At 71.9% G+C, this 43870-nt stretch carries 36 protein-coding genes and 2 pseudogenes; 13 read left to right on the top strand and 25 right to left on the bottom strand.

Annotation, left to right across the window (positions count from 1 at the left end; genetic code table 11):
* Window positions 1-175: 175 nt before the first annotated feature.
* The 14 genes from ACYVOM_RS37570 to ACYVOM_RS37505 form a co-directional block, all read right to left on the bottom strand.
* Entirely contained in the window at window positions 176-1363 is a 1188-nt protein-coding gene (locus tag ACYVOM_RS37570) for an NAD(P)/FAD-dependent oxidoreductase (protein WP_460308379.1), read from the bottom strand.
* A complete protein-coding gene (locus ACYVOM_RS37565; RefSeq protein WP_460308378.1) occupies window positions 1360-2676 on the bottom strand; it encodes an FMN-binding glutamate synthase family protein in 1317 nt (438 codons plus the stop codon). Before ACYVOM_RS37565 ends, ACYVOM_RS37570 begins: the two co-directional genes overlap by 4 nt.
* Before the next feature lie 16 nt (window positions 2677-2692).
* The gene (locus tag ACYVOM_RS37560; protein ID WP_460308377.1) at window positions 2693-3361 is read right to left on the bottom strand and encodes a GltB/FmdC/FwdC-like GXGXG domain-containing protein; all 669 of its coding nucleotides are present in this window, start codon (window positions 3359-3361) and stop codon (window positions 2693-2695) included.
* Window positions 3349-4029, bottom strand: a complete 681-nt coding sequence (locus ACYVOM_RS37555; protein WP_460308376.1) for a class II glutamine amidotransferase domain-containing protein — start codon at window positions 4027-4029, stop codon at window positions 3349-3351. The genes ACYVOM_RS37560 and ACYVOM_RS37555 overlap by 13 nt, the downstream gene beginning before the upstream one ends.
* A gap of 34 nt (window positions 4030-4063) precedes the next feature.
* Window positions 4064-5416 (bottom strand): type III glutamate--ammonia ligase, encoded by a 1353-nt coding sequence (gene glnT / locus ACYVOM_RS37550; RefSeq protein ID WP_460308375.1) that lies wholly within the window; start codon window positions 5414-5416, stop codon window positions 4064-4066.
* A 201-nt stretch (window positions 5417-5617) separates the two neighbouring features.
* Window positions 5618-6928: an ammonium transporter gene (locus tag ACYVOM_RS37545; protein WP_460308374.1), complete on the bottom strand. Its 1311-nt coding sequence runs from the start codon at window positions 6926-6928 to the stop codon at window positions 5618-5620.
* 202 nt (window positions 6929-7130) lie between these two features.
* Window positions 7131-7889: an enoyl-CoA hydratase gene (locus ACYVOM_RS37540; protein ID WP_460308373.1), complete on the bottom strand. Its 759-nt coding sequence runs from the start codon at window positions 7887-7889 to the stop codon at window positions 7131-7133.
* Window positions 7890-7904: 15 nt separating this feature from the next.
* On the bottom strand, window positions 7905-9965 hold the full coding sequence (locus tag ACYVOM_RS37535) for an acyl-CoA dehydrogenase family protein (protein ID WP_460308372.1): 2061 nt from the start codon (window positions 9963-9965) through the stop codon (window positions 7905-7907).
* Window positions 9962-11908 carry an acetoacetate--CoA ligase gene (locus ACYVOM_RS37530; RefSeq protein ID WP_460308371.1) on the bottom strand — a complete coding sequence of 649 codons (1947 nt, stop codon included), beginning with the start codon at window positions 11906-11908 and terminating at the stop codon, window positions 9962-9964. Before ACYVOM_RS37530 ends, ACYVOM_RS37535 begins: the two co-directional genes overlap by 4 nt.
* Before the next feature lie 24 nt (window positions 11909-11932).
* Entirely contained in the window at window positions 11933-12703 is a 771-nt protein-coding gene (locus ACYVOM_RS37525; RefSeq protein WP_460308370.1) for an enoyl-CoA hydratase/isomerase family protein, read from the bottom strand.
* Window positions 12700-13845, bottom strand: coding sequence for an acyl-CoA dehydrogenase family protein (locus ACYVOM_RS37520; protein ID WP_460308369.1), 1146 nt, complete (start codon window positions 13843-13845; stop codon window positions 12700-12702). Before ACYVOM_RS37520 ends, ACYVOM_RS37525 begins: the two co-directional genes overlap by 4 nt.
* Window positions 13842-14732, bottom strand: a complete 891-nt coding sequence (locus ACYVOM_RS37515; protein ID WP_460308368.1) for a hydroxymethylglutaryl-CoA lyase — start codon at window positions 14730-14732, stop codon at window positions 13842-13844. Before ACYVOM_RS37515 ends, ACYVOM_RS37520 begins: the two co-directional genes overlap by 4 nt.
* Window positions 14729-16915 carry an ATP-binding protein gene (locus tag ACYVOM_RS37510; RefSeq protein ID WP_460308367.1) on the bottom strand — a complete coding sequence of 729 codons (2187 nt, stop codon included), beginning with the start codon at window positions 16913-16915 and terminating at the stop codon, window positions 14729-14731. The genes ACYVOM_RS37515 and ACYVOM_RS37510 overlap by 4 nt, the downstream gene beginning before the upstream one ends.
* A 5-nt stretch (window positions 16916-16920) precedes the next feature.
* Window positions 16921-18489 (bottom strand): carboxyl transferase domain-containing protein, encoded by a 1569-nt coding sequence (locus tag ACYVOM_RS37505; protein ID WP_460308382.1) that lies wholly within the window; start codon window positions 18487-18489, stop codon window positions 16921-16923.
* A gap of 129 nt (window positions 18490-18618) precedes the next feature.
* Here ACYVOM_RS37505 and ACYVOM_RS37500 point away from each other — a divergent pair, with 129 nt between their 5' ends.
* The 4 genes from ACYVOM_RS37500 to ACYVOM_RS37485 are packed head-to-tail and all read left to right on the top strand — an operon-like array spanning window position 18619 to window position 21837.
* A complete protein-coding gene (locus ACYVOM_RS37500) occupies window positions 18619-19227 on the top strand; it encodes a TetR/AcrR family transcriptional regulator (RefSeq protein WP_460308366.1) in 609 nt (202 codons plus the stop codon).
* Window positions 19228-19258: 31 nt separating this feature from the next.
* Window positions 19259-21043, top strand: a complete 1785-nt coding sequence (glsA, locus tag ACYVOM_RS37495) for a glutaminase A (protein ID WP_460308365.1) — start codon at window positions 19259-19261, stop codon at window positions 21041-21043.
* 21 nt (window positions 21044-21064) lie between these two features.
* Window positions 21065-21472, top strand: a complete 408-nt coding sequence (locus ACYVOM_RS37490) for a cupin domain-containing protein (RefSeq protein ID WP_460308364.1) — start codon at window positions 21065-21067, stop codon at window positions 21470-21472.
* Window positions 21469-21837, top strand: coding sequence for a YchJ family protein (locus tag ACYVOM_RS37485; RefSeq protein ID WP_460308363.1), 369 nt, complete (start codon window positions 21469-21471; stop codon window positions 21835-21837). Before ACYVOM_RS37490 ends, ACYVOM_RS37485 begins: the two co-directional genes overlap by 4 nt.
* A gap of 22 nt (window positions 21838-21859) precedes the next feature.
* Here ACYVOM_RS37485 and ACYVOM_RS37480 read toward each other — a convergent pair whose 3' ends face one another.
* Together ACYVOM_RS37480 and ACYVOM_RS37475 are read right to left on the bottom strand one after the other, a co-directional pair.
* Window positions 21860-22252 carry a hypothetical protein gene (locus tag ACYVOM_RS37480; protein WP_460308362.1) on the bottom strand — a complete coding sequence of 131 codons (393 nt, stop codon included), beginning with the start codon at window positions 22250-22252 and terminating at the stop codon, window positions 21860-21862.
* A 105-nt stretch (window positions 22253-22357) separates the two neighbouring features.
* Window positions 22358-22978 (bottom strand): TetR/AcrR family transcriptional regulator, encoded by a 621-nt coding sequence (locus tag ACYVOM_RS37475; RefSeq protein ID WP_460308361.1) that lies wholly within the window; start codon window positions 22976-22978, stop codon window positions 22358-22360.
* A gap of 83 nt (window positions 22979-23061) precedes the next feature.
* Between ACYVOM_RS37475 and ACYVOM_RS37470 the strand changes: the two genes are divergently transcribed.
* Window positions 23062-24165, top strand: a complete 1104-nt coding sequence (locus tag ACYVOM_RS37470) for a ferritin-like domain-containing protein (RefSeq protein WP_460308360.1) — start codon at window positions 23062-23064, stop codon at window positions 24163-24165.
* Between the two features lie 82 nt (window positions 24166-24247).
* On the top strand, window positions 24248-25084 hold the full coding sequence (locus tag ACYVOM_RS37465) for a universal stress protein (RefSeq protein WP_460308359.1): 837 nt from the start codon (window positions 24248-24250) through the stop codon (window positions 25082-25084).
* 50 nt (window positions 25085-25134) lie between these two features.
* Here the strand turns inward: ACYVOM_RS37465 and ACYVOM_RS37460 are convergent, their stop codons facing one another.
* Window positions 25135-25962: a helix-turn-helix domain-containing protein gene (locus ACYVOM_RS37460; protein ID WP_460308358.1), complete on the bottom strand. Its 828-nt coding sequence runs from the start codon at window positions 25960-25962 to the stop codon at window positions 25135-25137.
* A gap of 314 nt (window positions 25963-26276) precedes the next feature.
* On the opposite strand from ACYVOM_RS37460, the gene ACYVOM_RS37455 reads away from it, so the two are divergent.
* The 3 genes from ACYVOM_RS37455 (at window position 26277) to ACYVOM_RS37445 (ending at window position 31248) form a co-directional block, all read left to right on the top strand.
* Window positions 26277-26969 carry an IclR family transcriptional regulator gene (locus ACYVOM_RS37455; RefSeq protein ID WP_460308357.1) on the top strand — a complete coding sequence of 231 codons (693 nt, stop codon included), beginning with the start codon at window positions 26277-26279 and terminating at the stop codon, window positions 26967-26969.
* A gap of 126 nt (window positions 26970-27095) precedes the next feature.
* Window positions 27096-28265, top strand: coding sequence for a 4-hydroxyphenylpyruvate dioxygenase (gene hppD / locus ACYVOM_RS37450; RefSeq protein WP_460308356.1), 1170 nt, complete (start codon window positions 27096-27098; stop codon window positions 28263-28265).
* A gap of 73 nt (window positions 28266-28338) precedes the next feature.
* Window positions 28339-31248, top strand: a complete 2910-nt coding sequence (locus tag ACYVOM_RS37445; RefSeq protein WP_460308355.1) for a DUF7927 domain-containing protein — start codon at window positions 28339-28341, stop codon at window positions 31246-31248.
* 52 nt (window positions 31249-31300) lie between these two features.
* Here the strand turns inward: ACYVOM_RS37445 and ACYVOM_RS37440 are convergent, their stop codons facing one another.
* On the bottom strand, window positions 31301-32455 hold the full coding sequence (locus ACYVOM_RS37440; RefSeq protein WP_460308354.1) for an LLM class flavin-dependent oxidoreductase: 1155 nt from the start codon (window positions 32453-32455) through the stop codon (window positions 31301-31303).
* Window positions 32452-33000, bottom strand: a complete 549-nt coding sequence (ssuE, locus tag ACYVOM_RS37435; RefSeq protein WP_460308353.1) for an NADPH-dependent FMN reductase — start codon at window positions 32998-33000, stop codon at window positions 32452-32454. Before ssuE ends, ACYVOM_RS37440 begins: the two co-directional genes overlap by 4 nt.
* A 277-nt stretch (window positions 33001-33277) precedes the next feature.
* On the opposite strand from ssuE, the gene ACYVOM_RS37430 reads away from it, so the two are divergent.
* Entirely contained in the window at window positions 33278-34411 is a 1134-nt protein-coding gene (locus ACYVOM_RS37430; protein WP_460308352.1) for a fumarylacetoacetate hydrolase family protein, read from the top strand.
* On the opposite strand, the gene ACYVOM_RS37425 is transcribed toward ACYVOM_RS37430, so the two are convergent.
* Window positions 34341-34706: a YkvA family protein gene (locus ACYVOM_RS37425; protein WP_460308351.1), complete on the bottom strand. Its 366-nt coding sequence runs from the start codon at window positions 34704-34706 to the stop codon at window positions 34341-34343. The genes ACYVOM_RS37430 and ACYVOM_RS37425 overlap by 71 nt on opposite strands.
* Window positions 34707-34939: 233 nt before the next feature.
* Between ACYVOM_RS37425 and ACYVOM_RS37420 the strand changes: the two genes are divergently transcribed.
* On the top strand, window positions 34940-35347 hold the full coding sequence (locus tag ACYVOM_RS37420; protein WP_460308350.1) for an acyl-CoA-like ligand-binding transcription factor: 408 nt from the start codon (window positions 34940-34942) through the stop codon (window positions 35345-35347).
* A 132-nt stretch (window positions 35348-35479) separates the two neighbouring features.
* Here the strand turns inward: ACYVOM_RS37420 and ACYVOM_RS37415 are convergent, their stop codons facing one another.
* Window positions 35480-35968 carry a MarR family transcriptional regulator gene (locus ACYVOM_RS37415; RefSeq protein WP_460308349.1) on the bottom strand — a complete coding sequence of 163 codons (489 nt, stop codon included), beginning with the start codon at window positions 35966-35968 and terminating at the stop codon, window positions 35480-35482.
* Between the two features lie 125 nt (window positions 35969-36093).
* Between ACYVOM_RS37415 and icmF the strand changes: the two genes are divergently transcribed.
* Complete coding sequence (icmF, locus tag ACYVOM_RS37410) at window positions 36094-39285, top strand: fused isobutyryl-CoA mutase/GTPase IcmF (protein WP_460308348.1); 3192 nt, start codon at window positions 36094-36096, stop codon at window positions 39283-39285.
* Window positions 39286-39322: 37 nt separating this feature from the next.
* On the opposite strand, the gene ACYVOM_RS37405 is transcribed toward icmF, so the two are convergent.
* Window positions 39323-40867 carry an MFS transporter gene (locus ACYVOM_RS37405; protein ID WP_460308347.1) on the bottom strand — a complete coding sequence of 515 codons (1545 nt, stop codon included), beginning with the start codon at window positions 40865-40867 and terminating at the stop codon, window positions 39323-39325.
* 14 nt (window positions 40868-40881) lie between these two features.
* Complete coding sequence (locus ACYVOM_RS37400) at window positions 40882-41466, bottom strand: TetR/AcrR family transcriptional regulator (RefSeq protein WP_460308346.1); 585 nt, start codon at window positions 41464-41466, stop codon at window positions 40882-40884.
* 141 nt (window positions 41467-41607) lie between these two features.
* Here ACYVOM_RS37400 and ACYVOM_RS37395 point away from each other — a divergent pair, with 141 nt between their 5' ends.
* On the top strand, window positions 41608-42672 hold the full coding sequence (locus ACYVOM_RS37395) for a WD40/YVTN/BNR-like repeat-containing protein (protein WP_460308345.1): 1065 nt from the start codon (window positions 41608-41610) through the stop codon (window positions 42670-42672).
* Between the two features lie 663 nt (window positions 42673-43335).
* Here the strand turns inward: ACYVOM_RS37395 and ACYVOM_RS37390 are convergent.
* Window positions 43336-43470 (bottom strand): annotated as a pseudogene (locus ACYVOM_RS37390) (cold-shock protein); the annotation flags it as partial.
* 111 nt (window positions 43471-43581) lie between these two features.
* Window positions 43582-43770, bottom strand: a pseudogene (locus tag ACYVOM_RS37385) (cold-shock protein); the annotation flags it as partial.
* Window positions 43771-43870 lie beyond the last annotated feature (100 nt).

The raw sequence follows: 43870 nt of genomic DNA, 5'->3' as shown, positions 1-43870 counted from the left end.
GGACGATGATCGTCTCCACCCGGACCGGCTCGTTCTTGCCGGGCGCGATGACCCCGCGGACGCGCTGTGCCATGGTCGTGCTCCTTCTTCGTTCTGGCGTGGTGCGGTTTCGCCTCACCACCTCCGATCATGCCACTGATCACCGACGGCCGCGGAACGGCCTGGGGAAAACCGGTCAGCGCATCTCGCCCGCCCCGATGTAGGGGTTCAGGCTGGTCAGCGGCTTGCCTTCGGCGAACCGCGCCGGCCGGAAATCGGCCGCGGGGACCCGCGGGTCGAGGCTGTCGCCCTCCAGGACGAGGTCCGCGACGAGCTCGCCGACGGCCGGGGAGATCTTGAATCCGTGCCCGGAGAAGCCTGCGGCGACGATGAGCCCGTCGGGTCCGGCGGGCCCGATGACCGGGTTGAAGTCGGGGGTCACGTCGTAGCAGCCCGCGTACCCTCCGGTGAAGCCCGCGTTGATGAGGCCGGGGAAACGGTGCTCCAGCCGGGCCGCGGTCCGTTCCATGAACGCCGTCTCGGCCCGGTTCCGGTAGGAGTCGGGATCCGCCCATTCCGGCTCGGAAAGGTCGCTGTTCCCGAACAGCAGCTTTCCGCCCGTCTCCGCTCGGACGTATTGCAGCGATACGAGGTCCGACAAGACGGGAACCTCGCCTACGTACTCGCCCGGGTCGATGAGGAGGATCTGCTCGCGCATGGCCCGGATGGGCAGGTCGATCCCGAGCGGCGCGGCGAGCGCGACCGACCAGGGCCCGGCCGCCAGCACGACGGCGCCCGCGGCGACGAACTCCCCGTCGGCCAGGCGCACCCCCGTCACCCGCCCGTCTTCGGCGACGATCTCCGCGACCGCCGCGCCCTGCCGGATGACGGCCCCGTCGCGCCGGGCCGCCGCCGCGAAGGCCTGCGCGGTGGAGTAGGCGTCGCCGTGGCCTCCGTTGGGCTCGTAGCCGAAGGCGGCGAAGTCTTCGGTGTACGCGGCGGGCCACATCTCCTTGACGTCGTCGTGGCCGATCTCGCGGACGTCGATGCCGAGCCCGCGGTGCATCTCCAGGTTGGCCCGCAGCGCGTCGACGTTCCGGGCGCCCACCCCGACGATGTAGCCCGACTTCCGGAAGCCTATGTCCTCCCCGAGGATCTCCTCGGCGTTCGCGAACAGCTCGGTGCCCTTCCAGGCCATGGCGGCGAGGGAAGGCACGCCGTAGTGGCAGCGGACGATCCCGCTGGACTTCCCCGTCCCGCCGGAGCCCACGGTGGCGCGTTCCAGCACGGTGACGGAGACGCCCCGGGAGGCGAGGACACGGGCGGCGGACACCCCTTCGAGCCCGCCGCCGACGATGACGACATCCACGGCGGACGCGCTCACCCGGTCACCCCGGGGATCCACGACGTCCCGGCGAGCGGCACCCGGGCCATGGCCGCGGCCTCGACGGTGAGGGCGACGAGGTCTTCGGGCTCCAGTCGGTGCACGTCGGACTTGCCGCAGGCCCGCGCGAGCATCGTGGTCTCCATGACGAGCGAGCGCAGGTAGTTGGCGACGCGTTCCGCGCCGAGCCCGGGATCGAGCCGCGCCTCCAGCGCGGGCTCCTGGGTGGCGATCCCGACGGGGCAGGCCCCGGTGTGGCATTCGGCGCAGCCGCCGGGGAGGACCTTGAGCTTCTGGTAGTCCCCGGTGACGTCCACCCGCGCGCCTGACGCGTCGGTGTACGCCGAGTCGTTGCAGCCGAGCGCTATGAGCGACCCGACGCCGAGGGAGACTGCGTCGGCTCCCAGGGCGAGGGCCTTGGCGACGTCCGCGCCGCTGCGGACGCCGCCCGAGATGATGAGCTGCACGTCGGCCCCGACCTCGGCGATGGCGTCGGCGGCGAGCCGGACGGCGGCGAGGGTGGGGATGCCGGTGTGCTCGATGAAGGCGTCCTGGGTGGCCGCGGTGCCGCCCTGCATGCCGTCGACGACGACGACGTCGGCCCCGGCGGCGATGGCGAGCTTCACGTCGTGCTCGACGCGGGTCGCGCCGACCTTCACGTAGACGGGGATGCGCCAGTCGGTGGCCTCGCGCAGTTCGAGGATCTTGATGGTGAGGTCGTCGGGCCCGGTCCAGTCGGGGTGGCGGCTCGCCGAGCGCTGGTCGATGCCCTCGGGAAGGGTCCGCATGGAGGCGACCCGCGGCCCTACCTTCTGCCCGAGCAGCATGCCTCCGCCGCCGGGCTTGGCGCCCTGCCCGAGGACGATCTCCACGGCGTCGGCCTTGCGCAGGTCGTCGGGGTCGAAGCCGTACCGCGAAGGCAGGCACTGGTAGACGAGGGTCTTGGACGACTGCCGTTCCTCCGGCGTCATACCGCCGTCGCCGGTGGTGGTGGAGGTGCCGACCTCGGAGGCGGCCCTGCCGAGCGCGTCCTTGGCGGAGGCCGACAGGGCCCCGAAGGACATGCCCGCGATGGTGATGGGGATGTCGAGGACCACCGGCGAGGACGCGTTGCGCGCTCCGAGCACCGTCCGCGTGGCGCACTTCTCGCGGTACCCCTCCAGCGGGTAGCGCGACGCGGAGGCGGTGAGCAGAAGGAGGTCGTCGAAGGACGGGACGGAACGGCGGGCGCCGAGGCCGCGGATGGCGTACCTGCCGAGGGAGGCGCGCTGCTGGATCTCGGCGATGACCGAGGGCGGGAAGGTGTGGTTCATCGTGGGGCTCCCGGCGTCAGTACGAGGCGTGGTGCTGGGTGGAGAAGTGGTAGAGGGTCCGCGCGGAGGCGACCTTCACGACGTTCTCCGGGTCGATGTGGTCGAACCCGCAGGTCTTCGCCAGTTCGCGGACGGCCTGGACGTCGGCGTCGGTGAGTTCCTCGATCCGGGCGTCGGTGCCGAGACCGGCGATCTTCCCCGCGACGTAGATGACCGCCTCGTACAGGGAGTCGCCCAGCCCGTCCCCGGCGTCGCCGCCTATGAGCACGGTTCCGGCCTGCGCCATGAACCCGCAGTACGCGCCTGCGTCGCCGCCGATGGCGAGCGTCCCGCCCTTGAGAGAGATGGCGGCCCGCAGGGAGGCGTCCCCGTCGACCACGACGAGGCCGCCGTGCGCGCTGGCCGCCGCGGACTGGCTCGCGTCGCCCTTCACGTGGACGCGCCCGGACATCAGGTTCTCCCCGACACCCCATCCGACGGGCCCGTTGACGGTGAGGTCGGCCCGTTTGCCGAGCCCGCCCGTGTAGTACCCGGCGGGCCCGTCAAGGACGATCCTGATCTCGGCGTCGAGGCCGACGGCGAGGTTGTGCCGCCCGCCCGGGTCGGCGACGACGGCGGACGCGCCGTCGGGCAGCGCGCGCAGGGCGCGGTTGATGTCGCGGACCTCGCCGCTCAGCGCTTCCACAGGTGGACCTCCTCCGGACCTGGCTCGAACACCCGCGCCCCGTCGAATCCGGGCAGCCCGACCAGGGCCCGGTACTCGGAGACCATCGCGACCCACTGGTCGGTCTCGGCGATGATCGCGGGCTTGCAGGCGACGGCGTCGCGCACGACGGCGAACTCGTCGTCGGTGGTGACGAGCAGCGTGTAGAAACCGTCGAACACGTCGCAGACGAGCCGGAGCGCCTTCTCCAGGTCGTCGCCGAGGTCGAGGCGGCGGCCGACGAACCGGGCGGCGACCTCGGAGTCGTTGTCGGTCTCGAAGACGACGCCCTCGGCCTCCAGCGCGCGGCGGACCGTCGCGTGGTTGGCGAAGGAGCCGTTGTGGACGAGGCAGAGGCCCGGCCGGGGCGAGAACGGGTGGCTGCCTTCGACGGTGATGGCCGACTCGGTGGCCATCCGGGTGTGGCCGACGGCCCTGGTGCCGCTCATCGCGGCGAGGCCGAACTCCTCGGCGAGGGCGACGGGGTCGCCGACGCCCTTGAGGACGGTGAGCCCGTCCGGGCCGTAGACGCCGACGCCGGCGGAGTCCGGGCCGCGTTCGCGCACCTGGGCGAGCATGCCGCTGAGCAGTTCGCCCAGGCGGGGCTCCAGCCCTTCGCCTTTCAGGTGCAGGCCGACTATGCCGCACATGGGTGCCTCCTCAAGAGTGGTCGATGCGGGCGGGTCAGAAGGCGGTGAGGTAGGTGTCGGTCTCCCAGGCGCTGACCTGGCTGTGCCAGGCGAGGAACTCCTCGCGCTTGACCCGGGCGTAGTAGTCGGCGACGCCCGGGCCTGCGGCGTCGAGCGCCCCGCTGACGACGGCGTCCGCCCCGAGGGCCTCGACGGCGTGCAGGAGGGTCGGGGGGAGGTCGGCGCTGCCGGAGCCGGGCGCGCCCGGGTCGGCGGCGGCGTCGACGCCGGCCAGGCCCGCGGTGAGGAGGGCGGCCATGGCGAGGTAGGGGTTGGCGGAGCCGTCGCAGAGGCGCACTTCGACGCGGTCTCCGTCGGGCACCCGGACGAGGTGGGTGCGGTCGTTGCCTCCGTAGGTCGCCTTGCGCGGCGCCCAGGTGGCGCCGGACGCGGTCGTGGCGGCCGTCGTCCTCTTGAAGGAGTTCACGGTGGGCGTCACGACGGCCGAGAGCGCGGGCGCGTGGGTGAGGAGTCCGGACACGAAGGCGTAGGCCATCGGGGAGAGGCCGAGGCCGCGGTGGTCGTCGGAGGCGGGGAACAGAGGGGTGTCGCCGTCCCACAGGGACATGTGCATGTGCAGGCCGGACCCGGTGCGGTCGGTGAAGGGCTTCGGCATGAAGGTGGCGGTCATGCCGCGCCGTTCGGCGAGGGTCTGGACGAGGTAGCGGAAGGTGACGAGCCTGTCGGCGGTGGTCAGCGCCTCCGCGTACTCGAAGTTCTGCTCGAACTGCCCGTTGCCGTCCTCGTGGTCGTTCGCGTAGTTGGCCCAGCCGAGGCCGTTGAGGAGGGTGGAGACCTCGGTGAGGTGGTCGTACATGCGGGTGAGGTCGCGGGCGTCGTAGCAGGGCTGCGCTGAGGTGTCCTTGTCATCGGCGACGGCCAAGGCTCCGGAGGCGTCGCGCCGGACAAGGAAGTACTCGGCTTCCGCGCCGACCTTGGCGGTGATCCCCCGTTCGGCGAGCCGTGCCAGGACGGACTTGAGGATGACCCGCGGCGCGTACTTCCACGGCACGCCGTCCACGTGCGGGTCGCACTGGACCATGGCGAGGCCGGGCTTGATCTCGTGCAGCGGGGCGAAGGACGCGGCGTCCGGCAGGGTGATGAGGTCCGGGTCGGACGGCTGCTGCCCGATGGATCCTGCCGCGTACCCGGCGAAGCCGACGCCGTCGCGCTCCAGCATGCCGACCGCCGACGCCGGGACGAGTTTGGCGCAGGGCTTGCCCGCCATGTCGACGAACGTGGCGAGGACGAACCGGATGCCGTGCGCCTCGACGAGCTCCGATAGCCCGGCCGGCGTTGCGGGCGCCCCCGGTTCGGGGAGCGCCGTCTCGCGGGGGGTCGCCAGCATACCCATCGTCACCTCTCCACTTCCGCTGTTCACTGTCATGAACCTTTGTTCCCTTGTAGTAAACACAGGGGACTTTGCCCGGGAAAGGGGTGCGGCGTAACGGCAGCGTTAAACACGAAGGGCCCTGGACGCGCCGAACCCCCTCCGGGGCGTCCCGGGAGGGGGTTCGTGGTCTTGCGGGGATGAGGGGAGAGCGGAGGCCTAGGCTTCGACCTTCTCCTTGTCGGCGCCTTCGACGACAGGCTCCTCGACCGTCAGGATCACCGGGTGGTCCAGGTGGTCGTAGGCCAGTTCCTTGTGGATGGCGAAGTCGATGCCGGACGCCTCCACGTCGCCCTCGACGCGCAGCCCCATCGTCTTCTTGAGGACGAAGGCGATGATCAGCGTGACGACGAACGAGTAGGCGAGGACCGCGACCGCGGCGACCGCCTGCTTGCCCAGCAGCCCGAAGCCGCCGCCGTAGAACAGGCCGTCCTGGGCGTTGGGGGCGTCCGCGCTGGCGAGGAGGCCGATGAGCAGGGTGCCGACGATGCCGCCGACCATGTGCACGCCGACCACGTCGAGGGCGTCGTCGTAGCCGAGCTTGTACTTGAGGCTGACGGCCAGCGGGCAGATGAGGCCGGCGACGGCGCCGAGGATGAGCGCGCCGACCGGGGTCACCGCGCCGCAGGACGGGGTGATGGCGACGAGGCCGGTGATCGCGCCGGAGGCCGCGCCGAGCGTGGTGGCGTGGCCGTCGCGGACCTTCTCCACGAGCAGCCAGGCGAGCATCGCCGCGCAGGTCGCGTTGAAGGTGTTGAGCAGCACGACGCTCGCGGAGTTGCCCGCGGCCAGGGCAGAGCCGCCGTTGAAGCCGAACCAGCCGAACCACAGGACGCCCGCGCCGAGCATGACCAGCGGCAGGTTGCCGGGCTTGGGCACGGCGGGGAAGTTCGTGCGCTTGCCGAGCACGAGCACGACGGCCAGGGCCGCGACGCCCGCGTTGATGTGCACCGCGGTGCCGCCCGCGAAGTCGATCGCGGCGAGCTTGTTGGCGATCCAGCCGCCGGTGGCGGTGTCGGAGTCGAACGCGAAGACCCAGTGCGCGACGGGGAAGTAGACGAGCAGGGCCCACACGGCGGCGAAGACCATCCAGGCGCCGAACTTGATCCGGTCGGCGAGGGCGCCGGAGATCAGGGCGACGGTGATGCAGGCGAAGAGCGCCTGGAAGATGGCGAAGAGCGCCGGGGGGATCGTCGCGTCGGGATCCTCGGCGATGAGGTCGCCGAGCCCGATGTGCTCGGTGACGTTCCCGAGGAGGCCCAGGCCGCCGTAAGAGTCGCCGAAGGCCATGGAGTAGCCCACGACCGTCCACAGGACGCCGACGATCGCCACCGCGCCGAACGTCATCATGATCATGTTGAGGATGCTGCGCGCGCCCGTCATGCCGCCGTAGAAGAGCGCGAGTCCGGGCACCATGATGAGCACGGCCGCCGTGCTCGTGAGAATCCACGCTGTACTGCCAGTGTCCACGCCGTCTCCTGTAAGTGCGCTGAGTTGCACGGCAGTAAACGGTCGGCGTGTTGCACTGCGCCTCGCAGAGGGTGAACTCTGTGTTTCCCTGGTGGTGCGTGTGCGCACTGCTGTGGCGGGTGCGTTTCCGGAACCCATCAAACGTCCGATAAGTCTGTTTCGCTGGGTGGTAGGGCCCGCGCGGAGCCGGGCCTTGCCCGTCTCAGCGCTGGGCGGCGCGGGCCGCGAGCACGGCCTGGGCCGCGGGCCGGGTGCCCGAGGACGCCTGCGCCCACGCCTCGAAGCCGACGGTCGCGGCGAGGCCGTCGTCGGTGAGGCCGACGGCGGTCTTGATGTCGCGGGCGAGCTCCGGGGGGAGCGCGGCGACGCGGGCGGCCATGGCGAGCGCCTCTTCGAGCGGGTCGTCGTGCAGGGAGAGCGCGAGCCCGTGGCGCACGGCGTCCTCGCCCGCGTAGGTGCCGCCTTCCAGCAGCATCGCCAGCGCGCGCTGCTTGCCGAGCGCCTGGACGAGGAAGTACGTCGCGCCGCCTCCGGGGTGCAGTCCTATCTTGGCGAAGGTGGCGCTGAACTTCGCGGTGGGGGAGGCGAGCCGGATGTCGCAGCACATCGCGAGGTTCAGTCCCGCGCCGATCGCGTGCCCGCGCACCGCCGCGATCGTCGGGATCTCCAGGTCGCGCAGCGCGAGGAAGCCCGCGTAGACGCCTTTGAGTCTTCCGCGCAGGTCGCCGACGGGCAGGTCCCCGCCGAACAGCTCGTTCAGGTCCGCGCCCGAGCAGAACGACCTGCCCGCGCCGGTGACGACGAGGACCCGCGCCTCCCGGTCCGCCTTGAGCTCCGCGGCGGCCTCCAGCAGCTCGTCGCGCATGGCGAAGCTGAGCGCGTTGTGCCGGGCCGGGTCGTCCAGGGTGAGGACCCGGACGCCGTCTTCGCGGCGCTCCAGCCGCAGGGTCTTGCCTTCCACGATCTCCTCCAAGGGTCAGTCGCCGGTCAGGTCCCACAGCGCGCGGGGGTCGCCCGCGACCGCCTCGCCGAGCAGGTCGGCCCAGTGGTGCGCCGGCGCGCCGTCGTCGCGGGCGGCCCACAGCAGCCGCGTGAAGTGGTGCAGGGAGTGCTCGCGGGTGACGCCGATCGCGCCGTGCACCTGGTGGCAGGCGGCGGCGACGTCTTCGGCGGCCGTCGCCAGCACCACGCGCAGCGCGGCGACACCGTAGCCGTCGGTGGCGCGGGCCAGGGCGCTCTCGGCGAGCGCGAGCCGGGACGCGGCGCGCGCCAGGTTCTGCGAGACGGCCTGGAAGTCGCGCAGCGGACGGCCGAACTGGGTCCGGTCGCCGGTGTGCCGCACGGCCAGGCGCAGCGCCGCCCGCATGGCTCCGATGACCCGGGCCGAGCGCAGCAGCGCGGCGCGTTCGTGGATCGCGCCGTCGGGCCACGGGTTCGGGACGCGTTCGTGCGGCTCGATCAGGCTCTCGGTGAAGCGGATGGTGTCGCAGGGCTCCCCGGCGAGGTCCCAGCCCTGCTCGACGCTCCAGCCCATGACGGCGCCGTCGAGCAGGATGAGCTCGTTCTCGAACGGGATCACGACCAGCGGCGAGAAGGCCGCCCAGGGCACGTCCCTGATGCTGCCGTACAGGACCAGGCAGTCGTCTTCGCGCTCCACCCGCAGGTCGTCGCCCGGGTCGAGCACGATCGTGGCCATGTCCGAGCGCCGGCGCGGCGGCAGCAGCGCGTTGACGAGCGCGGTCTCGGCGAGCGGGACGCAGATCCCGTGCTCGCCGAGGGCCTCCAGCAGCGCCAGGAGGTCGGCTTCCTCGGCGCGGTGCCAGTCGAGGTCCGACAGCCGCCGCCACAGCTCGGGGTCGGCGCCGGGTGCGGCGTCGCGCAGCACGTCGTCGGCGATGCCGCGGACGAAGGACCGGGGCCGGCCGGTGTCCAGGCCGCGCGCGATGATGGTGCCGAGGACCTCGGTGGTGCCGCCGCGCAGGGTGAAGCCGGGGGCGGCGAGGATGCTCTCGGCCAGGAGCCGGGGCAGCGTGGCGCCGCCCGGGTCGGGCCGGGCGCCGGTGGCGTCGCGGACGACGGCCGTCACGTCCTTCTCGTAGGCGGTGCCGAGGAGTTTGAGCACGGCGGCCTCGCGGATCGGCGCGCGCCCGGCGTCCATCTCGCCGGCGACGTCGCGGGCCAGGCCGCGCAGCGCCTTGAGGCGTCCGGTCAGCTCGCCCAGCGCGCGGCGGGAGGCGGCGTCGTGCGGTCCCGCGGCGAAGGCAGCGAGGAGCGGGTGGGTGCTGAGGACGCGCTCGACGCCGCCGCGCTCGAAGGAGAGCTGCTCGGTGACCTGGGTCCAGCCTTCGCCGACGGTGCCGAGGACCTGGTCTTCGGGGATGAACACGTCGTCGAAGACGACCTCGTTGAAGTGGTGCTCTCCGGCGAGGTCGAGGATCGGCCGGACGGAGAGGCCCGGAGAGGCGAGGTCGAGGACGAACTCCGTCAGGCCCTCGTGCTTCTTGCCCGAGGCGTCGGTGCGGGCGAGCAGGTAGGCGTGGCTGGAGCGGTGCGCGTTGCTCGTCCAGATCTTCGTGCCGTTGACGCGCCAGCCGCCCTCGACGCGCTCGGCGCGGGTGCGGACCGCGGCGAGGTCGCTTCCGGCCTCGGTCTCGCTCATCGCGACGCAGAAGGTGATCTCACCGGAGATGATCCCGGGCAGGAAGCGCTTCTTCAGCTCCGGCGTGCCGTAGCGCACGATGGCCGGGCCGATCTGCCGGTCGGCCATCCAGTGCGCGGCGACGGGGGCGCCGTGGCGCAGCAACTCCTCGGTGACGGCCAGGCGGGCGAGGTTCGAGCGCCCCGCGCCGCCGACCTCGGCGGGCCAGGTGAGCCCGAGCCAGCCCCGCGAGGCGAGTTCCCGGCTGAAGGCCGGGTCGTGGCCGCGCATCCAGGAGTCGCAGTGCTGCTCGAAGGCCCCGGATTCCAGGGCCGCCTCGACGAAGGCGCGCACGGCGGAACGCAGCTCCCAGAGAGCCGAATCCGATTCTAGAGTCATGCGCCTGAGTCTGGCTTATCCGGGACGAAGTGGTCCAGAAGGGATGGGTCGGCGAGGGAGTCGCGGTTCGCCGCCGCCGCCGGATCGGCCCCCTGCAGGATCTTCCGGACGGGCACTTCGAGCTTCTTGCCGGACAGGGTCCGAGGGATCCCGGGGACCTCGATGACGGCGTCGGGCACATGACGCGGCGAGAGGTCCGCGCGCAAGGCGGCCTTCAGCCTTCCGAGGAGGTCCTCGTCCAGCGACGCGCCCTCGGCCATCTGCACGTAGAGCAGCAGCCTGCCTTCCGCGCCCAGCCTTCCGGTGTCCACGACGAGGCTGTCGGCGATCTCGCCGAACGCCTCGACGACCCGGTAGAAGTCGGACGTCCCCATCCGGACGCCTCCCCGGTTCAGCGTCGAGTCCGACCGGCCGTAGATGACGCACCCGCCGTCGGGCAGGACCTTCAGCCAGTCGCCGTGCCGCCAGACGCCGGGGTAGTCGGCGAAGTACGCCTCCCGGTAGCGCCTCTTCTCAGGGTCGTTCCAGAAGCCGACCGGCATGCACGGCATCGGCTCGGTGAGCACGAGTTCGCCCACCTCGTCCAGAAGGGGGCGGCCCTCCTCGTCGAAGGCCTCGACGGCCGCGCCGAGGGAGCGGCACTGGATCACCCCGGCCCGCACCGGCAGCAGAGGCACGGGCCCCACGAAGCCCGTGCAGACGTCGGTGCCGCCCGACAGGGAGCCGAGCAGCACATCGGCCTTGACGTGCTCGTAGACCCACGAGAAGCCCTCGGGGGGCAGCGGGGAGCCCGTGGAGCCGATCAGCCGCAGGGAGCGCAGATCGTGGTCCGCGCCGGGGGTGAGCCCCGCCTTCTGCGACGCGGTGATGTACGGCGCGCCGAGCCCCAGATGGGTCGTGCCGGTCTCGGCGGCGATCCGCCACAGCACGTCGCCGGCCGGGGCGCCGTCGAACAGCACGATCGTCGCGCCGACCATGAGCCCGCTGACCAGGTAGTTCCACATCATCCACCCGGTGGTGGTGAACCAGAAGAACACCTCTCCGGCGTCGATGTCCTGGTGCAGCGCCAGGGACTTGGTGTGCTCCAGCACCATGCCGCCGTGCCCGTGCACGATCGGCTTCGGCAGGCCCGTCGTGCCGGAGGAGTACAGGATCCACAGCGGCTGGTCGAACGGCACCCGGTCGAACGCCAAGGCTCCGGGCCGGGCGAGGTCGGCGTACGCGATGGCGCCTTCCGGCGCCTCGCCGTGCAGCACCGGGATGACGACGGTCGCCGCGAGCGTGGGCAGTTCCGCCCGGATCCGGGCGACGACGTCGGTCCTGTCGAACTCCTTGGCCCCGTAGCGGTAGCCGTCGACGGCGAGCAGCACCTTCGGCTCGATCTGCCGGAACCTGTCGACGACGCTCGCCGCCCCGAAGTCCGGCGAGCACGACGACCACGCCGCGCCCAGCGACGCCGCCGCCAGCATGACGACGAGGGCCTCGGGCCGGTTCGGCAGGTAGCCCACGACCCGGTCGCCGCTTCCGACGCCGAGCGCGGCAAGGCCCGCCCGCGCCCCCGCGACGGCCTCGGCCAGCTCCGCCCAGGTCAGCACCGAGCCGGGCGCGCCGTCCGTCCGGTAGACGACGGCGGGCGCGTCCGGCCGCTCGGCCGCGTGCCGCAGCATGTTCTCGGCGTAGTTCAACCGCGCCGAGGGGAACCAGCGCAGCCCGTCGACGGGCATCGGCCCGCCCTCGCGCACGGGCCCGTCGCCCCGGTCGCCGACCACGCCGAACCAGTGCCACACCCGGTCCCAGAACCTGTCGACGTCGGCGACCGACCACTCCCACAGCGCGGCGTAGTCCGCCGGCACGGGGTCCAGCGCCCGCTGGAACGCGGTGATCCGCGCCCGCTCGACGGTCTGCTTCGACGGCTCCCAGAGGGGCGCGCCCTCGTGCTGCACGGCGGTACTCCTCTTGCTCGGTGCTCAGGCGCCCGGCCAGTCCGGGGCGCGCTTGTCGTTGAAGGCGGCGATGCCCTCCTTGCGGTCGGCCGACATCGCCGTCGTCCGCCACGCGTTGTCCTCGACGTCCATCGCCGCGGCGAGGTCGAGCGGCGCGCCGACGCGCAGCGCGCGCTTGGCGGCGCGGGTGGCCACGGGGGAGTTCGCGGCGATCGCCCTGGCCGTCTCCAGCGCGGTCTCGCGCACGCCGCCCTCGGGCGCGGGCCGGTCGACGATGCCGAGCGCGACCGCCTCGTCGAAGCCGACCTTCCGGCCGGTCAGGACGAGGTCGGCGGCCTTGGCGGGGCCGACCCGGCGGGCCATGAGCTGGGTGCCGCCGCCGCCGGGGACGAGGCCGATCGACACCTCCGGCAGCCCGAACACCGCGCCGGGCTGGGCCGCGATGAGGTCGCAGGACAACGCGAGCTCCGTGCCGCCGCCGAGCGCGAAGCCGTGCACGGCCGCCACGACGGGCTGCGGCAGGCCGAGCACCGCGCCGAACGCGGCCCGGAACACCGGCCGCTGGCGCAGCAGGTCGGCGTCGCTCATCCCGTTCCGTTCCTTCAGGTCGGCGCCCACGCAGAACGCCTTCTCGCCGCTCGCCGACAGCACCACCGCGTGCGCGCGGGAGGCCGCGACCTCGGCGCACACCCGGGCCAGCTCCTCGGCCATCGCGGTCGACAGGGCGTTGAGCGCCTGCGGCCGGTCGAGTGTGATCTCCGCGACGGTACCACCGTGCCACGTGAGCCCGATCACGCGCCCACCCCCAGCTCACGGGCGATGATCATGCGCTGGACCTCGGAGGTGCCCTCGCCGATCTCCAGGATCTTGGCGTCCCGGTAGAAGCGGCCGACGGGGAACTCGTTCATGAACCCGTAGCCGCCGAAGATCTGGGTGGCGTCGCGGGAGTTGTCCATGGCGGCGTCGGAGGCGGTCAGCTTGGCGATGGCGGCCTCCTTCTTGAACGGCTGCCCGGCCAGCAGCTTGGCGGCGGCGGCGTAGTAGGCGACGCGGGCGGTCCAGGCGCGCCGCTCCATGTCGGCGATCTTGAACTGGATGGCCTGGTACTCGCCGATCGGACGGCCGAACGCGGCGCGCTCCTTCACGTACTTCAGGCACTCGTCGACGCAGCCCTGGGCGAGGCCCACGGACAGGGCCGCGATCGCGATGCGGCCCTCGTCGAGGATGCGCAGGAACTGGGCGTAGCCCCGGCCGCGCTCGCCCAGCAGGTTGGCGGCGGGCACGCGCACGTCGTCGAACCACAGCTCGCGGGTGTCGGAGGCGCGCCAGCCGACCTTGGAGTACTCCGGGCCGACCTTGAAGCCGGGCGTCCCGTTCGGGACGATGATCGTGGAGATCTCCCGCTCGCCGGTGAGCGCGGTGACCGTCACGAACTCGGTGATGTCGGTGCCGGAGTTGGTGATGAAGCACTTCGAGCCGTTGATCACCCACGTGTCGCCGTCGAGGACGGCCGTCGTGCGCATGCCGCCGGGGACGTCGGAGCCGCCGCCCGGCTCGGTCAGGCCGAAGCCCGCCAGGCGCGCGCCCGCCAGCAGCGACGGGAGGTACCGGCGCTTCTGCTCCTCGGTGCCGAACCGGTGGACGGGCATCGCGCCCAGCCCGACCCCGGCCTCCAGCGTGATCGCGACGGACGAGTCGACCCGGGCCAGCTCCTCCAGGGCGAGGCAGAAGGTGAAGTAGTCGCCTCCCATGCCGCCGTACTCCTCGGGGAACGGCAGCCCGAACAGGCCCATCTTCCCCATCCCGGCGACGAGCTCGTACGGGAACTCGCCTTTCTCGTAGTGGTCGCCGATGACGGGCGCGACCGCCTCTCGCGCGAACGCGGTGACGGTGTCGCGCAGCGCCGCCTGCTCCTCGGTGAGACTGAAGTCGATCATGAGCTGCTCCTTGCGGTGACGACGCGGGAGGGGGAAGGGCGGCCGAGCCGCTCGGCCATCCAGACGCTGGTCTCGACGAGCGCGTCGAGACTGACGCCGTGCTCGACGCCGAGGCCGTCGAGCATCCAGACCAGGTCCTCGGTGGCGAGGTTGCCGGTGGCGGACTCGGCGTAAGGGCAGCCGCCGAGGCCGCCCGCCGAGGAGTCCACGGTGGTGACGCCCGCCTGCAACGCGGCGAGGGTGTTGGCCAGGGCCTGGCCGTAGGTGTCGTGGAAGTGCACGGCCAAGGGCTCGGGGGAGTCGAACGCCGCTATCAGCTCCTGCACCCTTCCCGCCGTGCCCACGCCGATGGTGTCGCCGAGGCTGAGTTCGTGGATGCCCATGTCGAGGAGCCTGCGTCCGGCGTCCGCGACCTGCTTCACGGGCACGTCGCCCTCCCACGGGTCGCCGAACGCCATCGACAGGTAGGCCCGCACCCACAGGCCCGCCTCCCGCGCGCGCGAGACGACGGGCTCGAACATCGCGTACTGCTCCTCCATCGACCGGTTCAGGTTCCGGCGGGCGAAGGACTCCGTCGCGCTGGCGAAGACCGCGACGTCGCCCACCCCGGACTCAAGCGCGCGGTCCAGCCCGCGCTCGTTCGGCACCAGGACGGGATAGCGCACGCCCGGCGCGCGGTCGAAGGCCGCCAAGAGGTCGGCCGCGTCGGCTAGCTGCGGCACCCACTGGGGATGCACGAAGCTCGTCGCCTCGATCACCTTCAGGCCGGTGCCCGCGAGCCGTCGCAGGAACTCGGCCTTGACCTCGACCGGGACGACCGACTTCTCGTTCTGGAGGCCGTCGCGCGGACCGACCTCGTACAGGGTGACGCGTTCCGGCAGCCTCATCCCGCTGCCTCCTCAGGGGTGATCTCGGCGAGGACCTCGTCGAGCGCCACCTGGACGCCCGCCCGCACCGGCACCGCCGCGACGGTCCCGGCGACGGCCGCCGTCACGGTGTGCTCCATCTTCATCGCCTCCACGACGACGACCGGCTGGCCCACGACCACGGCGTCGCCCTCGGCGACCTTCACGGCCAGGACCGTCCCGGGCATCGGGCTGCGCAGGACCCCGCCCGCGGCCGCCGCCGCGCCGCCGCGCAGGCTGCGCTCCCGCTCCCGCACGGCCCACGTGCGGCCCTCCGCGCCGATCCACACGGTCCCGTCGGGCCCGGTGGCGCGCCGGTGAGGGATCCGCCGCCCGGCGAGGACCAAGGCACCGTCCTCAAGGACGGCCTGGACGGGTGCGCCGTCTCCGATCGCGACCTCGCCCGCCCGGGTGCGCACCTCGACGTGCTCGGACCCGTCGACGACCAGGGCGTGCGGGCTCCAGGCGGGCTCGCCGAGCCGCCAGCCGTCCATCGCGTCCCACGGCCCGTCCCCGGCGGGCGCGACGGCCCTCATCCGGGCGAGCGCGGCGGCGCCCGGCACCCACGCCGGGACGTCGCCGCCGGTCAGCTCCGGCAGGACCCGTTCCACGAGTCCGGTGTCCAGCTCGCCCGCGCGTACCTCGGGCCTGGCCAGCAGATCCCGCAGGAAACCGGTGTTGGTCGGCACGCCGAGCAGGATGTAGGAGGCCAGCGCCGAGTCCAGCGCGCGCAGGGCCGAAGCCCTGTCCTCGCCGTGCACGATCACCTTCGCGAGCATCGGGTCGTATCTGCTGCCGACCCGGCCGCCCCGCACGATGCCGGAGTCCACCCGCGCGCCTTCGGGCTCCGCCAGGTCGAGGATCTCCCCGCCCGCCGGAAGGAACCCGCGCGAGGGGTCCTCGGCGTAGATGCGCGCCTCCACCGCGTGGCCGCTGAGCACGACGTCGTTCTGCCCGAACGGCAACGGCTCCCCGCACGCCACCCGGAGCTGCAGTTCGACGAGGTCGAGCCCCGTCACCAGCTCGGTGACGGGGTGCTCCACCTGAAGACGTGTGTTCATCTCCATGAATTGACGTGCTCCCCCGGCTGAAGCCTGAGGATTCGGGCCTGCACCGCTGTACACGGAACTTCCCTGGCTTCCTGCTTCACCGACCTGTGCCGACGCTGCCGCCGGTCTTACCGGGTCTCCACAGGCTTTCGGGCCCCATGACCCCGTTCCCGCCCGTCCGGCGGTACCTGACGGAACGACGCTATCGGACGCCGGCCCGACGTGGCGGCGGATCGGCGATTCCCGCCCCGACACGAGGTCCTGATCATCTGCAGCGGCCGTCTCACCCGTTCTGCCCTCCACGATGAACTCGACGGTTCCGGCGCCGACATAACCGATGGCGCGAGCCGCGTTCACCGCGAAGGCGCCGAGTGAGGCGCGCGCAGCCTCATCCAGGAACGGGGAGGGGGCCTCCTCGATGATCTTCTGGTGGCGGCGCTGGAGGCTGCACTCGCGCTCGCCCAGGTGGACGATGTTGCCGTATGCGTCCGCGAAGATCTGGACCTCGATGTGCCTCGGCGCGGTGATGAACCGCTCGATGAGCAGGGTGTCGTCGCCGAACGCGCCGCGGGCCTCGCGCCGGGCGGAGGCGATGGCGTCGGGAAGGCCGGCCGCCTCGGTGACCAGGCGCATGCCCTTGCCGCCGCCGCCCGCCGAAGGTTTCAGCAGCACCGGAAGGCCCACCTCCAGGGCCGCGGCCGCCAGTTCCTCCTCGTCAAGGCCGCGGCCGCTGCGGCCCGGCACGACGGGCACCCCGGCCGCCGCGACGGTCTCCTTGGCGGCGATCTTGTCGCCCATCGCGTCGATCGCGGACGGCGGCGGGCCGACGAAGACCAGGCCGGCTTCCGCGCACGCGCGCGCGAACTCCGCGTTCTCCGACAGGAACCCGTATCCCGGGTGGATCGCCTCCGCGCCCGTGGCGAGGGCGGCGGCGACGACGGCCGCGCCGTCGAGGTAGGAGGGGATCTCCACGGCAGCGTCGGCGAGCGCGACGTGCGGGGCGGCGGCGTCGTCGGGCGCGTGCACGGCGATCCCGCGCACGCCCAGCCGACGCAGGGTCCGCAGGATCCGGACGGCGATCTCGCCGCGGTTGGCGATGAGGACTGCGCTGAACATGGGCCTCACATCCGGAAGACGCCGTAGCCGACGTCGTCGAGGGGGGCGTTCGCGGCGGCCGACAGGGCCAGGCCGAGGACGCGGCGGGTGTCCGCGGGGTCGATGACGCCGTCGTCCCACAGGCGGGCGGTCGAGTAGTAGGGGCTGCCCTGCGTCTCGTACTGCGCGCGCACGGCGTCGGCGGCGGTGTCCCCCGCGCCCTTCTGGGAGACGGAGGTGAGGACGGACGCGGCCTGCTCGCCGCCCATGACGGAGATCCGCGCGTTCGGCCACATCCACAGGAAGCGGGGCGAGTAGGCCCGTCCGCACATCGCGTAGTTCCCGGCCCCGTACGAGCCGCCGATGATCACGGTGAACTTCGGTACTCGCGCGCACGAGACGGCGGTGACCATCTTCGCGCCGTGCTTGGCGATGCCGCCCGCCTCGTAGTCGCGGCCGACCATGAAACCTGAGATGTTCTGCAGGAACACCAGCGGGATCGACCGGCGGTCGCACAGCTCGATGAAGTGCGCGCCCTTCATCGCCGACTCGGCGAACAGGATCCCGTTGTTGGCGATGATCCCGACCGGGTGCCCGTGCAGATGGGCGAACCCGGTGACGAGGGTCGTGCCGTACTCCTTCTTGAACTCGGTGAACTCGCTCCCGTCGACGATCCGGGCGATCACCGAGCGCACGTCGTAGGGGGTGCGCGGGTCGGGCGGGACGATCCCGTACAGCTCGGCCGGGTCGTACAGCGGCTCGGCGGCCTTGGCGGTCTCCCACGGGACGGCCCCGCGCGGCCCGAGCGTCGCGATGATCTCCCGGACGATGCGGAGCGCGTCCTCGTCGTCGTCGGCGAGGTGGTCGGTGACGCCGGAGACGCGCGAGTGCAGGTCGCCGCCGCCGAGCTCCTCGGCCGTGACGACCTCGCCCGTGGCCGCCTTCACCAGGGGCGGCCCGCCGAGGAAGATCGTGCCCTGCTCGCGGACGATGACGGTCTCGTCGCTCATCGCCGGGACGTAGGCGCCGCCGGCCGTGCAGGAGCCCATGACGGCCGAGATCTGCGCCACCCCCAGTTTCGAGAGGTTCGCCTGGTTGTAGAAGATCCGCCCGAAGTGCTCCCGGTCGGGGAAGACCTCGTCCTGCATCGGCAGGAAGGCCCCGCCGGAGTCGACGAGCGCGATCGAAGGCAGCCGGTTGTGCAGGGCGACCTCCTGCGCGCGCAGATGCTTCTTGACCGTCATCGGGAAGTAGGTGCCGCCCTTGACCGTGGCGTCGTTGGCGATGACGACGCACTCGCGGCCCGAGACCCGGCCGATGCCCGCGATCATGCCCGCGCCCGGCGCGTCGCCGCCGTAGAGGCCGTGCGCGGCGAGCGGGGCGAGCTCAAGGAAGGGCGAGCCGGGGTCGAGCAGGCGGTCGACCCGGTCGCGCGGCAGGAGCTTGCCGCGCGCCACGTGCCGGTCGCGCGAGCGCTCCGGCCCGCCGAGGGCGGCCTTGGCGAGGTGCGCGCGCAGCTCTGCGGCCAGCGCGCGGTTGGCCGCCGCGTTGTGCTCGCGCTGGTCGTCGGTGAGGTCGACGCGGCCCGGCAGCACGCCCAATGCCTGCTCCAGTTCCCCCGGTACGGGTTCGAGAAAGTGCGGTTGAGAATGCGAGACGTCTGTTAATGAGCGCTAACAAGCGCGATGTTAGCGAGCCCTAACAGTCTCGTCTAGACTTCCCCCATGGAGATCGGTACCCGCGAACGACGCGCCCAGATCTTGGCCGCGGCGACGGATCTGTTCGCGCGGCGCGGCTACCACGGAGTGTCGATCTCAGAGCTCGGCGCGGCCGTGGGCCTCACCGGACCCGCGCTTTACCGGCACTTCAAGGGCAAGGAGGCGCTGCTCGCCGAGATCCTCCTCGACATCAGCACCCGGCTGCACCGCGGCGGCGTGGCGCGCGCCAGGGCCTCGGCCGATCCACTGGACGCCCTGCTGGAATGGCAGATCTCCTTCGCGCTCGACCATCCCGCGCTCATCACCGTGCACGAGCGCGAACTCCCGCACGTGCCCGAGGCCCCGCGCCGGGAGATCCGCCGCATCCAGCGCGCTTATGTGGAGGAATGGGTCGCCGTCGTGGCCGCCCGCGCGCCCCGCCCCGAGGCCGGGACCCGCGCCGCCGTCCACGCCGCGATCGGCCTGATCAACTCCACCCCGCACAGCGCCGGCGGCCTCGCCCGCCCCGAGATGGCCGCGCTCCTCCATGGCATGGCCAAGGCGGCCCTCCTCGCGGTGCCCGCCCCCGCCGGGGTCCGGGAAGCGCACCCCGGCGGGGCGGATGCGGCGATCTGACCGCCTGATCCACACGACTACGCTTGCGGTTGTGAACGCACCTTTCGTCAGCCCGATCAAGGAGCTGCTGGACGACCTGCACGCGCGCCTCACCGACCGGCGCGACGGCGAAGTGGCCACCTACATCCCCGAACTGGGCAAGGCCGACGCCGAGTGCTTCGGCCTGGCCGTCGCGACCCTGGACGGCACCCTGTACGAGGCGGGCGACACCGACGTCCCGTTCACGATCCAGTCGGTCTCCAAGCCGTTCGTCTACGCCCTCGCCCTCCAGGACCGCGGGCTGGAGGACGTCCTGAAGGTCGTCGGGGTCGAGCCCACCGGCGACGCGTTCAACGCGGTCCGCCTGGAGCCGGTGTCCGGCCGCCCCTACAACCCGATGGTCAACTCCGGGGCGATCGTCACCAGCACCCTCGTCGGGGGAACGAACCAGGAGGAGCGCCGCACCCGCATCCTCTCCGGCCTGTCGGCGTTCGCCGGGCGCGACCTGGACGTCGACCGCAAGGCGATGGCGTCCGAGGCGGCCACAGGCGACCGCAACCGGGCCCTGGCCTACCTCATGCACGGCGCGGGCGTCCTGGCCTGCCCCGTCGAGGAGGCCCTCGCCCTGTACTTCGAGCAGTGCGCCGCCCTCGTCACCACCCGCGACCTCGCGGTGATGACCGCGACCCTCGCGGGCGGCGGCGTCAACCCGCTCACCGGCGAGACCGTCGTGTCGGTCGAGGCCGCGGCCAACGCGCTCACCGTCATGGCGACCTGCGGCACCTACGACTACGCGGGCGAATGGCTGGTGCGGGCGGGGCTGCCCGCCAAGAGCGGCGTGTCCGGCGGGCTCATCGCCGCGCTGCCGTCCCAGCTGGGCCTCGGCGCGTTCAGCCCCCGCCTGGACGCCCGCGGCAACAGCGTCCGGGCCGTCGCGGCCTGCGAGGAGCTGTCGACCCGCTTCGGCCTGCACCTCATGCGGCCGTCCGAGCGCTCCGGCCCGGTCTTCCACCGGACCCTGCGCGGCGACACCGCGCACTCCTCCCGGGTGCGCGCCCACGACGAGCGCAACGCCCTCGCCCGCCTCGGCGGCGCCATCCGCGTCTACGTGCTGCGCGGCGACCTCGCCTTCGGGACGGCCGAGGCGGTCGTGCGGACGATCAGCGAGGACACCGACTCCGTCCGCTGGGTGGTGCTCGACCTCAAGCGCGCGGGCCGGGTCGCGCCTGTGGCGGCCACCCTTCTGGAGGGCCTCGCCGCCAAGCTCAAGGAACGCGGCATCACCACGGTCATCGTCGACACCGAGAAGCGGATCAGGGTCCGCTCGGCGATCATCGCCGAGACCCGCGACGAGGCGATGGAGCTCTGCGAGGACGCGCTCCTCACCGGGGCGGGCGCGGCCCGGCCCGAGGTGCCCATCGCCGAGCAGGACCTGCTGCGCGGCCTCGACCCGTTCATGGTGACGGCCCTGGACGCCTACCTGGAGACCCGCGAGTACGAGGAGGGCGAGCGCCTCGTCCAGGACGTCGCGGCCCTCTGCTTCATCCTGTCCGGCGGGCTCGCCCGTCAGGTGATCATCGGGGACAGGGCGGTCCGCGAGACCTCGATGGGGCCGGGCACCGCGGTCGGCCGCCTCGCCCTCATCGACGACGCCGGCCACTCGCACCGGATCGTCGCCGAAGGCCCGACCTCGTGCAAGGTCCTCACCACCCAGGCGCTCGCCCGGCTGGAGCGCGACTCGCCGCGCCTGGCCGACGCGCTGCGCTGGTCCATCGCCAACGCCATCGCCGAGCGCCTGCGCCGCACCGACGCCGAGAACCACGCACTCATCCACTAGGAACCGGGGGAACACGAGCACATGGCCGACGAGATCTGCACGGGGGACGGGACCGAGGTCGCGGACGGCGTCTACGTGGGCAACGCGGGCGTCGACGCGCCCGCCGAGCGGGGGTGGCTGATGGGCCATTTCATGCCCGAAGGCGATGCCCGGCACAGCACCGACGTGGAGATCAAGTGGGGCGTCCACGAGCCCGGCGACGAGCGCGCCGAGTGGGTGCGCGGCGAGTCCCGGACGGCCCTGCTCGTGCTCATCTCCGGACGGTTCCGGGTCGAGGTGCCGGGCCGGAGCGTCCTGCTGGAGAAGCAGGGCGACTACATCGTGTGGGGCAAGGGCGTCGACCACTCCTGGGTGGCCGAGGAGGCGTCGGTCGTGCTGACCGTGCGCTGGCCGTCGGTGCCCGGCTACAAGGTCGAGGAGCCCGCGTGAAGTGCCCCTGCGGCCTCGCCGCCGACTACGACGCCTGCTGCGGCCGCTACCACCGCGGCGACGCCGTCGCCCCGACGGCCGAGCGCCTGATGCGCTCGCGCTACAGCGCCTTCGCCGTCGGCGACGCCGCCTACCTGGCCCGCACCTGGCACCCCTCGACCCGCCCGCCCGACGTCGGCGTGGACTCCGCCACCCGCTGGACGCGCCTGGAGATCCTCGGCGGGACGGCGGGCTCCGCCCTCGACGCCGAAGGCACCGTCCACTTCCGCGCGCACTACATCGAACACGGCAAAGCGCGCCACATGGAGGAGAACAGCCGCTTCGTCGTCGTCGGCAACGCCTGGTTCTACCTCTCGGCGCTCTGAACCGCCTTCCCGTCCGCCCCGGCTACTTCTCGTGCGAGGTCCCGGCCGGGGCCCGGCCGACGCGCCTGCGCCGGGCGACGAGCCAGCAGACGCAGGCGCAGTATCCGGCGAAGAAGGCGTGCGCCGGGCCGAGCGGTTCGCCCAGGTGCGTGTTGATGAGCGTCTGGCTCAGCGCGAGGGCGAGCATCATCGCGGCGGCCGTGACGTGCAGGGTGGACCGGCCGTCGTCGAGGCGGGCGAGGAGGAAGAACAGCATCGCGGTGAAGGCCGCGCACGCGAGGGCCAGGACGATGGCGGGGTTGATCACGGTGACCAGCCACGCGCAGCCGTAGGCCGTCGCGGCGCCCAGCCCGATCGCGGTCACGAGGTCCGCCGCGAGGCGCCGTCCGCTGACCCGTGCGGCGACCTTCACCATGTCGTCTGCCTCATGGCCGCGAGGTTAGGCGGCCGGACCGGCCGGTCTCCAGGGGCCGGTGTCCCGTGGATGTCCCGTGAGGCGCCCCGGAGGGGGTTCGGCGGGTCAGCGCGGGAGGGTGTCGATGGCGTTGATGAAGAGGTCGAGGCCGAACTCGAAGTCGCTCTCCGGGTCGTGCTCGGTGAGCTCCTTGGCCAGGGAGGTGACGCGCGGGAAGCGGTCGGGGTCCAGGTCGGCGAAGGCTCCGGCGGCGTCGGCGGGCAGGTGGTAGAGCATCCTGAGCTGCTCGGTCTCGCGCAGCAGGGAGCCCTGCGCGTAGGAGATGATGGCGCGCATCAGGCGGACCGAGGTGGGGCCGTCGAAGCCGGCGTCGTGCGCGATGGCCAGGCCCCGCTCGACGGGCTGGAGGCCGAACGGGACCTCGACGCTGTGCGTCACGACGAGGTCGGTGCACCGGGGGTTCTCGCGGGCGACCCTGCGGAAGGCGCGGATCAGCTCGCGCGCCCGGATCCGCCAGTCGAGGTGGTCGTCGTCGGGCAGGTCGAGGTCGGCGAGCACGCGTTCGGCGATGCCCCGGAGCAGGGCGGCCTTGTTCGGCACGTGGTTGTAGAGGGACATCACCGCCACGCCGAGCTCGTTCGCGACCGCCCGCATGGACAGCGCCTCGGCGCCCTCGCGCTCCACCAGCGCGACCGCCGCCTCCACGATCCGCTCCCGCGTCAGCACCGTTGACACCCTTCCGTACGCATGACATTTTACGTACATCGTACGTTGATCGTACGGTGTACGTCTGCGTGAGGGAGCGCCGCGTGTCGACCCATGAGCTCTACACCAACCCCGTCCAGGACGAGACCTGGACCGTCCCCCTGTCCGGAGACTCCCGGTTCACCTGGGAGTACGACGACGGCCGCGACAAGCTGCTGAGCCTCTACCAGAAGGGCAAGGACAAGCAGTGGGACGCGGTCAAGCGCATCGACTGGAGCCTTGAGGTCGACCAGGCCGACCCGCTCGGCCTCCCCGACGCCGCCAACATGCTCTACGGCACCTCCTACTGGGAGAAGATGAGCGTCAAGGAGCGCGGCAGGCTCAAGCTGCACTCGGCGTCCTGGCAGTTCTCCCAGTTCATGCACGGCGAGCAGGGCGCGATGATCACCGGCGCGCGCATCGTCGAGACGGTCCCCGACCTCGACGCCAAGTTCTACTCGGCCACCCAGACCATGGACGAGGCCCGCCACGTCGAGCTCTTCACCAAGTTCCTCCAGGACAAGCTCGAACTCGTCTACCCCATCAACGACAACCTGCAGAGCCTGCTCAACGACACCCTGCGCGACAGCCGCTGGGACATGCCCTACCTCGGCATGCAGGTGCTCATCGAGGGGCTCGCCCTCGCCGCGTTCGGGCTGGTCCGCGACATGACGACGGTCGAGCTGCCCAGGCAGATGCTCACCTATGTCATGCAGGACGAGGCCCGGCACGTCGCCTTCGGACGGCTCGCCCTCCGCGACTTCTACCGCGACATCACCGAGGCCGAGCGCCGCGAGCGCGAGGAGTTCGTCATCGAGGGCTGCTACCGGATGCGCGACCGTTTCCAGGCGCTGGAGGTGTGGGAGAACTTCGGCATCCCCAAGGCCGACGCGATCGAACTGGTGAAGAACTCCGAGTACATGCGGATGTTCCAGAGCCTGCTGTTCAGCCGGATCGTGCCGTGCGTCAAGGACATCGGCCTGTGGAGCGAGCGCATCCAGGCCGCCTACGACGACATGGGCGTCCTGGAGTTCTCCAAGCACGACCTGGAGGTCCTCATGGCCCAGGACGAGGAGCACGCCGACGCCATGGACGCCCGCCGCTTCGCCGCCGAGGAGGCCGAGCGCCGCGCCGAGGTCGACGAGGTCATCGCGGGGGCGGCCGACTGAGATCCGCCCGTTTCAGGGTGTTCCTACCCTGTTCGGCTTACCTGTCCCCAGGGTAGGGGGACGGGTGGGGAACGGGGGACGGATGAGCGAGATCCTGGTGGGCGTCGACGGGTCGGCGCCCGGCGACGCCGCGGTGGCGTGGGCCGCCCATGAGGCCCGCAGGCGGGCCGTGCTGCTGCGCCTGGTGCACGCCGGCGGGCCGCTCGGCGACGACCGGACCGTCGAGAACGCGGCGGAGGTGGCCCGGGCCGTCGGCGCGTTCGACATCGAGACCGAGTTCGTCACCGGCAGGCCCCAGGAGAAGCTGCTGGAACGGGCCGCGCACGCCGAACTCGTCGTCCTCGGCACCCATGGGCACGGGCCCGTCGCCAGCCTCGTCGTGGGGTCGGTGGCGCTGGCCCTGGCCGGATCCTCGCCCGTTCCGGTGGTGCTGGTGAAGGACCACCGGCCGGAGCGGATCGGCGGGCCCGTCGTCGTGGGGGTGGCCGAGGCGCCTTCCGCGGTGGTGCTCGACGCCGCGGACCGGGAGGCGGCGCTGCGCAGCGGGGGCCTCTTCCTGGTGCACGCCTGGTTCGAGCCGCCGGTGGAGAGCTTCGGCGCGCCCGCGCCGCTCCCCCCGATCGACCCGGCACCGGTGGTGGAGGCCCTGCACGAGCGGCTGACGGCGGAGCTGTCGCCGTGGCTGGGGCGCCCCGACTCAAGCCTCAAGGTCGTGCCGGGGCACCCCAGGGACGTGCTGCTGGCCGCGTCCGAGAACGCGGCCCTGGTGGTCGTGGGCCGGCATGAGAAGCCGGGCCGCCGCATCCGCGCTCTCGGGGCCACCACGCACGGCCTCATCAGGAAGGCCGCCTGCCCGGTGATGGTCGTCGGGGACGAGGAGACGGGTGAAGGCCGGACGGCCGATCAGGCCGCTCGGTGACGTCGGTCGGCCGAACCGATCGGCTGAGTCGACCAGGCTGAGTCTGTCGGCTACGCCGTGCGGTTCGTGAGGACGCGCGCGAGCATCTCGCGCGACTCCTCGGGCTGGGCCGCCTCCAGCGCGAGCCGGTTCATCACCTGGAGGTACCGGTCGATGTCGGCGGGCTTGTCGAGGTAGAGCGCGCTGGTGAGCTGCTCGAGGTAGGCGATGTCCGGAAGGGTCTCCTCCGGGAACCGCAGAAGGCTGAACGCGCCCGAGACGCCCGCGTGCCCGCCCGCGTTGAACGGGAGGACCTGGATCGTCACGTTCTGCCGGGTGCTCAGTTCGATCAGGTGCTCGACCTGCTCGCGCATGACCGACTTGCCGCCGATCGGACGGCGCAGCGCGTTCTCGTCCACGATCGCCCAGACGCGCAGGTCGCCCGCGTGCAGGCGGGACTGGCGGCGCATCCGGAGCTGGACGCGACGGTCGAGCTCCTCCTCGGTGATCTCGGGGAACCCGAGGGGGATGAGGGCCCGTGCGTAGCCCTCGGTCTGGAGCAGTCCCGGCACGAACTGGAGCTCGTAGGTCCGGATGAGCGATGCGGCGCCCTCCAGGCCCATGTAGATCTCGAACCAGTTCGGGAGCAGGTCGTTGTAGTTGTGCCACCATCCAGGTTCGTTGGCGCGGGACACCAGTTCCAGCATGGCGGCCCGCTCGGCGGGGTCGGCGACCCCGTAGAGGGTGAGGAGGTCGGCGACGTCGCGTTCCTTGAACCCCACCCGGCCGGTCTCCATGCGGGAGATCTTGGAGTGGGACGCGCGGATCGTGTAGCCGGCCTGCTCCGCGGAGATGTTGCGGTCCTCGCGCAGCTTGCGCAGCTGCGCGCCGAGCATCATCCGCAGGACCGTGGGACCGCCCGCCAGGGCGGAAGGCCTGTCCCCGGGGTCCTTCGATGCACTTGGAGAAAGATTCACTCGCGACCTGACCATTTCGGGGGAATGCCATGCATTCCTACATGATCGCTATCTGCCGGACAACCGTATGGCACGGTTGTGAATGGAGCGTGACATTCGCGACCCCCTAGACGTTACATGGCGAGCCCGTCGTCAGACAAGGAGTGGATCTTGATCACGGACGGTGGGGCGCCAGATTCCCTTCTTTTTTGGTAGGGTAAGGCACTATTTTCACTCCGTGGGAAGGGGCAGGGGCCATGGCGGAGGGCGCACAGGCCGTCGGAAGGGCGCTCGGGGTGCTCCGGTGCTTCGCCGACGACGGGCACGCGCTGGGCGCGTCGGACCTCGCCCGGCGCCTGGCGCTGCCGACCTCCACGGCCTTCCGCCTGGCCCGCGCGCTGGTCGCCGAAGGGTTCCTCGAACAGGACCCGCGCACCTCCCGCTACCGGCTCGGGCCCGCCGTCGCCGAACTCGGCAGGCGGTCGTTCCACCAGCGCGGACTGCACCGCGCCGCCCCCGAACTCGCCCACCTCGCCAAGGAGACGGGCTGCCCGGTCGATCTTGCCCTGCGGGACGGCCCCGACGCCCTCATCCTCCTGGGCGGCCCGTCCGGCACCGGCCAGCGCGTCCGCCACCCCCTGCCCACGACGGCCCAGGGCCGCGTCCTCGCCGCGTTCGCCACGCCGGCACCGGCCGGTGACCTCGCCGTCGTCCGGGCGGCCGGCCACGCCGTGCACGCCGACGAGCCGGGCTCCGGCCGGATCGCGCTCGCCGTGCCCGTCCTCGACCACGCCGGGACCGCCCGGTACGCCCTCGCCGTCCGCCCGCCCGAGGCCCGGCTGTCGGCCCGCCTGGACTGGCTGCTCGCACGGGCCCGCACCTGCGCGCGCTCCCTGGAGACGGCTCTGCTGCCGCCCGACGAACGCCGCCAGGGTCCCTTTCCCTGGTGACCGATCGCCGGTGACCGGACCTCGGGGATATGGCGGTCTTTTGCCCCGTATTCCGGAGAGATGGTGCCCGCGAGCTTGTCATCGCGCCCTTTCGGGGGTAGGCCCAAAGGGGAGAGGAGCCATGCGATGACGCATCCGCCCGTTCCACTGGAGGAGGACCGCCTGGTCGGGGCGGTCGAGCACGACTTCAGCCACGACCCCTTCCCCGTCAAGGGACTCGACCACGTCCGCTTCCTCGTCGGCAACGCCCGCCAGGCCGCGCACTTCTACGCCACGGCCTTCGGGATGAAGACCGTCGCCTACCGCGGCCCGGAGACAGGGTGCAGGGACTACGCCGAGCACGTCCTGCGCGCGGGCAAGGCGGTCTTCGTGCTGACCGGAGAGGTGCGGGAAGGCACCCCCGTAGGCAAGTCGGTGGCTGTGCACGGCGACGGCGTGAGCGACCTCGCCCTGGAAGTTCCCGACGTCGACGCCGCGGTCGCGCACGCCAGGTCGAGGTTCGCCAAGATCCTCTCCGAGCCGCACGACGTGTCCGACGAGCACGGGACCGTCCGGCTCGCCGCCCTGGCGACCTACGGGCAGACCCGCCACACCCTGGTCGACCGCTCCCGCTACCACGGGCCGTTCCTCCCCGGGTTCGTCGAGGCCGAGCAGGCCTACGCGGGCCCGCCCGCCCACCATCCGACCCGCTACTTCCAGGCGATCGACCACTGCGTCGGCAACGTCGAACTCGGCAGGATGGACGAGTGGGTCGGCTTCTACCGCCGCGTCATGGGCTTCGAGAACCTCAAGGAGTTCATCGGCGACGACATCGCGACGGAGTACTCGGCGCTGATGTCCAAGGTCGTCGCGAGTGGCGACCACCGGGTGAAGTTCCCGCTGAACGAGCCCGCGGTGTCCCGGCGCAAGTCCCAGATCGACGAGTACCTGGAGTTCTACGGCGGCCCCGGCGTCCAGCACGTCGCCCTCGCGACCGGCGACATCGTCGCCTCGGTGCGCGCGATGCGCGAGATGGGCGTGGAGTTCCTGCGGACCCCCGACGCCTACTACGACACCCTCGGCTCCTGGGTCGGCGACACCCGGGTCCCGGTGGAGACCCTGCGCGAACTCGGCATCCTCGCCGACCGCGACGAGGACGGCTACCTCCTGCAGATCTTCACCCGGCCCGTCCAGGACCGTCCGACGGTGTTCTTCGAGCTGATCGAGCGGCACGGCTCGCTCGGGTTCGGGAAGGGCAACTTCAAGGCGCTGTTCGAGGCGATCGAGCGCGAGCAGGCCCGCCGGGGGAACCTGTAGCCGACACGCCGTTACCTCTGTGTCGCCCTGGGTAGATGATCATCACTTTTGAAGATCATCTCGGGGGACATCCATGGAGAAACGGCGTGGCCGGACCATCCGGAGGCGCGGCAGAGCCTTCGCCTCCGTCCTGGCGGTGGTACTGGCACTCAGCGGGCAGGCGCTCCTGCGGCCCGCCGCGGCCGCGGTGCCGCCGCCGACGGAGAACACCTCCGTGGTGAACGTGAACACCGGCGGTGACCGCACCGCCGACGACGCGATCGGCCCGCTCGCCGGCGTCGAACTCGCCCTGTACTTCGACGCGGCGGGCACCCAGCCCGTCGGCGAGACCTGGTCGGTGTGCACGTCCGACCCCGACGGCGACTGCAACTTCATCGTCCCCGACACGGGCGTGGGCGGCGCCAACCGCGACAACGTCTACTACATCAAGCAGACCGCCGCGCCCGCCGGCTGGTACACCAACCCGCAGTTGCGCACCGGCCGGGGCAGCGGCTCGGCCTCGGTCGCGACGAACTACATCTTCCCGACGCCCGCGCTCCAGGGCGGCCAGACGTACACCTCGACCGAGGACTTCATGTTCGACCTGACGAAGGCCGAACCGCTGGCGTCCAGCGGGATCTGGCAGTCGTCGCGGAACAACCCCCCTCTGCCGCAGCGCTGCGGCATGAACGCGGCACTCGTGCTCGACCTGTCGGCCTCGGTCGGCAGCGCGCTGCCGCAGCTCAAGGCAGCGGCCGACACCTTCACCGACGCCCTCGTCGGCACCCCGTCGAAGCTCGCGCTGTTCACCTTCGACCGCGGCTCGCCCAGCGCGGGCACCGAGAACTTCCCCGAGCTGACGTCGGTCTCCTCCCAGCAGGGCGCCGACGACTTCAAGCAGCTCTACGCCGACTACACCCTCGGCAGCGGCACCAACTGGGACAAGGCGCTGTGGACGGTCGCCGAGGCCGAGGAGGCCGGGAACGACTACGACGTCGTGATCGTCCTCACCGACGGAAACCCCACCTACTTCGACTCCCTCACCGGCGACGGCAGCAACACCCGCGTCGCCGAGGTCGAGGGCGGCATCTTCTCCGCCAACGCCGTCAAGGCGCACGACACCCGGATCATCACGCTGGGCGTGGGCAACGGCGTCGATGACATCTCCGAGCTGAACCTGCGCGCGATCTCCGGTCCGGTGAAGTTCGTGACCGGGGGCGACCCGCTGACGGCCGACTACTACCGGTCCGACAACTTCGCCGAGGCGGGACAGGCGCTGCGCGACCTCGTCGCCCAGCAGTGCGAGGGATCGCTGTCGGTCGTGAAGTTGATCGTGCCGACGGGCGGCGGCGTCGCCGACGCCGAGCCCGCGGGCCCCGGCTGGCAGTTCGACTCCGCCACCTCGACCGCGGGCGCGACCGTGACGCCGCCCAGCGCCACGACGACCGACGACGGAACCGGCACGGTCGTCTTCGACGTCGGCTTCGGCGGCAACCCGACCGCGACGGTGGACATCACCGAGGTCCAGGAGGACGGGTTCACCTTCCTCGGCGACGAGACGAGATGCGTGCGGATCGGCGAGACCGGGGCCGTGGAGTTCGACCCGGGCGACACGGGCTTCTCCGTCGACGTCCCGCAGGGCGTGGCGGTCAGCTGCCGGGTCTACAACCAGGCCGTGAACTCCGCGGACGTCACCGTCACCAAGGTCTGGCGGATCGACGGCACGGAGATCCCCGCGGATCGGCTGCCCGACGGGTTCGACGGCAACGCGATCCTCAGCGGCCCCGGCGACCTTCCGGACGCGGACCAGGAGTTCGGCGACCCGCGCGAGGGCTACACGATCGGCGAGGACGTCACCGTCAACGAGAACGTGGTGTGGCCCGACGAGTGCACCCTGTCCTCCCACGTGATCACCAGGATCGACGGGGACGAGTCCGAGGAGGATCTGCCGCACACGCTGCAGATCACCGAGGAGCACACCACGATCGAGATCACGAACTCGTTCGACTGCCCGGACACCGGTGACGTCGTCGTCGACAAGCAGTGGGTCATCGACGGCGAGTTCCTGCCCGAGGGCGACCAGCCCGACGGGTTCACCGCGCAGCTCACCCTCACCGGGCCGGGCGGCGCGGGCGCGACGAACCAGCCCTGGGGCGAGCCCCGTCCCGGATACGCCATCGGATCGACGGTGACGATCGACGAGACCGTGGGAGCGTTCACCGACCCGTCGTGCGTGCTGGTGTCGTCGCTGCTGACCGAGGCGCGCGGCGACCAGCTCGACCCGCCGCTCGCGCTGGCGAGCACCCAGACCGTGACCGGCTTCGACGACGCGTTCGTCATCACCAACGTCGTCGACTGCGCGGCGGGCCCCGGCCTGGGCGTGGAGAAGAAGGCCGACAAGACGACGGGCGAGCCCGGTGACACGATCACCTACACGGTCAAGCTCACCAACACCGGCACCGAGCCGTTCTTCGCCGGCGAGAACCCCGCCTCGTTCCAGGACGACCTGACCGACGTCCTGCGCAACGCGTCCTACAACAACGACGCGACGGCGACGCCCGCGGACCTGGGGACGCTCACCTACCGGGAGCCGATCCTGAGCTGGTCGGGCTCGCTGGGCGTCGGCGAGACGGTGACCATCACCTACTCGGTGACGGTCGACGCCGACGCGCCGGACGGGGCGCTGCTCTGCAACACGGTGACGGCGCCGGACGCGGACTGCAGCGACACCAACTGCGTCCTGATCCGCGACAAGGACCATCCGCCGAAGCCGTGCAAGCACTGCGACAAGCCGTGGCACCCGGGCAAGCCGCACCACCACGGCAAGCCCTGGCAGGGCGGGCCCGGCCACCACGGCAGGCCTTGGCAGGGCAGGCCCGGCCACCACGGCGGGCCGCACCACGGCAGGCCCTGGGAGCACCGGCCCTGGGAGAACCGTCCCTGGCAGGAGGACGACCGGTGGCAGGACGACGACGAGTGGCGGGAGGGCGACCGCTCCCTCTAGAGGAGTGACCTGAGCGGGGCCCGGCGGAAGCGACCGCCGGGCCCCGCCCGTGTCAGCGCGCGGTCCCCGCGAAGGGCACGCCCGCAGGGGCGGCGGCCGAGGGCTCGCGGCCCGGGTGCTTCCACAGGCCGCGCTCCTCCAGGACCGGGAGGACGCCTTCGCCGAACCAGTAGGCCTCCTCCAGGTGGGGGTGGCCGGACAGGACGAACTCGTCGATGCCGAGCGCGTGGTACTCGGCGATCCGGTCGGCCACCTCGGCGTGCGAGCCGACGAGGGCGGTGCCCGCGCCGCCGCGCACCAGCCCGAATCCCGCCCACAGGTTCGGGGAGACCTCCAGGTTCGCGCTGCTCCCGCCGTGCAGGGCGAGCATCCGCTTCTGGCCCTCGGAGGCGCTGCGCGCGAGGCCGGCCTGGACCTTGGCGATGAGGGCCGGGTCGAGCGCGTCGAGCAGGAAGTTCGCCTGCGCCCACGCCGCCTCGGAGGTGTCGCGGCTGATCACGTGCAGGCGGATGCCGAACCGGGGGGTGCGGCCTGCGGCCTTGTACTCCTCGCGGATCCACGCGATCTTCTCGGCGACCTGCGCGGGCGGCTCGCCCCACGTCAGGTAGACGTCGGAGTGGGCGGCGGCGATCTTCCCGGCGATCGGGGAGGAGCCGCCGAAGTAGATGTCGGGGACGGGGTCGGGCACCCGGGCGAGTTCGGCGTCCTCGACCTGGAGGTGCTTGCCCTGGAGGGTGACCTTCTCGCCCCGCCACAGGCCCCGGACGATCTCCAGGAACTCGCCGGTGCGCTCGTACCGCTCCTCCTTGCCGAGGAAGTCGCCGAACGCGCGCTGCTCGTGGTCCTCGCCGCCGGTGACGACGTTGAGGATCAGCCGTCCCTCGGAGTGCCGCTGGAACGTCGCGGCCATCTGCGCGGCGAGCGTGGGGGAGATGACGCCGGGCCGGAACGCCACGAGGAACTTCAGCCGCTCGGACTCGCGCGCCAGCATCGCCGTCGTCAGCCAGGCGTCCTCGCACCAGGCGCCCGTCGGCGTCAGCGCCGCCTCGAACCCGAGCCGCTCGGCGGCCCGCGCGACCTGGGACAGGTACCCGATGGTGGCCGGCCGATCGGCCCCTGTCGCCGTCGTGGGATTCCCGTGCCCCCCACCGACCAGATTGCGGCTGTCCCCATAGGTGGGCAGAAACCAGTGGAACTTCAGCGTCATGACACTTCCTTGAGCAGGGGGCGGCCGAGGGCTGTGGAGAAGCCGTCGACGACCTTGTACAGGGGGTCGCCGCTGGCGGGGTCGAGGCGGACGCCGTCGGCGGCGACCTCGATGTGCCGGTCGAGCACGAACCAGCCCTGGACGATGTGGTGGGCGCCCAGGGAGGTGAGCACGGGGCGCAGCGCGTAGTCGAGGGCGAGGACGTGCGCGGGGCTGCCGCCCGTCACGATCGGCAGGATTGTCTTGCCCGAGAACGCGAACTGGGGCAGGAGGTCGAGGAAGGTCTTCAGCAGGCCGCTGTAGGCGGCCTTGTAGACGGGGGAGGCCACGACGAGCGCGTCCGCCTCCTCGATGGCGCGGACGGCCGCGGCGATCTCCGGGTCCGCCGCGTCGGCGGCCAGGAGCGGGCCGGCGGGCAGTTCGCGGAGCGAGGTATGCCCGACGGTGTGGCCGTCGCGGCGCAGGTGCTCGGCGAGATGCGCGGCGAGCGCGGCAGTCCGCGAGGTCGCGGACGGGCTGCCGGTCAGGACATGGACGGTGGACAACGGAGAACCCCCCTGACTGACGCGGAAGGAATTCAGGTAATTCCTACTGACATGATGGGATTCTAGCGCGTGGAACGCCCCGTGCCGGGCCAGGGGTCATCGCCATCCGCTGGCGGGTGCGAGGGAAACCCTTCCACCCGCGCGCCGGGCGTGCGAAGTCGTGCCGCCCGCCGGCCGCCGCCACGGCAGGGATTCCATATCGCGGGGACACGCTCCGCATGGGTGCCGCTCCACCGGGGAAGCACAAGATCAACAGCCGCCCGAGCCTGGACGTGGAATGTTCGACACTGAGACCCTGCCGTTCGGTGTGTTCACCGCCCTCGACCGGCCCGGCGTGCGCCGGGTGGGGGTCGCCGTGGAAGACCGAGTCCTCGACCTGTCGCAGGCCCGGATACCCCACCCTGCGCTGTTCGCCTACGGGACGCTTGATCCCTTCCTCGTCTCGGGGCCGGAAGTATGGGACCGCGTACGCTCCGCGCTCCTGGAGGGCGTAGGCGGACCGTTCCTTCCGATGTCGGAGGTGACGATGTGCCTTCCGTACAGCGTCGCCGACTACGTCGACTTCTACTCCTCGGAGCACCACGCGGCCAACCTCGGCAGGATCTTCCGGCCCGGAGGCGACCCGCTCACCCACAACTGGCGCCACCACCCCCTCGCCTACCACGGGCGGGCCGGGACCGTCGTCGTCTCCGGGACGAGCATCGTCAGGCCGTCGGGGCCGCATCTGGAGGGGGACGGGACGGATCCGGTGCTCGGGCCGTCGGCGAGGCTGGACTTCGAGGCCGAGCTCGGGTTCGTCGTCGGCGTCCCGAGCACGCAGGGCGCCCCCGTCTCCACCGCCGCGTTCGCCGACCACGTCTTCGGGGTCTGCGTCGTCAACGACTGGTCCGCGCGCGACATCCAGGCCTGGGAGTACGTGCCGCTCGGCCCGTTCCTCGGCAAGTCCTTCGCCACCTCGGTCAGTCCGTGGATCGTGCCGCTCGCCGCGCTCGGGGACGCGCGCGTGCCCGTCCCGTCGGCCTCGGCGGACCTCGCCCGCTACCTGCGCGAGGACACGCCCTGGGGCCTCGACATCGGCCTGGAGGTGCGGCTGAACGGTGCGACGATCTCCCGTCCGCCCTACCGGACCACGCACTGGAGCCCCGCCCAGATGCTCGCCCACCTGACCGTGAACGGCGCCGCGCTGCGCGCCGGGGACCTCGTGGCCTCCGGGACCGTCAGCGGGCCCGGCCCGGAGGAGGCGGGCTCGCTCATCGAGCTGACGCACGGCGGCGCGGAGCCGATCACGCTGCCCGACGGGGCCTCGCGGTCCTGGCTGGAGGACTACGACGAGGTGGCGATCAGCGCTTCCCTGGCCGGCGGGCGGTATCTGGGAGAGGTCTCGGGCCGGGTTCTCCCGGCCGTCGGATGAGCCCGGTCGGCCGGTGCTTGCGCACGAAGTACTCGATCGTGGCGATCGCCGCCAGGACGATCCCGACATCGTCGATGAGGATCGGGTCCGGGAGCAGGTCGACGGGGCTGAGCGCGTAGACCCACGCCCCGTAGTAGGCGGCCTTGGCCGTCGACGGCGCGTCCTCGGTCTTGACGAACCCGCGCAGCGTGCGCAGCCGCAAAAGCGTCCGTACCACGAAGAGCAGCGTGACGAGCACGAACACCCCGGCCGCCGCCGCGGCCCAGGGCCACCAGTCAGGCACCCAGTCCGGCATCACACCCTCCCGCGCCCGACTGTACCCGCTGCCCGCGCCGATGGGACGGACGCGTCCACAACCGGTTGCCGGGGAACGCCGCCGGAGGCCGGCCGGCCGGGTCCTGGCTGATCCTTGCCCGGTCCCGAGTGCTCAGCGGGCGGTGGTCATGGATCCCATGAGCAGGACCGCGCGGCGATCCGGCGGGCGAACTCCGCTCCGATGCCGGCGCTGGCACCGGTAAGGAAGACATCGTGCTCGGCGACCAGTCCGAATGCGGCCGGACGCTGCTGGCCGCGCTGGAAGCCCGTCCCGCGGACGAGCCCCCGTGGGAGGCGCTCCGGGCGGCCCTCAAAGCGCTCGTCGAGTCTCTTCCCGACACGCAGGAGGACTTCCTCAAGATCACCGAAATGCTCCACACGTCGCCCTCGCTCCGGGCGCGTCAGCTGGAGAAGCGGCAGCAGTGGACGGAGCTCCTCCTGCCGGACATCGCCAGACGGCTGGGCGCCCCGGCGGATCCCCTGAGCGAACTGAGGGCCCGCGCGCTCGTCGCCTCCGCCCTGGCGTGCTCCGAAGCCGCGACCGAGATGTGGGTCCGCAGCGACGGCACGGTCGACATGGACCGGGCCTTCGATGAGGCGGTCGCCGCGGTGCGCGCCTGAGTCCCGTCTGATCGTCGGCGGGATCCAGCGGACGAGGCCGGCGGGACGCCTGCTCGGCGGCGGCCGGCCGGGATCGTCGTAGCCATCCGAAGAAACCGCAGCTCCGCGACTGCCTCTTCGGCGGACGGGGTCCTAGCTCGTGTCGCCGACGGAGGCGCGGAGGGTGTGCAGGGAGTCGATGACGGCCCGCGCTTCGGGGCGGGTGAGGCCGTCGAGGGCGAAGGACGCCTCGTGCATGGTCTCGGTGGCCTGCTCGATGAGCTCGCGGCCCGCGGGGGTGATCGCGGCGAGGACGACGCGGCGGTCGTGGGGGCTGGGGGAGCGGGTGACCAGGCCGCGGCCTTCCAGGCGGGAGATCACGTTGGTGACGCTCGCGGGGTGCACCATGAGGCGTTCGCCCATCTTGCCCATGGGCAGGCGCCCTTCGCGGGTGAAGGCGAGCAGGCGCAGCGCCTCGTAGGCGGCGAAGGTGATGCCGTACGGCTTGAGCAGGCTCTCGATCCGGCTCAGCAGGAGCTGCTGGGCGCGCATCACCGACGTCACGGCGGCCATGTGGTCGGCGTGCTCAGGCCAGCGGGCGCTCCACTGGCGGTGGGCCTCGGCTAGGGGATCGAACGACACGCCCCCAAGGTACGGGAACTTGACGGCCTCCGCGTTGGGATTTACTTTAACTTCAAAATATTAGCCTTCAAAGTAAGTAGGGGCGGTGCCCCGTAAGTAGGGGCGGTGCCCCGGAGGAGGTCGGGATGGGATTGCACAGGCCGGTGCACCCGGTGCGCTTCGTCACGGCGGCCGCGCTGTTCGACGGCCACGACGCGGCGATCAACATCATGCGCCGGATCCTCCAGTCCCAGGGTGCCGAAGTGGTGCACCTCGGACACGACAGGTCCGTCGCCGAGGTCGTCGCCGCCGTCGTGGAGGAGGACGCCCAGGGCGTCGCGATCAGCTCCTACCAGGGCGGGCACCTCGAATACTTCGCCTACCTCGCCGAGGCGCTGCGCGAGGCGGGCGCCGGGCACGTGAGGATCTTCGGCGGTGGCGGCGGCGTCATCGTGGCCGACGAGATCGCGCGGCTCGGCGACCTGGGCGTGCGGATCTTCTCGCCGGAGGACGGCCAGCGGCTCGGCCTGCCCGGCATGATCAACGAGCTGATCCGCGACGCCGACACCGACCTCACCGCGTCCCCCGCCCCCGTCGAGGCGGTCCTCGCGGGCGACCGGGCGGCCCTCGCCCGGACCCTCACCTGCCTGCAGGGCGGCGCCGCCCTCGACCCCGCCCTCGCCGGCCGCACCGCGCCCGTCCTCGGCATCACCGGCACCGGCGGCTCCGGCAAGTCCTCCCTCACCGACGAGATCCTGCGGCGCCTGCGCGTCGACCAGCAGGACAAACTGCGCGTGGCGGTCCTCGCCGTCGACCCGACCCGCCGACGCGGCGGCGGCGCCCTCCTCGGCGACCGCATCCGCATGAACTCCCTCGACGGCGACCGCGTCTTCTTCCGCTCCCTGGCCACCCGGGGCGGGCGCGAACTCCCCGACGGCATCGACGGCATCCTCGCGGCCTGCCGCGCCACCCACGACCTCGTCATCCTGGAGACCCCCGGCATCGGGCAGGGCGACGCGGCCATCACCGAGCACGTCGACGTCTCCCTGTACGTCATGACACCGGAGTTCGGCGCCGCGTCGCAGCTGGAGAAGATCGACATGCTCGACTTCGCCGACGTCGTCGCGGTCAACAAGTTCGAGCGGCGCGGCGGGCCCGACGCGCTGCGCGACGTCTCCCGCCAGATGCTGCGCAACCGGGAGGCCTTCGGGTCCCGACCCGAGGACATGCCCGTCTTCGGCACCAGCGCCGCCACCTTCGACGACGACGGCGTCACCGCCCTCTACCAGCACCTCCTCGGCCTCCTCGCCGAACACGGCCTGGCCGTCGAGCCCGGGGTGCTGCCGCGCGTGGACGTCCGGGCCAGCACCCGCGTCGCCGGGACCATCCCGCCCGCGCGCGTCCGCTACCTCGCCGAGATCGCCGAAGGCGTCCGCGGCTACCACGCCGACACCCTCGCGCAGGCCGAGAGCGCCCGACGCGCCCAGCGGCTGGAGGCGGCCCGCGCCGAACTCGGCGACGACGCGCCCGCCCGCCTCGACGACCTCGTCGCCGAGGCACGGGATTCCCTGACCGGCGAGTCCGCGAAGCTGCTCCAGGCCTGGCCTGAAGTCGTCGCCTCCTACACGGGGGACGAGCACGTGTTCAAGGTGCGGGACCGCGAGGTGAGGGTGCCGCTCACCCGGGAGAGCCTGTCGGGCAACCGCATCCCGCGGGTCGCCCTTCCGCGCTACTCCGACGCCGGAGACCTCCTGCGGTGGCTGCGGTCGGAGAACCTGCCCGGGTACTTCCCGTTCACCGCGGGCGTCTTCCCGTTCAAGCGCGACGGCGAGGACCCGGCCCGCATGTTCGCGGGCGAAGGCGACCCGTTCCGCACGAACCGCCGGTTCAAGCTGCTGTCTTCGGGCTCGGAGGCGACCCGCCTGTCCACCGCGTTCGACTCGGTGACGCTCTATGGCCGCGACCCCGACGAGCGGCCCGACGTGTACGGCAAGGTGGGGACCTCCGGAGTGTCCGTCGCGACCCTGGAGGACATGAAGGCCCTCTATGCGGGCTTCGACCTCGCCTCGCCGTCGACCTCGGTGTCGATGACGATCAACGGGCCCGCGCCGACGATCCTCGCGTTCTTCCTCAACACCGCCATCGACCAGGGGCTGGACCGCTTCCGGCAGGAGGAGGGCCGCGAGCCCGACGAGGCGGAGGCCGAGGCGGTGCGCACCCGGGTGCTCCGAAACGTCCGCGGGACGGTGCAGGCCGACATCCTCAAGGAGGACCAGGGCCAGAACACCTGCATCTTCTCCACCGAGTTCTCCCTGCGGATGATGGGCGACATCCAGGAGTGGTTCATCGACGAGGGGGTGCGGAACTTCTACTCCGTCTCCATCTCCGGCTACCACATCGCCGAAGCCGGGGCGAACCCCATCTCGCAGCTCGCCTTCACCCTCGCGAACGGCTTCACCTATGTGGAGGCGTACCTTGCGCGCGGCATGGACATCGACTCCTTCGCGCCCAACCTGTCGTTCTTCTTCTCCAACGGCATGGACCCCGAGTACAGCGTCCTGGGGAGGGTGGCCCGGCGCATCTGGGCCGTCGCCATGCGCGAGCGCTACGGGGCCGCCGAGCGGTCGCAGAAGCTCAAGTACCACATCCAGACCTCGGGCCGCTCCCTGCACGCCCAGGAGATGGACTTCAACGACATCCGCACCACCCTCCAGGCCCTCATCGCGCTCTACGACAACTGCAACAGCCTCCACACCAACGCCTACGACGAGGCCGTCACCACCCCCACCGAGGAGTCCGTCCGCCGCGCCCTGGCCATCCAGCTCATCATCAACAAGGAGTGGGGCCTGGCGATGAACGAGAACGCCCTGCAGGGGTCGTTCATCATCGACGAGCTCACCGACCTCGTCGAAGAGGCCGTCCTGACGGAGTTCGAGCGGATCAGCGAGCGCGGCGGCGTCCTCGGCGCGATGGAGACCGGCTACCAGCGCGGCCGCATCCAGGACGAGTCCATGCTGTACGAGCAGCGCAAGCACGACGGGACCCTCCCCATCATCGGCGTCAACACCTTCCGCAACCCCAACGGCGAGGCCGAGCACCGCACGCTGGAGCTGGCCCGGGGCACCGAGGCCGAGAAGCAGTCCCAGCTCACCCGCGTCCGGGACTTCCAGGACACCCACCGGGCCGCCGCCGAGCAGGCCCTCGCGTCCCTGAAGGAGTCCGTGCGCTCGGGCGGCAACGCCTTCGGGGCGCTCATGGACGCGTCCCGGGTCTGCTCGCTGCGGCAGATCACCGACGCGTTCTTCGAGGTCGGCGGCCAGTACCGCCGCAACGTCTGAGGGGAGGGCGGCGCCGGATCCGGCGCCGCCCGAGTCGTCAGTGCGCGCCGGTTTCCGCGCGCTGGCCCTTCAGCAGGAACCAGACGACGGCGGCGGTGGTGAGCAGGACCGCGGCGCCCACCGCCGCGGTGCCGCGCAGGCCCGCGGCGAACGCGTCCTGGGCCGCGGTCAGCAGCGCCTCCCCGCGCTCGCCGCCGAGGCCCTCGGCCGCCCGCACCGCGCCGCCCAGCGAGCCGTGCGCCGCCTCGGCCGCCTCCGGCGGGGTGCCCGCCGGGGCGGCGAACCCCCGGTAGACGGTCGTCACGATCGAGCCGAGGACCGCGATGCCGAGCGCGCCGCCCAGCTCGTAGGCGGTCTCGGCGACCGCCGACGCGGCGCCGGCCTGCTCCTTGGGCACGCTGGAGACGATCACGTCGGACGTGGTGGTGAAGGCGAAGCCCGCCCCCAGGCCGACGAGCAGCAGCGCGACGGCCAGCAGCCCGTAGCCGGTGCCGCGCTCCAGCCCCGTGAGCAGCGCCAGCGCCAGGCCCACGCTGGCCAGGCCGCCCGCCACGACCCCGCGTACGGAGGTCCGCCTTACGACCGCTCCGGCGAGCAGGCCCGTCACGACGGCGCCCAGCGTCGCCGGCAGCTCGGCGAGACCGGCCTCCAGAGGCGACCGGCCCTGGACGAGCTGAAGGTACTGCGACAGGAAGAACACCAGGCCCGTCAGGCCGAGCACCGCGAAGAGGTCGGCGGCGACGGCCGCGGAGAAGCCGCGGTGCCGGAACAGCCGGACGTCGATGAGCGGCGTGGGAAGGGTCCGCTGGCGCCGCACGAAGAAGGTCAGCGCGGCGACGCCCACGAGGGCCGCGCCGGCGACGCGGGACGACAGACCGTGCGAGGCGGCGTCCTTGATCGCGTACACCAGGCCGATCATGCCGACGAGGGAGAGGAGCACGCTGGGCAGGTCCCAGGGGCCGGGCGCGGGGTTGCGCGACTCGGGCAGCAGCCGCGCGCCGACCAGCACGAGCAGCGCCATCACCGGAAGGTTGATGAGGAAGACCGAGCCCCACCAGAAGTGCTCCAGCAGGAACCCGCCGACGAGCGGGCCGAGCGCGGCCCCCGCCGAGGCGCTGGAGGCCCAGATGCCCACGGCCAGCGACCGCTCGCGCGGGTCGGCGAAGATGTTGCGGATGAGCGCCAGCGTGGACGGCATCAGGGTCGCGCCCGCGACGCCCAGCAGGGCGCGGGCGGCGATCAGCATCTCGGGGCTGGTCGCGTAGGCGTTGAGCACGGACGCGGCGCCGAAGGCGGTGGCTCCGGCGAGCAGCACCTTCTTGCGGCCGATCCTGTCGCCCAGGCTGCCCATGGAGACGAGCAGTCCGGCGAGGACGAAAGAGTAGACGTCGCCTATCCACAGCAGCTGGTTGCCCGAAGGCCGGAGGTCCTCGCTGATGAACGGGGTGGCGAGGCCGAGGACCGTCGCGTCGACGGCCACGAGGAGCACGGCGAGCACGAGGACGCTGAGCGCGGCCCAGCGTCCTGTGCGCTTGGTATGTCGTCCGTCCTGCGCGGACCTAGGGGTGAGGATGGCGGTCATGGGTTCCCACGTCCTTACGACGGGTTCGGGGTTGTTCGGGTATCGCGGGGGGAGTCGGGGGAGCGGCGGGCGCCGTCGAGGAGCAGGCCGCTGATCATCGCGGTGTAGTCGCGCGGGGCGGTCTTGCCGGACTGGATCGTCCAGGCGGCGGCGGCGACCAGGCCGTAGAACGCCTCGGTGAGCCACGCGGGGGACAGGTCGATGCGGAACTCGCCGGACTCCTGGCCGCGCCGGAACAGCGCGGAGATCCGGGCGTCGATCCGCTCCCAGCCTTCGTTGACCTCCTCGCCCTCGAACAGCTGGTTCTCGGTCGAGATGAAGGCGAGGAACGCCGCGGCGGGCCGGGTCCCCTCGATGAGGCGCTCCAGCGCCTCGGCGGCGCCGCCCTCGTCCAGCCGGGCGGCGTCGGCGACTGCCTGGAGCTGGCGGAGGCCGAGGTCCTCAAGCGCGCGGATGAGGCTGTCCCGCCCGGCGAAGTGCCGGTGCAGGGTGGCCCGGCTGATCCCGGCGGCCCGGGCGATCTCGTCCTGGGTCGCGGTCGACTTGCGCGACAGGAGGTCGGCCGCTCGGCGCAGCACGAGGTCCCGATCGAAGCTCATGAGACGATCCTACCGCATGTGAGACATTAATGTCTCATCAAGATCTTGAATGTCTCATCCAAGGGTTGTCCACAGGGCGTGAGATTCCTGTCACAGTGCGGGAGTAGTGTGGGCGCGAGCACAGGTCAGAGGGAGGGCGAGATGTCTGTTCTGGTGGCGATAGGCACGGTCAAGGGGCTGTTCCTCGCACGCAGCGAGGACCGCCGCACCTGGCGGGTCGACGAGCCGATCTTCGGCATGTCGGAGGTCTACAGCCTCTGCTTCGACTCCGGTCGGCTGCTCGCCGGGCTGAGCAACCCGGTCTTCGGGCCGACCGTCGCGATCGGCGAGGACAACGGGGCCCGGTGGGCGGAGCCGGGCGCGGCCCCGATCGTCTTCCCCGACGACACCGGCACGTCACTGGAGCGCGTCTGGCAGCTCACCCCGGGGCTCGACGGCAAGATCTTCGCGGGCACCCAGCCATCGGCGCTGTTCGCCTCCGCGGACGAAGGCAGGTCCTTCTCCATGGTCCGCCCGCTGTGGGACCACCCGCACCGCGAGCACTGGGCGGCGGGTTTCGGCGGGCAGGCGATCCACACGATCCTGCCGCACCCCGCCGATCCCGCCCAGATCCTCGTCGCCATGTCCACCGGCGGCGTCTACCGCACCGAGGACGGCGGCGCGTCCTGGGCGCCGTCGAACACCGGCGTCCAGGCCACGTTCCTGCCCGACCACTTCCCCGAGTACGGCCAGTGCGTGCACAAGGTGGCCCGCGACGCCCTGCACCCCGACCGCCTCTACCTCCAGAACCACGAAGGCGTCTACCGCTCCGAAGACGGCGGGCGCACCTGGACCTCCATCGCCGAGGGCCTGCCCGGCGACTTCGGCTTCGCCGTGGTCGCGCACCCCCGCCGCACCGGCGTCCTGTACACCTTCCCCATCAGCGGCTCCGAAGAAGGCCGCTACCCCTACGACCACCGCTGCCGCGTCTACCGCTCGCAGGACGCCGGCGACACCTGGCAGCCCCTCACCGAGGGCCTCCCGGCCACCCCCTTCTACGCCACGATCCTCCGCGACGCCATGTGCGCCGACCAGGCCGACCCGGCCGGAATCTACTTCGGCACCCGCACCGGCGAGGCCTACGCCAGCCCCGACGAAGGCGACACCTGGCACCAGATCACCTCCCACCTCCCGGACATCTGCTGCATCCGCGCCACCACCACCTGACCACCCCCATCACCCAGGGCACGCCCCCACCCAGAGGCGCCGCCCCAGCCCCCGCGCCCACACCCGCCACGAACCGCCAAGCGTCCCCGCCCAGCCCCGCCTCGGCGCGCACGCACGCCCGGCCCACTCGCGTACCCACCCGGCCGGGCGGAGAAGTTCGGGCTGCCCCTGAACCCCGACGACACGGGTACGGCCACGACACCCGGGAGGTGCCGACGCGGCCGACGCGTGGTCCCCACGCGGGTGCCACGAGACCGTTCACCGGGAGCCGTTCGCCTCTACGCGGGCCGTGTTCGGTCTCCATCGCCAGATGGGCGGCGAACGGCATCGTCCGGGTCTCGCCGGGGAAGTCCCCGGCGAAGTGAGGGTCGCCGTGCTGGTCGCGCGCCTGCCGCCCCCGGCCCGGCAGACCGATGCGCTGCGCCGTCGGGCGACCGCAGGCCCCGGCGATCGTCTGACGCGCTACCGACGAGAGTCCCGCTCGCCCGAGCAGATTCCGGATGGGCATCGAGTCGGCTTTTCCGAAGCGGGAGCGCGTCGGAATGAGAGGAGGGCTCGGAGCAAGGCGATCCGCCGGGAGTTCCCGGTCGACCGGCCTGAAGTGCAGCGGCGGCTCAGGAGGGCGGAGGGGGCTTGGACAGGGGCGGGGGCCGTCGGTCGGCTTCAGAGTTTTCGGACCTTCGTCGCCGTCAGGCCTTTTTTGTTCTTCTGGGTGTGGAAGGTGACGCGTTGGCCTGGTTCGGGGGTCCAGCGGTCGTCGGCTATTTCGGAGCTGGGCAGGAAGATGTCGGGGCCTGGAAGGTCAGGGGTGATGAAGCCGTGGCCCTTTCTCGGGTTGAACCAGGTGATCGAGCCGTGGAGGTCGGTGTCGCCGGCGGCGGGTGGGGCCGACGCGGTGTCTCCGGGTAGTGGGGTGATGCCTCTGGCCTGCGGGCCCAGGCGGGCCTCGGTCACGCGGTACGAGACGCGCTGGCCTTCGGCGAGGTTCCGGAATCCCTTGGCCAGGATCTCCGAGTAGTGCGCGAACACTTCGGGGCCGGGGTTCTCCGGCGTGATGAAACCGTGGCCCTTCTCGCTGTTGAACCATTTGACGGTTCCGTACTCGAGATCATCCGCTCCCGGGGCGCGCTCAGCGGGCTCAGCGCGATCAGCGGGTGCTGCTGGTTCGGGTTCGGCGGGTGGGGGTGACGGGGGTGGG

It is taken from the genome of Actinocorallia aurea, from assembly GCF_054783995.1.
Note: the sequence above shows the minus strand (reverse complement) of the source record. Positions and strands in the feature narration are given on the sequence as shown.

Bases quoted from the DNA above. Each gene is read 5' to 3' on its own strand.
- ACYVOM_RS37490 (WP_460308364.1), top strand. From the start codon at position 21,065: ATGGCCGACGAGATCTGCACGGGGGACGGGACCGAGGTCGCGGACGGC.
- ACYVOM_RS37430 (WP_460308352.1), top strand. From the start codon at position 33,278: ATGTTCGACACTGAGACCCTGCCGTTCGGTGTGTTCACCGCCCTCGAC.
- ACYVOM_RS37555 (WP_460308376.1), bottom strand. From the start codon at position 4,029: ATGTGCGGCATAGTCGGCCTGCACCTGAAAGGCGAAGGGCTGGAGCCC.
- ACYVOM_RS37395 (WP_460308345.1), top strand. From the start codon at position 41,608: ATGTCTGTTCTGGTGGCGATAGGCACGGTCAAGGGGCTGTTCCTCGCA.
- ACYVOM_RS37455 (WP_460308357.1), top strand. From the start codon at position 26,277: ATGGCGGAGGGCGCACAGGCCGTCGGAAGGGCGCTCGGGGTGCTCCGG.
- ACYVOM_RS37515 (WP_460308368.1), bottom strand. From the start codon at position 14,732: ATGAGGCTGCCGGAACGCGTCACCCTGTACGAGGTCGGTCCGCGCGAC.
- ACYVOM_RS37440 (WP_460308354.1), bottom strand. From the start codon at position 32,455: ATGACGCTGAAGTTCCACTGGTTTCTGCCCACCTATGGGGACAGCCGC.
- ACYVOM_RS37510 (WP_460308367.1), bottom strand. From the start codon at position 16,915: ATGTTCAGCGCAGTCCTCATCGCCAACCGCGGCGAGATCGCCGTCCGG.
- ACYVOM_RS37480 (WP_460308362.1), bottom strand. From the start codon at position 22,252: ATGGTGAAGGTCGCCGCACGGGTCAGCGGACGGCGCCTCGCGGCGGAC.
- ACYVOM_RS37460 (WP_460308358.1), bottom strand. From the start codon at position 25,962: ATGATGCTCGGCGCGCAGCTGCGCAAGCTGCGCGAGGACCGCAACATC.
- ACYVOM_RS37520 (WP_460308369.1), bottom strand. From the start codon at position 13,845: ATGATCGACTTCAGTCTCACCGAGGAGCAGGCGGCGCTGCGCGACACC.
- icmF (WP_460308348.1), top strand. From the start codon at position 36,094: ATGGGATTGCACAGGCCGGTGCACCCGGTGCGCTTCGTCACGGCGGCC.
- ACYVOM_RS37465 (WP_460308359.1), top strand. From the start codon at position 24,248: ATGAGCGAGATCCTGGTGGGCGTCGACGGGTCGGCGCCCGGCGACGCC.
- ACYVOM_RS37445 (WP_460308355.1), top strand. From the start codon at position 28,339: ATGGAGAAACGGCGTGGCCGGACCATCCGGAGGCGCGGCAGAGCCTTC.
- ACYVOM_RS37535 (WP_460308372.1), bottom strand. From the start codon at position 9,965: ATGACTCTAGAATCGGATTCGGCTCTCTGGGAGCTGCGTTCCGCCGTG.
- ACYVOM_RS37405 (WP_460308347.1), bottom strand. From the start codon at position 40,867: ATGACCGCCATCCTCACCCCTAGGTCCGCGCAGGACGGACGACATACC.
- glnT (WP_460308375.1), bottom strand. From the start codon at position 5,416: ATGCTGGCGACCCCCCGCGAGACGGCGCTCCCCGAACCGGGGGCGCCC.
- ACYVOM_RS37565 (WP_460308378.1), bottom strand. From the start codon at position 2,676: ATGAACCACACCTTCCCGCCCTCGGTCATCGCCGAGATCCAGCAGCGC.
- ACYVOM_RS37400 (WP_460308346.1), bottom strand. From the start codon at position 41,466: ATGAGCTTCGATCGGGACCTCGTGCTGCGCCGAGCGGCCGACCTCCTG.
- ACYVOM_RS37425 (WP_460308351.1), bottom strand. From the start codon at position 34,706: ATGCCGGACTGGGTGCCTGACTGGTGGCCCTGGGCCGCGGCGGCGGCC.
- hppD (WP_460308356.1), top strand. From the start codon at position 27,096: ATGACGCATCCGCCCGTTCCACTGGAGGAGGACCGCCTGGTCGGGGCG.
- ACYVOM_RS37500 (WP_460308366.1), top strand. From the start codon at position 18,619: ATGGAGATCGGTACCCGCGAACGACGCGCCCAGATCTTGGCCGCGGCG.